This window comes from Cohnella sp. OV330 (assembly GCF_900112065.1).
Classification (GTDB): domain Bacteria; phylum Bacillota; class Bacilli; order Paenibacillales; family Paenibacillaceae; genus Cohnella.
In genome coordinates this window covers 432,513-490,183 of record NZ_FOKE01000002.1, presented here as the reverse complement: position 1 = coordinate 490,183, position 57,671 = coordinate 432,513, and the positions used below count along the sequence as shown (strand labels likewise).

50 protein-coding genes and 1 riboswitch (1 of these 51 only partly in view) are annotated in these 57,671 nt (G+C 60.5%); of the genes, 37 read left to right on the top strand and 13 right to left on the bottom strand.

Annotation, left to right across the window (positions count from 1 at the left end):
• The 4 genes from uvrC to BM235_RS05930 all read left to right on the top strand — a co-directional run.
• Positions 1–191, top strand: the final stretch of a protein-coding gene (gene uvrC / locus BM235_RS05950; protein ID WP_090110511.1) for an excinuclease ABC subunit UvrC. 1,861 nt of this gene lie to the left of the window's left edge; only the last 191 of its 2,052 coding nucleotides appear in the window; its start codon lies off the left edge, out of view; its stop codon occupies positions 189–191.
• Positions 192–807: 616 nt separating this feature from the next.
• Positions 808–1,815 (top strand): ABC transporter substrate-binding protein, encoded by a 1,008-nt coding sequence (locus BM235_RS05940; RefSeq protein WP_143106635.1) that lies wholly within the window; start codon positions 808–810, stop codon positions 1,813–1,815.
• A 181-nt stretch (positions 1,816–1,996) separates the two neighbouring features.
• Positions 1,997–2,587, top strand: a complete 591-nt coding sequence (locus tag BM235_RS05935) for a hypothetical protein (protein WP_090110504.1) — start codon at positions 1,997–1,999, stop codon at positions 2,585–2,587.
• 46 nt (positions 2,588–2,633) lie between these two features.
• The gene (locus BM235_RS05930) at positions 2,634–3,224 is read left to right on the top strand and encodes a hypothetical protein (RefSeq protein ID WP_090110502.1); all 591 of its coding nucleotides are present in this window, start codon (positions 2,634–2,636) and stop codon (positions 3,222–3,224) included.
• Positions 3,225–3,240: 16 nt separating this feature from the next.
• Here the strand turns inward: BM235_RS05930 and BM235_RS05925 are convergent, their stop codons facing one another.
• Positions 3,241–4,923, bottom strand: a complete 1,683-nt coding sequence (locus BM235_RS05925) for a CPBP family intramembrane glutamic endopeptidase (protein WP_090110500.1) — start codon at positions 4,921–4,923, stop codon at positions 3,241–3,243.
• Positions 4,924–5,196: 273 nt separating this feature from the next.
• A riboswitch (cyclic di-AMP (ydaO/yuaA leader) is annotated at positions 5,197–5,341 on the top strand.
• 81 nt (positions 5,342–5,422) lie between these two features.
• Here BM235_RS05925 and BM235_RS05920 point away from each other — a divergent pair.
• The 4 genes from BM235_RS05920 (at position 5,423) to BM235_RS05905 (ending at position 9,739) form a co-directional block, all read left to right on the top strand.
• A complete protein-coding gene (locus BM235_RS05920) occupies positions 5,423–6,766 on the top strand; it encodes a TrkH family potassium uptake protein (protein WP_090110498.1) in 1,344 nt (447 codons plus the stop codon).
• A gap of 25 nt (positions 6,767–6,791) precedes the next feature.
• The gene (locus BM235_RS05915; protein WP_255374081.1) at positions 6,792–8,135 is read left to right on the top strand and encodes a TrkH family potassium uptake protein; all 1,344 of its coding nucleotides are present in this window, start codon (positions 6,792–6,794) and stop codon (positions 8,133–8,135) included.
• A gap of 18 nt (positions 8,136–8,153) precedes the next feature.
• A complete protein-coding gene (locus BM235_RS05910; protein WP_090110493.1) occupies positions 8,154–8,816 on the top strand; it encodes a potassium channel family protein in 663 nt (220 codons plus the stop codon).
• 77 nt (positions 8,817–8,893) lie between these two features.
• Complete coding sequence (locus tag BM235_RS05905; RefSeq protein WP_255374080.1) at positions 8,894–9,739, top strand: polysaccharide deacetylase family protein; 846 nt, start codon at positions 8,894–8,896, stop codon at positions 9,737–9,739.
• Positions 9,740–9,845: 106 nt separating this feature from the next.
• Here BM235_RS05905 and BM235_RS05900 read toward each other — a convergent pair whose 3' ends face one another.
• Complete coding sequence (locus tag BM235_RS05900) at positions 9,846–10,484, bottom strand: 3D domain-containing protein (RefSeq protein ID WP_255374079.1); 639 nt, start codon at positions 10,482–10,484, stop codon at positions 9,846–9,848.
• A gap of 179 nt (positions 10,485–10,663) precedes the next feature.
• On the bottom strand, positions 10,664–11,572 hold the full coding sequence (locus BM235_RS05895; protein WP_090110481.1) for a LysR family transcriptional regulator: 909 nt from the start codon (positions 11,570–11,572) through the stop codon (positions 10,664–10,666).
• Between the two features lie 155 nt (positions 11,573–11,727).
• On the opposite strand from BM235_RS05895, the gene BM235_RS05890 reads away from it, so the two are divergent.
• The 5 genes from BM235_RS05890 to odhB all read left to right on the top strand — a co-directional run bounded on the left by BM235_RS05890 (position 11,728) and on the right by odhB (position 19,428).
• Positions 11,728–12,393, top strand: a complete 666-nt coding sequence (locus BM235_RS05890; RefSeq protein WP_090110479.1) for a succinate dehydrogenase cytochrome b558 subunit — start codon at positions 11,728–11,730, stop codon at positions 12,391–12,393.
• Positions 12,394–12,411: 18 nt separating this feature from the next.
• The gene (sdhA, locus tag BM235_RS05885; protein WP_090110477.1) at positions 12,412–14,169 is read left to right on the top strand and encodes a succinate dehydrogenase flavoprotein subunit; all 1,758 of its coding nucleotides are present in this window, start codon (positions 12,412–12,414) and stop codon (positions 14,167–14,169) included.
• A 3-nt stretch (positions 14,170–14,172) separates the two neighbouring features.
• Positions 14,173–14,946 (top strand): succinate dehydrogenase iron-sulfur subunit, encoded by a 774-nt coding sequence (gene sdhB, locus BM235_RS05880; protein ID WP_090110475.1) that lies wholly within the window; start codon positions 14,173–14,175, stop codon positions 14,944–14,946.
• Between the two features lie 339 nt (positions 14,947–15,285).
• On the top strand, positions 15,286–18,159 hold the full coding sequence (locus BM235_RS05875) for a 2-oxoglutarate dehydrogenase E1 component (RefSeq protein WP_090110473.1): 2,874 nt from the start codon (positions 15,286–15,288) through the stop codon (positions 18,157–18,159).
• A 6-nt stretch (positions 18,160–18,165) separates the two neighbouring features.
• Complete coding sequence (gene odhB, locus BM235_RS05870; protein WP_090110471.1) at positions 18,166–19,428, top strand: 2-oxoglutarate dehydrogenase complex dihydrolipoyllysine-residue succinyltransferase; 1,263 nt, start codon at positions 18,166–18,168, stop codon at positions 19,426–19,428.
• A gap of 579 nt (positions 19,429–20,007) precedes the next feature.
• On the opposite strand, the gene BM235_RS05865 is transcribed toward odhB, so the two are convergent.
• On the bottom strand, positions 20,008–21,012 hold the full coding sequence (locus BM235_RS05865; protein WP_090110469.1) for a M15 family metallopeptidase: 1,005 nt from the start codon (positions 21,010–21,012) through the stop codon (positions 20,008–20,010).
• Between the two features lie 208 nt (positions 21,013–21,220).
• Here BM235_RS05865 and BM235_RS05860 point away from each other — a divergent pair, with 208 nt between their 5' ends.
• The 9 genes from BM235_RS05860 (at position 21,221) to BM235_RS05830 (ending at position 26,761) form a co-directional block, all read left to right on the top strand.
• A complete protein-coding gene (locus BM235_RS05860) occupies positions 21,221–21,574 on the top strand; it encodes a sigma-70 RNA polymerase sigma factor region 4 domain-containing protein (RefSeq protein ID WP_090110467.1) in 354 nt (117 codons plus the stop codon).
• Positions 21,517–21,801 (top strand): helix-turn-helix domain-containing protein, encoded by a 285-nt coding sequence (locus BM235_RS31595; RefSeq protein WP_110468941.1) that lies wholly within the window; start codon positions 21,517–21,519, stop codon positions 21,799–21,801. The genes BM235_RS05860 and BM235_RS31595 overlap by 58 nt, the downstream gene beginning before the upstream one ends.
• A gap of 17 nt (positions 21,802–21,818) precedes the next feature.
• Complete coding sequence (locus tag BM235_RS31965; RefSeq protein WP_158543894.1) at positions 21,819–22,295, top strand: hypothetical protein; 477 nt, start codon at positions 21,819–21,821, stop codon at positions 22,293–22,295.
• The gene (locus tag BM235_RS05855; protein WP_158543895.1) at positions 22,295–24,154 is read left to right on the top strand and encodes an ATP-binding cassette domain-containing protein; all 1,860 of its coding nucleotides are present in this window, start codon (positions 22,295–22,297) and stop codon (positions 24,152–24,154) included. Before BM235_RS31965 ends, BM235_RS05855 begins: the two co-directional genes overlap by 1 nt.
• A 2-nt stretch (positions 24,155–24,156) precedes the next feature.
• Complete coding sequence (locus tag BM235_RS05850) at positions 24,157–24,633, top strand: TlpA family protein disulfide reductase (protein ID WP_090110463.1); 477 nt, start codon at positions 24,157–24,159, stop codon at positions 24,631–24,633.
• The gene (locus tag BM235_RS05845) at positions 24,599–24,802 is read left to right on the top strand and encodes a hypothetical protein (RefSeq protein WP_090110461.1); all 204 of its coding nucleotides are present in this window, start codon (positions 24,599–24,601) and stop codon (positions 24,800–24,802) included. Before BM235_RS05850 ends, BM235_RS05845 begins: the two co-directional genes overlap by 35 nt.
• Before the next feature lie 77 nt (positions 24,803–24,879).
• Positions 24,880–25,437 carry a MauE/DoxX family redox-associated membrane protein gene (locus BM235_RS05840; protein ID WP_090110459.1) on the top strand — a complete coding sequence of 186 codons (558 nt, stop codon included), beginning with the start codon at positions 24,880–24,882 and terminating at the stop codon, positions 25,435–25,437.
• Positions 25,418–25,912 (top strand): hypothetical protein, encoded by a 495-nt coding sequence (locus BM235_RS05835; RefSeq protein ID WP_090110457.1) that lies wholly within the window; start codon positions 25,418–25,420, stop codon positions 25,910–25,912. The genes BM235_RS05840 and BM235_RS05835 overlap by 20 nt, the downstream gene beginning before the upstream one ends.
• Before the next feature lie 33 nt (positions 25,913–25,945).
• Positions 25,946–26,761, top strand: a complete 816-nt coding sequence (locus BM235_RS05830) for a sensor domain-containing protein (RefSeq protein WP_090110455.1) — start codon at positions 25,946–25,948, stop codon at positions 26,759–26,761.
• A gap of 86 nt (positions 26,762–26,847) precedes the next feature.
• Here BM235_RS05830 and BM235_RS05825 read toward each other — a convergent pair whose 3' ends face one another.
• The 4 genes from BM235_RS05825 to BM235_RS05810 form a co-directional block, all read right to left on the bottom strand.
• Positions 26,848–27,156, bottom strand: coding sequence for a winged helix-turn-helix transcriptional regulator (locus tag BM235_RS05825; protein ID WP_090110453.1), 309 nt, complete (start codon positions 27,154–27,156; stop codon positions 26,848–26,850).
• A 120-nt stretch (positions 27,157–27,276) separates the two neighbouring features.
• Complete coding sequence (locus BM235_RS05820) at positions 27,277–28,200, bottom strand: EamA family transporter (RefSeq protein WP_090110451.1); 924 nt, start codon at positions 28,198–28,200, stop codon at positions 27,277–27,279.
• A gap of 224 nt (positions 28,201–28,424) precedes the next feature.
• Positions 28,425–29,240, bottom strand: a complete 816-nt coding sequence (locus BM235_RS05815; protein WP_090110449.1) for a histidinol-phosphatase — start codon at positions 29,238–29,240, stop codon at positions 28,425–28,427.
• Positions 29,241–29,285: 45 nt separating this feature from the next.
• Positions 29,286–30,188: a LysR family transcriptional regulator gene (locus tag BM235_RS05810; protein WP_090110447.1), complete on the bottom strand. Its 903-nt coding sequence runs from the start codon at positions 30,186–30,188 to the stop codon at positions 29,286–29,288.
• A gap of 204 nt (positions 30,189–30,392) precedes the next feature.
• Here BM235_RS05810 and BM235_RS05805 point away from each other — a divergent pair, with 204 nt between their 5' ends.
• The 4 genes from BM235_RS05805 to BM235_RS05790 all read left to right on the top strand — a co-directional run bounded on the left by BM235_RS05805 (position 30,393) and on the right by BM235_RS05790 (position 34,139).
• Entirely contained in the window at positions 30,393–31,955 is a 1,563-nt protein-coding gene (locus tag BM235_RS05805; RefSeq protein WP_090110445.1) for an MDR family MFS transporter, read from the top strand.
• Positions 31,956–31,959: 4 nt separating this feature from the next.
• Positions 31,960–32,568, top strand: a complete 609-nt coding sequence (locus BM235_RS05800; RefSeq protein WP_158543896.1) for a PadR family transcriptional regulator — start codon at positions 31,960–31,962, stop codon at positions 32,566–32,568.
• A gap of 33 nt (positions 32,569–32,601) precedes the next feature.
• A complete protein-coding gene (locus tag BM235_RS05795; protein WP_090110441.1) occupies positions 32,602–32,799 on the top strand; it encodes a hypothetical protein in 198 nt (65 codons plus the stop codon).
• 74 nt (positions 32,800–32,873) lie between these two features.
• Positions 32,874–34,139, top strand: a complete 1,266-nt coding sequence (locus BM235_RS05790) for an MFS transporter (RefSeq protein WP_369803476.1) — start codon at positions 32,874–32,876, stop codon at positions 34,137–34,139.
• A gap of 22 nt (positions 34,140–34,161) precedes the next feature.
• Here the strand turns inward: BM235_RS05790 and BM235_RS05785 are convergent, their stop codons facing one another.
• On the bottom strand, positions 34,162–35,103 hold the full coding sequence (locus BM235_RS05785; protein WP_090110439.1) for a zinc dependent phospholipase C family protein: 942 nt from the start codon (positions 35,101–35,103) through the stop codon (positions 34,162–34,164).
• 247 nt (positions 35,104–35,350) lie between these two features.
• Here BM235_RS05785 and BM235_RS05780 point away from each other — a divergent pair, with 247 nt between their 5' ends.
• The 6 genes from BM235_RS05780 to BM235_RS05755 all read left to right on the top strand — a co-directional run bounded on the left by BM235_RS05780 (position 35,351) and on the right by BM235_RS05755 (position 42,612).
• Positions 35,351–35,809 (top strand): chemotaxis protein CheX, encoded by a 459-nt coding sequence (locus tag BM235_RS05780; protein WP_090110437.1) that lies wholly within the window; start codon positions 35,351–35,353, stop codon positions 35,807–35,809.
• A gap of 205 nt (positions 35,810–36,014) precedes the next feature.
• Positions 36,015–36,791 carry an SDR family NAD(P)-dependent oxidoreductase gene (locus BM235_RS05775; RefSeq protein WP_090111060.1) on the top strand — a complete coding sequence of 259 codons (777 nt, stop codon included), beginning with the start codon at positions 36,015–36,017 and terminating at the stop codon, positions 36,789–36,791.
• A gap of 38 nt (positions 36,792–36,829) precedes the next feature.
• Positions 36,830–38,608 carry a DEAD/DEAH box helicase gene (locus BM235_RS05770; protein ID WP_158543897.1) on the top strand — a complete coding sequence of 593 codons (1,779 nt, stop codon included), beginning with the start codon at positions 36,830–36,832 and terminating at the stop codon, positions 38,606–38,608.
• Between the two features lie 213 nt (positions 38,609–38,821).
• The gene (locus tag BM235_RS05765) at positions 38,822–39,607 is read left to right on the top strand and encodes an ABC transporter ATP-binding protein (protein ID WP_090110432.1); all 786 of its coding nucleotides are present in this window, start codon (positions 38,822–38,824) and stop codon (positions 39,605–39,607) included.
• Positions 39,600–40,868 (top strand): ABC transporter permease, encoded by a 1,269-nt coding sequence (locus tag BM235_RS05760; protein ID WP_090110430.1) that lies wholly within the window; start codon positions 39,600–39,602, stop codon positions 40,866–40,868. Before BM235_RS05765 ends, BM235_RS05760 begins: the two co-directional genes overlap by 8 nt.
• A gap of 193 nt (positions 40,869–41,061) precedes the next feature.
• A complete protein-coding gene (locus BM235_RS05755; protein WP_090110428.1) occupies positions 41,062–42,612 on the top strand; it encodes a diguanylate cyclase domain-containing protein in 1,551 nt (516 codons plus the stop codon).
• An 85-nt stretch (positions 42,613–42,697) separates the two neighbouring features.
• Here the strand turns inward: BM235_RS05755 and BM235_RS05750 are convergent, their stop codons facing one another.
• Positions 42,698–44,011 carry an aminotransferase class I/II-fold pyridoxal phosphate-dependent enzyme gene (locus tag BM235_RS05750; RefSeq protein WP_090110426.1) on the bottom strand — a complete coding sequence of 438 codons (1,314 nt, stop codon included), beginning with the start codon at positions 44,009–44,011 and terminating at the stop codon, positions 42,698–42,700.
• 150 nt (positions 44,012–44,161) lie between these two features.
• On the bottom strand, positions 44,162–44,776 hold the full coding sequence (locus BM235_RS05745; protein WP_090110423.1) for a pyridoxamine 5'-phosphate oxidase family protein: 615 nt from the start codon (positions 44,774–44,776) through the stop codon (positions 44,162–44,164).
• A gap of 114 nt (positions 44,777–44,890) precedes the next feature.
• Between BM235_RS05745 and BM235_RS05740 the strand changes: the two genes are divergently transcribed.
• From BM235_RS05740 to BM235_RS05730, 3 genes are all read left to right on the top strand, one after another.
• Positions 44,891–46,636 carry an aminotransferase-like domain-containing protein gene (locus BM235_RS05740; RefSeq protein WP_090110421.1) on the top strand — a complete coding sequence of 582 codons (1,746 nt, stop codon included), beginning with the start codon at positions 44,891–44,893 and terminating at the stop codon, positions 46,634–46,636.
• Positions 46,629–47,414: a helix-turn-helix domain-containing protein gene (locus BM235_RS05735; protein WP_090110419.1), complete on the top strand. Its 786-nt coding sequence runs from the start codon at positions 46,629–46,631 to the stop codon at positions 47,412–47,414. Before BM235_RS05740 ends, BM235_RS05735 begins: the two co-directional genes overlap by 8 nt.
• 444 nt (positions 47,415–47,858) lie before the next feature.
• Entirely contained in the window at positions 47,859–48,797 is a 939-nt protein-coding gene (locus BM235_RS05730; protein ID WP_090110417.1) for a transposase, read from the top strand.
• A gap of 267 nt (positions 48,798–49,064) precedes the next feature.
• Here BM235_RS05730 and asd read toward each other — a convergent pair whose 3' ends face one another.
• A complete protein-coding gene (gene asd, locus BM235_RS05725) occupies positions 49,065–49,865 on the bottom strand; it encodes an archaetidylserine decarboxylase (protein WP_090110415.1) in 801 nt (266 codons plus the stop codon).
• 241 nt (positions 49,866–50,106) lie between these two features.
• Here asd and BM235_RS05720 point away from each other — a divergent pair, with 241 nt between their 5' ends.
• Entirely contained in the window at positions 50,107–51,234 is a 1,128-nt protein-coding gene (locus tag BM235_RS05720; RefSeq protein ID WP_255374078.1) for a glycosyltransferase family 4 protein, read from the top strand.
• Between the two features lie 86 nt (positions 51,235–51,320).
• Here the strand turns inward: BM235_RS05720 and BM235_RS05715 are convergent, their stop codons facing one another.
• A complete protein-coding gene (locus tag BM235_RS05715) occupies positions 51,321–52,670 on the bottom strand; it encodes an Nramp family divalent metal transporter (RefSeq protein WP_090110411.1) in 1,350 nt (449 codons plus the stop codon).
• Positions 52,671–52,890: 220 nt separating this feature from the next.
• Between BM235_RS05715 and BM235_RS05710 the strand changes: the two genes are divergently transcribed.
• A partial coding sequence (locus tag BM235_RS05710; RefSeq protein ID WP_090110408.1) for a hypothetical protein occupies positions 52,891–57,671 on the top strand: 4,781 nt, incomplete at its 3' end.

Genomic DNA, 57,671 nt, shown 5'->3' with positions numbered 1-57,671 from the left:
CGGGCATCGGCGAGAAGCGCCGCAAGCAGTTGCTCAAGCACTTCGGTTCGCTCAAGGCGATCCGCGAAGCGTCGGTGGCCGACTTCAAAGCGGTCTCCATCGGCGAAGCGCTGGCCGCGCGGATTTTGGCCGCGTTGAACGAAGAGGAAGGCGGGGAAGCTGCCGAGGCTCCCGTGCCGTCGATCGAATAGGCCTATATCGAATCATTCATCACAGCCCCTTTTCCATCGAGAAAAGGGGCTCTTGGCGTTAGCGGAAGAGCGATCGGGGCTGTGAAATAGGCTTACATGAGGGGCCATCGCCTGCTGTAGTGAAGGCGATCCGCCACTCGGGCATGCGTGCGGGGCCATCGCCTGCTGTAGTGGAGGCGATCCGCCACTCGGGCATGCGTGCGGGGCCATCGCCTGCTGTAGTGAAGGCGATCAGCCATCCGGGCATGCGAAATGGTCCATCGCCTTCTGTAGTGAAGGCGATCGGCCTCCCGGGCATGCGTGCGGGGCCATCGCCTGCTGTAGTGAAGGCGATCAGCCATCCGGGCATGCGAAATGGTCCATCGCCTTCTGTAGTGAAGGCGATCGGCCTCCCGGGCATGCGTGCGGGGCCATCGCCTGCTGTAGTGAAGGCGATCAGCCATCCGGGCATACGAAATGGTCCATCGCCTTCTGTAGTGAAGGCGATCCGCCTCCCGCGAGCGATCATGCAAGTCTTCTCGTCGACATAAGGACCAAAAAGTGGTTGACGGCGATCCTTAATCGTTTTATATTGATAACGATTATCATTATCATAGTCGATACGGAGGTTACTGAATTGCGCGCAAATCGAAATTGGATGGTGCTTGCCGTCCTGCTATTGACCGTGTTCGCAAGCGCATGCGGCAGCAACGCCAACAAAGACGCGTCGCCGAGCGAGTCGGCCGGGGTTTCGGCATCCCAAGGGACGGCTTCGCAGCCAGCCTCTCCGGAAGCTTCTTCGTCGTCTGACGCCGCTGCCAAAAAAATCACGGACGCCAAGGGCCGCGAAGTCGAAGTGCCGACCGATCCGAAGCGAATCGTCTACGTTTGCAGCGATCCCGGCGACCTGCTGGCGCTAGGCGTACGTCCTGTTGGCGCCAGTTTGAGCGTCGTCGGCAGCCAGGTCGCTTATGGCGATCAGCTCCAGGGAATCGCGGATGTCGGTTATCCCGCCGACTTGGAGAAGGTGACGGCGCAGGATCCGGACCTGATTATTTTTAACGATTGGGACGAACAGGGTTTGGCTCCGCTGGAGAAGATCGCGCCTACCGTCGCGATCGCGGAGAACGGAGGCTTTGACCGGATGCGCGAAGTCGCTGGCGTGCTGGGCAAGGAAGCGGCTGCGGATAGCTATATCGCGGCTTACGACGAGAAAGTGAAGCAAACGAAAGACCTGCTGGCGCAAAAGGGCAAGCAAGGCCAATCGGCAACCGTGCTGCTCCTGATGGGCAAAGTCATGTACGTCATGGGTCATCAAGGCCTGTCCGTATCGTTGTACGACGCGCTCGGGTACGTGCCGCCGGCTAAAGTCCAATCGCTGATCGACGGCGGCGAGCGCTTCGCCGAGATCTCGGTCGAGGTTATGTCGGATTACATCGGCGACGAGCTGTACATCTTGAAGGACGAGGAAGAGGAGACCAAGGCGCAAGCGGAGGCGCTGTTCACGAGCAGCCTGTGGAAGTCGCTGCCTGCCGTCAAAACCGGGCAAGTGCACGCGATGGACAGCCAATGGAACTTCGACGATCCGGTCACGCGGACGATGCTGCTGGATGAGCTGCAGCGTATGAACGATTCAGCAGGTTAATATCGTGCCAGGCCCGAAAGGAGAAAGGCAGACGCAAAGGGAAGAAAGCTTCTCTTTGTATCTGCCTTTTTGCTGTAACGCCAACCTGATTTAAATGCTGCAATTCAACCATCTATTGGCTATAATACCAATTGTATGCGTCCTTATCGCCGCCAAGAAACGATCCTAGAGGAGTACCGACATGTCCGATTTTCTCCGCCAATTCGCGTTATTGATCCTCGCCGGCTGTATTCTCTCCGCAGGCTTCGTCGTTTGCATCGTTTCCTTTTTCTCCAGTTTGAACGATCGCGATTATCTTGCGCTTAACGCCAAGACAACCATTCCTTTACAACCGGGCAAATACGAAATTTTTTATGAGTATACCGAGAAAACAAGAGAAATGGGCCCGCTCACCTTTACGAAAAATAACGAAATCGTCGGTATATCAGACTTGGTCACGGTGATGGTGGATGACGGCAAGGCGTCGCTGGATTTAACGGAAGACAGGACTAGCACGTACACCGACTTCAGCAAAAAAGGTGAATCGATGTACCGTTTTACCGTCAAAGAAGAAGGTACTTACGGTATTACGGTCATCAGCAATGCCGAAGGTTTGCAGAAATACGCGCGATTTACGGTCATGGGCGACATGAAGCAGAGAATCATCGCTTTGTTTAAGAGCGTGGGACTGTCTTTCGCTGCCGCGGCTCCGTTTCTGATCGCCGGTTTAACCGTCTACGCGCGGATCGAAAAGCGGAAGCTTGCGGTGATCAAACTGCGCATGCAGCGTTAGCAAGTCGCAATTCCAGATTCGCCCACTATGACTGAGGAGAACTCGCATGCTCGCTTTTTCCCGCCAATTCGCCCCGCTGATCCTCGCCGGCTGCATCCTTTTCGCCGGTGCCATGACGAGCGCCTACGCTTTTTTCACGGGCTTTCACAATCGCGAGTACGTCGCGCTGAACGCCAAGACCGTCGTCCATTTGCAGCCTGGCGAATATGAAATCTTTTATGATTATATCGACGATAAAAACGAAAGCGGACCGCGCTCGCTCATGCCGAGCCATCCAAGCGGGAGGATGCTCGATCTCGTGACGGCCATGGTAGACGACGGAAGATCGTCCCTGGATTTGGCTGAGGATTCGTCCGATGTCTATGCCTTAAAGCGCGTGAAAGGGAAATCGGTATACCGCTTTACCGTCGAGCAAAAAGGGACATACGGCATTACGTTGATCAGCAACGCGGCGGACCTGCAGGGGCAAGTACGGTTCGCGGTGATGAGCGACTTTATCCGCGTACTCGTGTCGGCGCTCAAAAAATGGGGGCTCTTTTTCGCGGCCGCCGCGCCCTTTTTGCTCGCGGATTTCGTTTTGCATATGCGATTGGAGAAGCGGAAGCTCGTCAAGACGAGGCTGAGCTTGCAACCTTAAAAATCCTCCAGCCGCGCTAGCGCGAGATGCCTGCGGTCGGACCTGTCCCGCCCCGCCGCCGTTCGTGCAGCCAGGCGATCAGCAACGCGACGGCCGCCGGCAGAAGGACGCTGACGAAGCCGGCGATATTGTCGGACGACAGTCCGTCGGACAGCATCTGCACGGCCATCAGGGTCGAGTCGAGCACGACATGCGCGAAAATGACGGCCAGCAGGCCGAAACGCAGCATAAACCAAGCGAACAGAGCGCCAATGATCATGAGCTCGATGAACCGGGTCTGCCAAGGGTAGACCGCATAGCCGACATGGCCGAAAGCCCATATCGCCGTCGCGGGCAGGACCGCGATCGAAGTCAGCGCGCGGGACAATGCGGAGCCGGATCGCCCGCCGGTACCGGAGGCTTCGCCTCCCGACTTGGAGCCGCTCAGGGCGCCGAGCCATTTGCGAACGAGCCCGATGCCGAAGAAGCGGGTCTGGAGCTCCTCCGAGATGCCCGCGCACCAAGCGAGCAGAGGGAGCAGCCAAGGATGGTACATATTGTAGGCGGACTGGCTGGGATCGGAGCCGTAATAACTGCCGAGCAGCAGGCCGAGCCCCGTCAGCACGACGCTCTGGGCGGCGAGCAGGATCACGGCGAGCATGTAGCCTTGCTTCATGGCGGTCTTGACCCGGATGCCGTAGTCGGCATCCTGCCAGCGCGGCCACAGGGATCGGCCCATCGAGCGCCACAGGCCGTCGCCGCCGACGGCCGCGAAGTAGGTGAGCAGCGCTTGTATGAAAAGAATAACGACGTTCGTAACGAGCAGCGCCGTCACGTCGCTCTCCGAAGCGATTGCGTTCATGCCTGACGAAGAAGCGCGCAGTCCCGGACGCAGGTTGAACATGAACCCCGCGTACATGACGAAGAAGGCGGCGGACAGGAACAGCCCGCGCTTGAACGACGTCCATCCCCTGCAGGCCGCGGCGTATATGACGGCGAGCACGAACATGACGATCTGCGGCAAGAGGAAGCCGGTCATCGACAGCTTGTCGGCAATCTTGCGCTGCTTCGCGATCTCCTCCGAGAACGAATCGGGCAGCGCGTATCGGTACGTCAGCACCTTGTCGGGCTGCACGAGCAGCTGCAGATGCGCGTCCGACAGGCCGGATTTGCGGCTCTGCAGGATGACCGAGCCGCCCTCCGTCAAGCTGCCGATGGGCTCCCAGGACGAAGCGTCGAATTCCGGCTGCGTCTTGAGCCAGGCAAGGGCTTTGGCCGTTTGCGCCTCTACGTCGCGGACCGCCGCTTTGTCCGTATCAGTCATCGCATCGCCAACGCGCGCCCAGCCGACGACCTCGCCCGTCTCCATGTGGACGGAGACGCGGTCGACGCTGCCGTCAGCGGCATGCAGATCGACCGCGTAGACGTCCGTCGGGTAACGCGCGTCCCAGCCGCGGTCGTATTCGTCGGTCAGCTTGTGCTTGGTCATATAGGCAACCATTCGATCGTCGCCCACATGCGTGATCGTCGCCTCGGACCCTTCTCCGAGATCCATTCCCCAGCGCTCCGAGGCGTAGGCGAGAGCGATCCGCTTCGCCTCTCCGCGGCCGATTGCCGCCGATTCGCCTTTCATAGCCGGAGCGATCGCAGGCAATACTTGCATGAACAGGAAGATAAGAAGGCCGATTCCCGCGGCGACCGCCCATTTCGATGATCTCAAATTATCCACTCCGATTCCGAATTGATCTGAAAAAGCGTATACATCGTCTATTTATCCGCAATAGCTGGTCCTTTCGCTTATTATCGAGAGGAATTGGAGCCAAAACAAGAGAAAGAGTTAGAATCCCCGTAAAAAAGCTGTTACACGGCCGAATAACGTCCGTATATCCTCATACAAGGCGATTTTTCGCATTTCTGCTGTTGTGCGTACCTATAGGACAGACTATAATGCGGTGTAATGTTTTTTCTGGAAGACGGACCATCGTTTCTCCATCATACTACCCAGCCGAATTTCCGCAAAGAAAACGGGGGAACCACTTAAGCATTCCGGGGTGAATTCCGCGCGCGACGCGCCGGATAGGGCAGCCTGTTCTGGCCCGAACCCGTCAGCTAACCTCGTAGGCTGCCAGACAGGACCGCCGTGCGCCAAGGCACTGGAGTTCCAGTGTCTTTTTTTGCGCGCTTTTTCAATCGTTTGCCGACGCGAGGTGAATCGTACATTGCTTAGAAACATCATCGGCTGGCTATATGCTTCCCCGCCCCGCGTGCTGACGATCGGGTTCGCCGTCATCATCACGATCGGCGCGCTGCTGCTCAGGCTCCCGATCTCCACGGTGTCCGGCCAGCCGACGCCGTGGCTCGAGGCGTTCTTCGTCTCCAGCTCCGCGACCTGCGTGACGGGCTTGATGCGGCTCGACACGATCGGATACTTTTCCGTTTTCGGCCGCTGGGTCATCCTCGCCCTCGTGCAGCTGGGCGGACTCGGCTTCATGACGATGGGCACGCTGTTCGCCTTTTTCGCCGGACGCCGCCTCTCGCTTAAGGACCGTCTCGTGCTGCAGGAAGCGATGAACCAGGGCAGCCTCGAAGGCATCGTTCGTTTGGTAAGGCGCGTCCTGATCTACGCCCTTTGCATCGAAGCGGTCGGCGCGCTGCTTTTCACCTTCCGGTTTATGCACGAAATGCATTTTCGGCAGGCGCTTTATTATGGCGTGTTCCATAGCGTTTCTTTCTTCAACAACGGCGGCTTCGACCTGTTCGGCAATTTCCGCAGCATGGCCGGGTACGTCGGAGATCCTTATATGAACATCCTCGCGATCGCGCTTATCGTGCTCGGCGGCGTCGGTTTCGTCGTGCTGTCCGACCTCGTCGAGCTGCGTACGCGCCGCAAGCTGTCCTACCATTCCAAAGTCGTGCTCTGGGTATCGGCGTTTCTTATCGTGCTCGGCACGGTCACCATCCTGATCTTCGAATATACGAACGAGAGCACGATGGGCCCGCTCGCCTTCGGCGACAAGCTGCTCGCGGCCGCGCTGCAGTCCGTGTCCACCCGATCCGCCGGCGTCAGCACCGTCGACATCGGCTCCCTGCGGGACGCAACGCAGTTCGCGATGGTGCTGCTCATGTTCGTCGGCGCTTCTCCGGGCTCCACCGGCGGCGGCATCAAGACGACCGCGTTCGCGGTGCTCGCGGCCGCAGTCTGGGCGATGCTCCGCGGTCGCACTGACGTCGTGCTGCTCGGGCTGCGCATCGAACGGGCCAAGGTGAACCGCGCCATCACGGTCACGATGCTGTCGCTCGCCATCGTCATCACGTCCGTCATGATCCTCTCGATTACCGAAAAGCAGGCGTTCCTGCTCATTCTTTTCGAGGTTATGTCCGCCTATGCGACGGTAGGCTTGTCGGCCGGGATTACCGGGGACCTGTCGTCGTTCGGCCAGATCCTCATCATCGTCCTCATGTTCATCGGTCGTCTCGGTCCGCTGACGATGACGTACGCGCTGGGCTCCAAGTCCGGACGAACGCTGTACCGGCATGCCGAGGGACGTATCATTATCGGTTAAAGATCAGGCGAAGGAGGAGAGCGAATTGGGCAAAAAAATATTCGACTGGCTGGTCGCCTCCCCGCCGCGGACGCTGGCGATCGGCTTCGCCTTCATCATCGGACTCGGCTCGTTCCTGCTTCATCTGCCGGTCGCTTCGAGCAGCGGAGAGGGGACGCGTTATATCGACGCGCTCTTCACCGCCACCTCCGCGACTTGCGTCACCGGGCTCGTCGTCGTCGACACGGGCGATCATTACTCCGTTTTCGGACAGATCGTCATCCTGGCGATGATCCAGATCGGCGGTCTCGGCTTCATGTCGATGGCGACGCTGTTCGCGATATTCCTGAAGAGGCGCATCTCGCTCAAGGAGCGGCTGATTTTGCAGGAAGCGCTCAATCAGAGCAGCATCGAGGGGATCGTCCGGCTCGTCCGCCGCGTCGTGCTGTACGCGCTGACGATCGAAGCGGCGGGAGCCCTCCTGCTCACGATTCGCTTTCTTACAAATATGAGTCCGGGCCAAGCGATATACTACGGCGTTTTTCACGCGGTATCCTTTTTCAACAACGCGGGATTCGACCTCATGGGGGGCTTCAGAAGCCTGACCGGCTACGCGGACGATCCATGGGTCAATCTAGTGAGCATGGCGCTCATCGTCATCGGCGGACTCGGCTTCGTGGTGCTCTCGGATCTGACGGATCTGCGCGGCGGGCGCAGGCTGTCCTTGCATTCCAAAGTGGTCTTGACGATGTCGGGCTCGCTGATCTTGTTCGGGGCGATCGTCGTGTTCGCCTTCGAATACGCGAATCCCGGCACGATGGGCCCGCAGAATACGGGTACTAAGATTTTATCCGCGTTCATGCAGTCGGTCAGTCCCCGCACCGCCGGCGTCAATACGCTTAATCTGACGGATTTGCGGCAGGCGACGCAGTTTTTCATCATCATCCTGATGTTCATCGGCGCGTCTCCGGGCTCGACCGGGGGAGGCATCAAGACGACGACGTTCGCGGCGCTGCTGGGCGCGGTATGGGCGATCATCCGAGGGCGGGAAGATGTCGTCATGTTCCGCTACCGTCTGGCGCAAGAGCGCGTATATAAAGCGTTGACGCTTACGCTTCTTGCCTTGGCGTTGGTGCTTACGGCGACCATGATCCTGTCCACGACGGAGGACCACCATTTCCTCATGATCCTGTTCGAGGTGGTGTCCGCCTTCGGCACGGTGGGATTGACGATGGGCTTAACGACGGATTTGAGCCTGTTCGGCAAGATCGTCATCATGCTCATGATGTTCGCCGGCAGGCTCGGGCCGCTGACGCTCGGATACGCGCTCGTGCCGAAGCGGGACAAGGTGCTGTACAGGGAAGCGGAAGGCAAGATCATCATCGGATAACGAAAGAGATGTGCCACCATGAAAATGAATCAATTCGTGATCATCGGCCTCGGACGGTTCGGGGCCAGCATCGGCAAGGAACTGATCGAGCTCGGCTACGAGGTGCTCGGCGTCGACCGCGACGAGGAAAAGGTGCAGGAAATGAGCGGCATTCTGACCCACACGGTCATCGCGGACGCGACGGACGAGGACACGCTGCGCTCGATCGGCGCGCGCAACTTCGACTGCGGCGTCGTCGCGATCGGGGACGACGTGCAGGCGAGCATCCTGGCGGCGATCCTGCTCAAGGAGCTGGGCGTCAAGAAGGTCGTCGCCAAGGCCGTGTCCGAGCTGCACGGGCGCGTGCTCGAACGGATGGACGTCGACCGCATCATCTATCCGGAGCGGGACATGGGCATCCGGGTGGCCCATCAGCTCGTATCGCCGAACTTGCTCGACTACATCGAGCTGTCGGATAAGTATACGATCGCTGAGCTCGGCGTGCCAGCTTGTCTGGCCGGCAAGTCGATCGAGGAGACGAACCCACGCGGCAGGTACGGCTGCAGCATCGTGGCACTGAACAAGACGCAGGGGATGATCGTCGCGCCGACGGCTACGGACACGCTGGCCGAAGGAGACGTCATGGTCGTCATCGGCACGAACGAGCAGATCGAGGCCTTCCAAGACGCGATCGGCCAATAAAGGCGGGAAAGGTATGATATGGGCCGCATTCGCTCACGCTAACGGCAGAGCCGCTTAGCGACGGGAGTGAATGGAGAATGATGGAGCAACGAAACGGATGGAAGCGGCGGCTGGCCTCGCTCGCGGCGAGCCTGATGCTCGCCGGGACGGCGCTCGTGCCGGCGGTTAAGGCGGAAAAAGCGGGCGTGAAGCAAGAGCGGCCTGCGGTATCCGCGTCCGCCGCGAAGGGGAACAAGCCCGCAGCGGCGCCCGTGAGCTGGGCGGACATGCAGCGCCGGTACAGGGGCGTGTTCGTGCTTCGCGCCTCGGCCGCGGGCGGGCGGCGCGTGGCGCTTACCTTCGACGACGTGCCCGATCCGCGGTATACGCCGCTCGTGCTTAACGCGCTGAAGCGCAAGCGGGTGCGCGCCACTTTTTTCGTCGTCGGCAGCCGGGCGGCCAAGCACCCCGGCCTGATGCGCAGAATCGTGGACGAAGGCCATGCGGTGGGCAACCATACGTACTCGCATCCCGAACTGCCCAAGCTGAGCCTGGGGCAGGTTAAGCGGGAGATCGAGCGGACCGGGGCGACCATTCGGGCAACCGCGGGCTTCGAGCCCGCGATGATCAGGCCGCCATACGGAGACATAAGGTCCGCTCAGCTGGAATGGGCGAGGGCCAGGGGGTATACGGTCGTCAACTGGGACGTCGACTCCCAGGATTGGCGCCAGATTCCATCCGGCGTCGTGCTGCGCAACGCGGTCAAGGGACTGCGCCCCGGCTCGATCATTCTCATGCATGCGGGCGGGGGATCCGGACAGAACCTGTTCGGCACGGTAAATGCCTTGCCGCACTTGATCGACCAGCTCCGCGCCAAAGGATACGAGCTGGTGACGGTGCCGGAGCTGCTGCATATTCCGGAGCGCAGGCCGAACCGGGCTTGAGCCGGACGGCGCCGGCAAAGACCCGGAGCTGCCTGAGGCCGCGCGACAAAAAAAAGACCGCAACCGCCTTCTCTCGAAAGCGGCTGCGGTCTCGGGCGCATCCGGACTAATTAAGCACGTACAGGTTGACGTATTGAAAGCCGAACTTGCTTGCCTTATCCCGGGAACCGGGCACGAATATGTCGATGCGGTTGCCCTTGATGGCGCTGCCCGCGTCGCTGGCGACGGCGAACATGCCGCCGGCGGGCAATCCGTCCAAGCTGTAGCCCGTTATGTACACTTTGGTGCCGAGCGGGATGACTTTAGGATCGACGGCGATCGTGCCCAGCTTCAGCGGGTTGCCGAAGTAATCGACTGGGCCCCAGGCGTTTTCTTCGAGGGACGCGGAGTAAGCCGTCGCCTTCATCTGGATGGCCGTCGCGTAGGACAGCGAGTCGCCCGAAGTCGTCTTGACGAGCTTGGCGGATTGCGCGACCGCGGCGGGCTGGACCGACTTGGCCGTAACGGTAGCCGTCGCAGGAGCGGGGATCGAGAGCTTCAGGCCGGCGTATATGTTCTTCGGATCGACTTTCGGGTTGAAGCTCATCAGCTTTTGCAGCGGCACGCCGAACTTTTTGGACAGCGTCCAGAACGTATCCGCGTCCGTGGCCGTGTAGGTCGTAGCCGCGTACGAGGCGGCTGCGGGCAGCAGCAGGGCGGCCCCGAGCGCGAGCGCGGCGGCTCGCATTCCCAATCGAAAACGCATATGTATTCACCCTCCGGTTCGATTCATGCGCCTAGCGTAGCATGATCCCTTGAACCGGGTTAAGTGGTAAAGGACGCCACGGTTGGATAACCGAGGATATCTGAGAGGCGCTCTCATCCTGCGATTGCGCCCCCGCGGTAAAAACGAGGCAACGATGAGAAAAATGAAAAATCGTTCCGTCAGCTCTGGCGGTTGCCCCTGCCGAACAGCGCGATCGTCTCTTCGATTAAATAGCGCGTCGAAGGCGCGAGCCAGGCGAGATCGCCGTAAATAAGGGAGGTCGTGCGCTTGAACTCCTCGAGCTCCCGGATGCGGACGATATACAAGTCGTTATCGCTCAGCATCTGCGGGCGCAAGTACGACTTGGGCAGCATCGTACCGGCCCGGCTCGCGCCGAGCAGCCGGACGATGGCCTCGAACGAGTCGATCTCCATGCGGACGTCGGGCTTGACGCTGTATTGACGGAACAACTCGTCCGTCAGGTTGCGGTACCAGGTACCCGGAGCGAACAGAATCATCGGCAGCCCGTTCAGGTCGCTCATCGACAGCTGCGTGCGTTCTACTATAAAGTGCGAACGCGGCAGCACCAGCACGACCGTATCGTCGAAAAGAGGCGTACTCGTAATCGACGGGTCGTCCTCGACCGAGGAGGCGACGAGGCCGAAGTCGACTTTTCTTTCTTTAACCAGCGTCGCGATCTCGTGCGTCTTGCCGGTGACGGCTTTGATCTCGAGGTTCGGATGCTTCTCCGTCATGGCGGTGATCAGCTCGGGAAGCGTCGTCTGCAGCGTAGTTAGGCTCGCGCCGATCGTCGCGACGGGGGCCTCCGCCGTCTTGAACGCGTTGAGCCGCTGCAGGTAGTCGCCGTGGAACCTGCGCAGCTCGAGGGCGAATTCGTAGGTGAACTGTCCGGCGGGAGTCAGCTCGAGACGTTTGCCGATGCGGCGGAACAGATCGACGCCGAGCTCCCGCTCGAGGCGCGCGATTCTGCGCGATAGCGCGGGCTGCGTGACATTCAGCCTGTCCGCCGCCCGGTTCAGGCTGCTGTGCTCGACGACGGTTGCGAAAACTCTCATATCTTCCAGCATGTGGACGGCTCCTCCGCGTTTTTTTGTTGCTTATGTCGATTCGTCATAAGTTTTAATAATAAATAAGCAGTTCCATTATAAGCGAAAATGGAGTAACCTATAAACCGTGAAGAATTCGTGACAACGCACGGATCGAAAGGAGAACGCTCACCGACATGAAAGGAAACTCGTTTTACGCGCGCAAGATTCATTCGCTCTTGGGTGTGATTCCGCTCGGATTGTTCATTATCGAACACGCCCTGACGAATTACTCCGCGTTCGAGCATGGCAAGGAGGGCTTCATCGACAGCGTCAAGGGCCTGCATGACCTGCCGCTCATCTTTTTCCTCGAGCTGTTCGTCATCTGGCTGCCGATTCTGTTCCATGGCGTCTACGGCCTGTATCTCGCCTTCACGTCGAATTACAGCACGGGCCGGTACAGCTACGGACGCAACTGGGCGTTCGCGCTGCAGCGGATTACCGGCGTCATCACGTTCGTGTTCGTCGCTTGGCACATTTGGCAGACGCGCGTTCAGGTCGCGCTCGGCAATACGACCAACGAAGAGATCGGTCAACACATGCACGATATCGTGACCCAGCCCGTTTACTTCACTATTTATTTCATCGCGGTCCTCGCCGCCGTCTTCCACTTCGCCAACGGCCTGTGGGCTTTCCTGGTGTCCTGGGGAATTACGGTCGGTCCGCGCGCGCAGCGTGTATCCTCGAACATCTGCATGGGCATTTTCGCGATCGTCGCCGTGCTGTTCCTGCTGTCGCTGTTCGCGTTCCGCAGCGACGAGTTCGCGGCGGCGCAGACGGCTGTCGTCGGTTTGTTAGGTTGATCGGAGGGAGAATCAGCAATGGCTAATCAGAAAATCATTGTCGTCGGCGGCGGACTCGCGGGTCTGATGGCGACGGTCAAGGCGGCGGAAGCCGGCATGCGGGTCGATCTGTTCTCGCTCGTGCCGGTCAAGCGGTCCCACTCCGTATGCGCCCAGGGCGGCATCAACGGAGCGGTTAACACGAAGGGCGAAGGCGACTCCCCATGGGAGCACTTTGACGATACGGTATACGGCGGCGACTTCCTGGCGAACCAGCCGCCGGTCAAGGCCATGTGCGAAGCGGCGCCGGGCATCATCCACCTCATGGACCGGATGGGCGTTATGTTCAGCCGCACGCCGGAGGGCTTGCTCGACTTCCGCCGGTTCGGCGGCACGCAATACCACCGTACGGCGTTCGCGGGCGCGACGACCGGCCAGCAGCTGCTGTACGCGCTGGACGAGCAGGTCCGCCGCTGGGAAGTCGCGGGTCTCGTCCAGAAGTTCGAGCATTGGGAATTCACGTCCGTCGTCGTCGACGACGACGGCGTCTGCCGGGGCATCGCCGCGCAGGACCTGCGCTCCATGGATACGGTCACGTTCCGCGGCGACGCGGTCATCCTGGCGACAGGCGGCCCGGGCATCATTTTCGGCAAGACGACCAACTCGGTCATCAATACCGGCACGGCGGCTAGCGCGGTGTACCAGCAGGGCGTTCATTACGCCAACGGCGAGTTCATCCAGATCCACCCGACGGCCATCCCGGGCGACGACAAGAACCGCCTCATGAGCGAATCCGCGCGCGGCGAAGGCGGACGCATCTGGACGTACAAGGACGGCAAGCCTTGGTATTTCCTCGAGGAAAAGTATCCGGCCTACGGCAACCTCGTGCCCCGCGATATCGCGACGCGCGAGATTTTCGCGGTGTGCGTCGACGAGAAGCTCGGCATCGACGGCGAGAACAAGGTGTTCCTCGACCTCTCGCACAAGGATCCGAAGGAGCTTGACGTCAAGCTCGGCGGCATCATCGAGATCTACGAGAAGTTCACGGGCGACGATCCGCGCAAGATCCCGATGAAGATCTTCCCGGCGGTTCACTACTCGATGGGCGGATTGTGGGTCGATTATAACCAAATGACCAACATCCCGGGTCTGTTCGCCTGCGGCGAAGTCGACTATCAATATCACGGCGCGAACCGTCTCGGCGCGAACTCGCTGCTCTCGGCCATCTTCGGCGGCATGGTTACGGGCCCGAAGGCAGTCGAGTACATCAAGGGCCTCAAGAAGTCGGCCGACGACGTATCCGAGTCCGTATTCGAACGCGAGCGCTCGAAGCAGGCGAATAAGTACGAATCCATCCTCAAGATGGACGGCAACGAGAACGCCTACGTCCTGCACAAGGAGCTCGGCGAGTGGATGACGAACAACATGACCGTCGTCCGTTTTAACAACCGTCTCGAGCAGACGATCGGCAAGATCAAAGAGCTCAAGCAGCGATATCAGAAAATCAACATTAACGATACGGCTCGCTGGAACAATGCAGGCGTCGCCTTCACGCGCCAGCTGTGGAACATGCTGGAGCTGTCCGAGGCGATGACGGTAGGCGCCCTGCTGCGCAACGAGAGCCGCGGCGCGCACTACAAGCCGGAGTTCCCGGACCGCAACGACGAGGAGTTCCTGAAGACGACCAAGGCGACCTGGACGTCGGAGGGCCCGCAGATCTCGTACGAGGACGTCGACACGTCCCTGATCAAGCCGCGGGTTCGCGACTACTCCTCGAACAAGAAGAAGGAGGGCTAACCGATGGCAGATACTGCTACCGCGACCGCCAAGCGCACCGTCAAATTCATCATCAAGCGTCAGGAAAAGCCGGACGCCGCTCCATATACGGAGGAATTCGAGATTCCGTACCGTCCGAACATGAACGTCATCAGCGCGCTGATGGAGATTCAGCGGAACCCCGTCAAGGCGGACGGATCCAAGACGACGCCTGTCGTCTGGGAGTCGAACTGTCTCGAAGAAGTATGCGGCGCCTGCTCCATGGTCATCAACGGCAAGCCGCGCCAAGCGTGCTCCGCGCTGATCGACAAGCTCGAGCAGCCGGTTCGCGTCGAGCCGATGTCCACGTTCCCGGTCGTACGCGACCTGGTCATCAACCGCGAGCGCATGTTCAACGCGCTTAAGAAGGTCAAGGCTTGGATTCCGATCGACGGCACGTACGATCTCGGACCGGGCCCGCGCATGGCCGAGACCAAGCGTCAGTGGGCGTACGAGCTGTCCAAGTGCATGACGTGCGGCGTTTGCCTCGAGGCTTGCCCGAACGTCAACGACCGATCGAGCTTCATCGGCCCGGCGCCGATCTCGCAGGTTCGCCTGTTCAACGCGCACCCGACGGGCGAGATGAACGCGCACGAGCGTCTCGAGGCGCTCATGGAAGACGAGAGCGGCATCGAAGGCTGCGGCAACTCGCAGAATTGCGTGCGTTCTTGCCCGAAGGGCATTCCGCTAACGACGTCGATCGCGGCGATCAACCGCGACACGACCAAGCATATGTTCAAGCGCTGGCTGAGCTTCTGATTCAAGCTCGCGGGGTACCCGGAGTCGCGCCGATTAACGTCGGCCGCTTCCGGGTATTTTTTTTGGCGTTCGGGGCTTAATGAAGCGCTGCCAATTAAGAATGATGGACAATGGGCGGGGGCTGGCGCCTTCTATCGTACGGGTACAGGGATATTTCTCCTTTCGCTACGGCATACTGATTCTGTTGCGCGCATTTTTGACGAACGTTCTCAATTTGAGATCATAACGATAGGAAATCATTATTTTAATGTCGCAAACAAATGCTTTATAATCATGGAGGATAAGCGATACCGCTATGCTCGATAATTAACTTTTATAGAAGACCGAGGGATCACACAAATGGCGAATGGCGAGCAAGACCATCAGAACCCATGGGCGAAGTACTACGGCCCGAACCTTGGCTACATCGAAGAGCAATACGAACTGTACCTACGCGATCCGGAGTCGGTCGCGCAGGAATACCGCGAACAATTCAAAGCGTGGGGCGAGCCGCCGCGCTCGGTCCGGAGCCCAGGCGCTTCGGCGCCGGGTGCGGCTGTCGCCGTGGACGTGCGACAGCTTCGCAACGCGGTCTTAGCGGGCAAGCTCGTCTGGAATGTCCGCGCCTACGGGCATCTGGTTGCGGACATCGATCCGCTGGACATCGGCCCCGTCGCTTCGTCGAAGGTGCTGGAACCCGAGACTTACGGCCTGACGTACGCCGATCTCGCCGCATTGCCGGCGGACCTCGTCTGGGAAGGCGCGCCGGCCGGCGTGTCGAACGGAGCCGAGGCGATCGCCAAGCTCAAGGAAGTCTACGGAGGCACGATCGCCTATGAATTTAGCCATATTGCCGACGAAGAAGAGCGCCAATGGCTGAACAACTTTGCCGAGCAGCGGGTGCCCGCACAGCAGCTGAGCGCAGCCGAGCGCGCCGAGCTGCTCAAGCGCCTGCTTGAAGCCGAGCTGTTCGAGGACTTCCTGCAGAAGACGTTTATCGGCGTCAAGCGCTTCTCCGTCGAGGGCAACGATGCGCTGATCGCTTTGGTCGACCGCATGGTGCAGGACCTCGCCGGCGAAGGCGTCGGAGACATCGCGATCGGCATGGCGCACCGCGGCCGCCTGAACGTGCTTGCGCACATTTTGCAAAAGCCTTTGACGAAGATTTTCGCCGAATTCCAGCACTCCGCATCGAGCGGCAAGAAATCGCCGACCGAGGGGACATTCACGTTCGAGCCTGGCGGCACCGGCGATGTGAAGTATCACCTTGGCGCACGCCATGTTATGAAAAACGCCCATGGCGGCGAGACGCGCGTCGTTCTGGCGAACAACCCGAGTCACCTCGAGTACGTCAATCCGGTCGTGCAGGGCTTCGCGCGCGCCGCGCAGGACGACCGTACGCAGCGTGGCTACCCGAAGCAGAAAATGGATATCGCGGCTTCCATCGTCATGCACGGAGACGCTGCGTTCCCAGGCGAAGGCATCGTCACCGAGACGATGAACCTGAGCACGCTGCGCGCCTACGGCATCGGCGGCACGATTCACGTCATTGTCAACAACAAGATCGGGTTTACGACCGACAGCGTCGACTCCCGCTCGACCCAATATTCGAGCGATCCGGCCAAAGGCTTCGAGATTCCGATCGTTCATGTCAATGCCGACGATCCCGAAGCCGTGATCGCGGTTGCCCGCATGGCGGTCGCATACCGCCAGCGCTTCAAGAAAGACTTCCTGATCGACCTGATCGGCTTCCGCCGTCATGGCCACAACGAGACGCTCGATCCCGAGCCGACGCAGCCGACCGTCTACAAGAAGGTCAAGGCGCATCCCGGAGTCAGCCGCGTATACGCCGACCGTCTCATCAAGGAAGGCAAGCTGACAGAGGCGCAATTCGAGGAATCGAAGAATGGCGTTCTTGCCGTTTTCAAGGAAGCGTACGAAGAAATGAAGAGCCTTGAGGATCATCACGAAGGTGCTCAGTCCCACGCGGTCGAGCAGAAGACGACTGCTGTAGCCGCGCCGACGAACGTGCCGTTGGCGAAGCTGCGCGAGCTCAATGACGGTTTGCTCAAATGGCCCGAAGGCTTCAAGCTGTATCCTAAGCTGCAGAAGATACTCGAGCGCCGCGCAAGCGCGTTGAACGACGGCGAGAAGATCGATTGGAGCCACGCGGAGACGCTGGCGTTTGCTTCGATTCTCGCGGACGGACGCGCGATCCGGATGACCGGCCAGGATGCCGAGACCGCGACGTTCGCGCAGCGCAATCTGGTGCTGCACGACTACGAGACGGGCGATATCTTCTGCCCGATGCACGCGCTGCCGCAAGCGAAGGCATCCTTCGCGCTGCACAACAGCCCGCTGTCCGAGTCCGCAGTTCTCGGCTTCGAATACGGCTACAATGTTTATTCGCCCGAAACGATGGTCCTCTGGGAAGCGCAATTCGGGGACTTCGTCAACGTAGCCCAAGTGCTTATCGACCAATTTATCTCTTCGGGACGGGCCAAGTGGTCCGAGCGTTCGAGCCTGGTCATGCTGCTGCCGCATAGCTACGAGGGACAGGGACCCGAGCATTCCAGCGCCCGCCTCGAACGCTTCCTGCAGCTGTCCGCCGAGGACAATTGGACGGTAGCGAACCTGTCCAGCGCCGCGCAGTATTTCCATCTGCTGCGCCGTCAGGCATCGATCACCGGCACGGACGAAGCCAAGCCGCTCGTGATCATGACGCCGAAGAGCTTGCTCCGCAACCCGCGCGCCGCTTCGCCGGCAGCCGAGTTCGGCGAGGGCGGGTTCAAGACGATCCTCGAGCAAGCGGGTCTCGGCGCGAAGCCGGACCGCATAGAACGCATTGTACTTTGCTCGGGCAAAGTGGCAATCGACCTGGAGGACGCGCTGACGAAGGATAAGGACAGCAACAAAGATTGGCTGCATATCGTCCGCGTGGAGCAGCTGTATCCGTTCCCTGCGGAGGAGATCAAGAAGGTGTTCGCTCGCTTCCCGAAACTCAAGGAAGTCGTCTGGACGCAAGAAGAGCCTCGCAATATGGGGGCGTGGACCTATATGGAATCCCGCATCCGCGAGATCGCGCCGTCCGGCGCGGAAGTCAAGTATATCGGCCGTCCGGACCGTTCGAGCCCCGCTACCGGGTTCGCGGACGTACACGCGGACGAGCAGAATTATATCGTGACGCAATCTTTGAAGCAGAGTCCGACGTTGACTCACAATCTGGGGAGGTAAGCCGCAGTGGCAGATATTCTAGTACCGGCAATGGGCGAATCGATTACGGAAGGCACCATTTCGCGATGGGCCGTCAAAGCAGGCGATAAAGTAAGCCAGGGCGATCTGCTGCTCGAACTCGAAACAGACAAGGTTAACCTGGAGATCAGCGCCGAACAAGCGGGCGTCGTCACCGAGCTGCTGTTCGGCGAAGGCGACACCGTACAGATCGGCCAAGTCATCGGCCGAATCGCCGAAGGCGAAGGCGGAGCGGCGGCTCCTGCGGCCGCGCCTGCCCCTGCGGCAGCTCCGGCTCCTGCAGCAGCTCCGGCTCCGGCTGCGGCTCCTGCAGCGTCCGCGCCTGCTGCCGTGCCTTCCGCCGGGCAACCGTCCGCGACGCCGGCAGCCCGCAAGCTTGCTCGCGAGCAAGGCATCGATCTGAGCCAGACGCCTGCACGCGATCCGCTCGGCCGTATTTATCCCGAGGACGTACGCGCAGCCGGCTCCCAGCCTGCCGCTTCCGCGCCAGCTGCTCCGACGGCACCTGCTGCCAAGGCGCCTGCAACTGCGGCTTTCCAATCGGCCAAGCCGTATGAGCGCAAGAAGATGTCCCGCCGCCGCCAGACGATCGCGACTCGACTCGTCGAAGCCCAGCATACGGCTGCGATGCTCACGACCTTCAACGAAGTCGACATGAGCGCGATCCTCGACGTTCGCAAGCGCCGCAAGGATGCTTTCAAAGAAAAGAACGAAGTCAATCTGGGCTTCATGTCCTTCTTCACCAAGGCTGTCGTTGGCGCGCTGAAGCAATATCCGCTGCTGAACGCAGAGATCGACGGAGAAGACATCATCGCCAAGCAATTTTACGATATCGGCATCGCCGTATCCGCGAAGGAAGGCCTCGTCGTACCGGTCGTTCGCGACGCCGACCGCCTGAGCTTCGCCGAGATCGAGCGCTCCATCGCCGATCTGGCCGTCAAGGCGCGCAATAACGCGCTTGCGCTGTCCGACCTGCAAGGCGGTACGTTCACGATCACGAACGGCGGCGTATTCGGCTCGCTGCTCTCGACGCCGATCCTGAACGCACCGCAAGTCGGCATCCTCGGCATGCACAAGATCCAGCACCGTCCGATCGCGGTTAACAACAACACCGAAGTCGCGATTCGTCCGATGATGTACATCGCGCTCTCCTACGATCACCGTATCGTGGACGGCGCCGAAGCTGTTCGCTTCCTGGTCGCCGTGAAGGAAATGCTCGAAGATCCGGAAACGCTGCTGCTGCAAGGCTGATCGGTTTAACGCTCTTAGCCCCGCTTAATTTAAGCGGGGCTTTTTGCTTTTTAAGCGAGATGTTCCCGTTCCTGCGGCTAATTTCCTGCTTTAAGACACACCATTTTCAGCCATTTGAACGGTATCCCCTTCACACAGGGGACGTGGGCAAGGTCAGGGAGGAACGTTTTTTTCCTAAGGATTAAAGGGTTCAATGCTATACGGTTAGGTCGAAGTGATTGGTGGATTTAATTTTTCTTGGATCGATATGGGCGGTTGGATGGAGCGTATATGGATAGGCTATCAAAGAATCCAGTAGCTACCTTTGGTTTAATGTTGGCTCCCTGAATGAATGGGATAGCATGAAAATGCGTTAGGGGGTACTGGCTTCCTGAACGAAGGGGATGTCGTAACAATGCGTTGAGGTTCACATGTTCCTGTGCGAAGGGGATATCCTATCAATGCGTTAAAGTTCACTTATTCCTGTTCGAAGGGGATATCGTTAAAACGCGCCGAATCGCAGCAAATGATACATTCATCATCCTGCAAAAAGCGCAAAATAGAACGCCCGCGATCGCGAGCGTTCTTTTACGACTGTATTTAAGCTTTGGTTGCGCCGTTTGCGGCAGCTTCGAGATAGGCTTCCAGCGTGACGCCCTGCTTCATGATTTGTTTGGCCGCGTCCTTGCCGACGTAACGCACGTGCCACGGTTCGTATGAGTAACCCGTCACGTCTTCTTCGCCTTCGAGGAACCGGATGATGAAGCCGTACTCTGCGCAGTGCGCGGCAAGCCATTTGCCTTCTTTGGTGTCTCCGAACTTGGGCTCAAGCTCGAAGTTCGCGCTAGCGCTGGACACATCCATCGCAAGGCCGGTTTGGTGCTCGCTCTGTCCGGGCCTTGCGCTCGTCCGGTTCGCGACCTCTTCGCCCTTCAAGTCCGCGTTGCGGCTGAAGATCGATTTTTGCGTCGCATAGGAGCGATAGCCGGATACGGCTTTTAGCGTAATTCCGTCTTTTTCAGCGCCCGCGAACAGTTTTTCTAGCGCGCGAGCAGCGGTCTTCCTCATTTTCTGCTTGGGCGAATCTCCGGAAAACGAAAATTCGACATCCGGCTTGACCAGATCGTCCGGTGCATAAGTGGAGGAAAGCTCCCGCTTTTTATTGACCAGAACAAGCATGCTTTCGGGATTCGTCACGGTGGCTACGCCATTTTTGCCCACCTCGATCGTCTTGTCCGGCGCATTGAGCTGAAGCAGCGCGTCCAAGCTGTCCGAACCGGCACTGCCTTCTGGCTCATCGGAGGCATCCGAAGGCTTATCGGACGATTCGGGCGTTGCCGTTGAAGATCCGTCGGGGTCGGCGTCCTCGGACGGCGATGGGGAATCCGTAGACGGCGTTGCCGTGTCCGAAGGTTCCGCGCTTGGCGTCGCTTCGCTCGTGCCCGTATCTCCGGAACTGCCCGAAGGTGAGGCTATAGCCGATGCGGTCTCCGTGACGGCCGGCGGCGCGGCGCTTTGCTGCTTATCCGTTCCTATGATATCGTCCGCTTTCCATATAACGACCGCGACGACAGCGCCCGCGATCAGCCATCTTCCTATTTTCATTTCTATATCCCTCCCGATTCTACTGATTTAGACGTTCATAGAACTAGAATTGTTTCGACAAACTCCGCAAATGGGCAAATGAAATCGGCATCAGGAAAAATCTTCGTAAATTAACGAGAACAAATGTTCTATTTTGGGTTGTATAATGGGAATGTCAGGCTCCTACATAGATGAGAAGGAAATACGCTGCGGTTAAAGGAGGATGGGAATGGGCGACGAGTTGACCTTGTTCGCAGAATTTAGACAGCGGCTGACGCGAGCCGCCTGGCGCATGCAATATCGCAATCGATCCAGATTGAACCGGGAACTCGCGATCGCCGCGGCCGAGCGAACCGATATGGGCGAGCCTGCGGATCAGGCGATATCCATGCTTTTCGTGCAGGAGGTGCTGCTGGCGATTCCATCGTATCCAAGCAGAACCGTCATGCAGAAGCTGATCGTGGACGGGAAAACAGAACGCGAAGTATCGCGCGAACTGGGAATCACGCAACAGGCGGTGAACAAATGCAAACAGCGAGCGGTCGCGGCGCTCCGCCGACAAATGAGCAGCTCCGCCAACTAGTACAGGCCGCCGGGTATGGAGACCAAGTCGCCAAGCTGCGGATTATCGACTTTTTCGAACAAGAGATCGACGATCTATCGCGCTTCATGCGCATGCCGCGGGATGAAGCGAAGCAGGCGCTGAGACTCGAGCTGCTGGAGCTGATTCGGCTTAAAGCCGAGGAGATGGCGGCGGGCGGTCGGTGCGCGGAGCCCCAAGCCGCTTATGCTGCCGCAAATAACATTTAAGAGGAGAAGGATCGACGATGGAATATCGGAAATTTATGCGCGGCAGCGTCCCGGAATTTCCGAGGGGGACCAGGTTCCCCGAACGTCTCGCGCTGAGGAGCGGGGACGAGGAAACCGAATTGTCATGGCTACAGCATACGGCATCAGGCGCGGTCGTGTTCGTGATGAGCGCGGGATGCGAGGCTTGCGACTTGGATGCGGCGGTTGGATTCATGGAAGAGCGTCCCGAGCTTGACTATCTGCTGCTCGCGGAGGCGAGCGAAGCCGAACACGAATTGCTCGCTAAGGAACTTGCTCCGTTCCCATGCCGCGTCGAGCGATGCGAGATCTCGGCTGTCGCAGAACGAACGCCGATCAAGATCATCCCTTTTATGATCGTATTGGATCGCGATGGCTTCGCAGTTGGATCGGGCTTGTTCAATACGACGCTGGATGCAGCCGCCCATGCCCGCTCGCTGGGCGCGAACGGCAGAGCCGTCGAAGCCGGCGTCTGATGAGCAAAATCGCGCGCATCGCACGGGATGCTTTGGCGTCCGCCTGGCGGATCTATCGCTTCGACAAAGCGGGCGTGCTGCTCTCGGTATCCATGCTGACGGGCAATGCGCTGCAGTCCTACGGGACGCTCGCCCTTACGGCGCAAACGGTCAATGCCGCGGTTGGGGGCGATGCCGCAGCCTTCATACCGCCGCTAGCCGCGCTTGCGGGCCTCCAGTTGCTAGGAGCGGGACTGAACGCCATTTCCTCATACCGAACGTCCCGAATGCAGCTGGCCTACGCGAACGCTTGCGAATTGCAGCTGATCGAAGAGAACGGCGCGCTCGCTTTGGCAGAGCAGGAGCACCCGCAGTATGAGGAACGGCTTGCCTTGCGGCGATTCGCAGCAACGAAGCCGTTCGAGATGTACGCGCAGGTCGCTCAACTGCTGACGAAGCTGGCGACGGCGATCCTCGGATTCCGTTACTTGTCTGGCGTGCACCCCGCCGTAGGCGCGCTAGCCTTCGCGGTCGGATGCCTGAAGGGGGGTCTGCACCTGATGCTCGTGAACCGCAAGACAATGCTGAACGGGGAACTTCATCGCGCGTCGGTTCGTCCTTCGTATCTTTACGGACTGCTGACTGGGTCGTCGTCGCAGAAGGAATTGACGGTGTACCGCTCGCGATCTTATTTCAAAGCCCGGTGGCTGTCCGCCAAGCGAGTCTCGGACGGGATTCTGTCCCGCATCCAACGGATGCAGCTGTCGGCGGGCTTCGCGGGAGAGGCGATATCCGCCGCGGGCTATGCGGCAGCCGCATGCGTCGCGGCCTGGACCGTCCGCGAACGCGGGCTCGGAGCAGGCGACTTCATGGCCGTCACGATGGCCATGAGCCTCATCTCTTCCAACCTGTCGTCCGTCTTGCAGAGCTGGGCGGGAGTCGAAGAGACGCACGCCTATCTGTCCGGAACCGGGGAGCCGGATTTACCCGCGCGGGGTTCCAAGGAACGGTTGAATGAAAAACATGCGTTGGAAGGCGCTGCGCTTAGCTGCGCGCCGCCGCAAAAAGGTGCGAGCGAAGGCGGCGGGGGCAAGCCTTTTGTCTTCGCCAAGGCGATCGCCCTTCCGGCGCTGCGGTATACGTATCCGAACCGGGACAAGCCTGCGCTCGAGATCGGGGAGCGGCACATCAGCCGGGGAGAGAAAATCGCCATCTTGGGCGGCAACGGCTCGGGCAAGTCCACTTTGCTCAAGATCGTGCTCGGCTTGTACGTGCCTGAAGGAGATCCCGTCCGCTATGATGGCATTCCTGTAGGCGCGATCGACCGAGACAGCATGTTTGAGCGCGTTCAGGTGCTGTTTCAAGATTTCATCCGCTATCAAGGAACGGTGCGGGAGAACATGGCAGCAGGCAATGGCGATGCGCTTAAGGACGACGCCAGACTGCGCGCAGCGCTGACGGCATCGGGCCTCGGCGAGCTGGCGGACGGACGCGGTCCGGATACGCCGCTCGGCCAGATGGATGGGCGCTCGATTTATTTGTCGGGCGGTCAGTGGCAGAAACTGGCCTTGTCAAGGCTGTTCCTGCATCCCGACGCCGATCTCGTCGTGTTGGACGAGCCGACGTCTGCGCTGGATCCGCTTAGCGAGTCCGCCGCGATGAACGGAATCTGGAGGTTGTTCGCGGACAAGACCGTGTTGCTCGTCACGCACCGCGTCGCGCTGGCCAGACGGGCGGACCGGATATGGGTGATGGAAGAAGGACGCATCGAAGAAGACGGCAATCACGAGACGCTGCTGGCGCTCGGCGGGCGTTACGCCCGCGTCTGGTCGGAGCAGGAGGCGCTGCACGAACGACTAACTTCGTTAAGGAGCGGATAACGATGAGCTTGAGACTAAAATCTGGCGAACGAACGCCGATCGTCCTGCGGCCCGGCACGACGATTCCCGAACTAAGGCGGGCAGGCGCTCCGGGACCGAACGGAGAGCCGCGGCTATTGGTATTCGCGTCGCTTCACTGTGCCGATTGCATCGAGCTGTTTCCGCATCTGGCCCATACGAGCGCCAGCCTTCCGGAATATCGGCTTCTGCTGCTGGTCGCGGGAGATCCGCGCGACGTTCGCGAGATGTCGGACTACTTCGAATGGACGTTCCCGGTGTTCCCCGTGAACGCCAGGGAGATGCACGACGTGCTCGGCGTGCGAACTTACCCGCTGGCCGTTTTCGAGCTCGGCGACGGGAAGGTCGCGCGAGCCGCCGCCGTCCACGACGATCGCGAGATCAGGCGGTTGGCCGAAGGATTGCTATTGAAAGGAGGTGATAGACATGGCTTGCACATGCCCGACGAACTACATCCTTGACGGCGAAATTCCGCAGTACACGTACTGCGTCGCCAAAACCTGCTCCGCAAACGGCACGACGTATCCGAAGGAATACTGGATCAACAAGACGGTCCAATGCACCAATACGGCGGCGCCTTACGACGTATCGTACGTGAATTGCGATCAGCAAGGCGGATGCTGCGTTTAACGACGCGCCGGGAGCCGGGCGAAAAGCCCGGCTTCTTGTTTTTTCCTGCAATCATAGCCGAGAGGGGGACTAGAGCGATGAACTGGGAATATGAAGCCGCTTGGTTGTGCGATTATGCGCTGGCCGTCGTCTTTGCCGCTTCGGCATGCGGCAAGGCGCAAGCCATGACGGACCTGCGCATGGAGATTAGCGCATACGGGCTGGTGCCGTCGCGCCTCGAGCCGACGGCCGCTTGGACGGTGCTGGCTATGGAGTGGGCGCTTGCGGCTGCCTTCGCTGCCGGCGGTACGCTGGAGGGCTTCAAGGAGCCAGCGGCGATCGTCGTTCTGCTGGGCATGACCGGGTTAAGCTGGCGCCGTCGACGTGCTGGGAATGAGATAAAAGGAGCGGGCGGAGCGGACAGCTGCGGATGCTTCGGCGCGAATCATCCGCTAAGCCGACGCCCGCTGCTGCGCAACGCGATATTCATCGCGGTCGCGGCAGCCGGTTGGATCGTTGAACGGCCGGCGCCGTCCGGCACGGGCTTTGCGGCGTTTGCGTTAGCCGTCGCGTCCGCGGTGTGGCTGCTTGATGCGCGCAAGCTGCAAAAGGAATCAGGCGAATGGAGGGCCGGCGATGAGCAGGTTACCGGATGAGGCGATCGCGATTTTGGCCGGCGCGATCGCCGCTTTGGCATGGCTGTCGTACCGCCGGTCCGCGAAGACGAGATATAACTTGCTGCGCGAACTGTTCGAGCGGACGGCCGCCGTCGCGGGCTTCGAGCCCGAAGCCGTGCTCGTCGTGCAGCCCCAGACCGGCGCGGAAGCGGCATTCGCGGCGCAGATTCATCGGGCGCCGCGAAGCTGGCATGTCGTTCTGGTCGGCCCTGCCTGGCTGGCGGCGATGAAGAGCGCCGCATGGCGCAGGCCGGTGAGCGGGATGGATATTTTGCCGTTCGGGAAGGGAGCGCTGAAGGAGCGCGCATATCTGGCGATCCGAAGAGGCCGACGCTTTGAGCTTGTCCACGAACTTCTTCCCTATATGGAGAGGCTGGGATCGTCCTGGCCTGAGGTCGGGGTCGAATCCCCTTCCACAGCCGCTGATGCCGCTTTGGACCGACTGCTACAATGAAGCAAATGGTTCGGAAAGCGAGGTTGCTTCTTTATGAATCCCAATTCGATAAAATCCAATCCGCGCGCAAGCGCTTATGCGGCCTGGAAGCTGCAGCTCGGCCTGCTGCCGCTTGGCATAACGGCCTTCGTCCTGACGCTGACGGGAATCACGCTCGGTCTGAGCCTGGCGATCGTCGGCATCGGTATCCCGATTTTGGCGGGTACGTTGGCCTGGAGCGCCGCGCGCATGAGGCGCGAGCAAAGACGCTGGAATGCCTGGCAAGATGGCGGACAAGCGCAGGACGAGCCGTATCCCGCGCATCAGATTTCGCAAGGCGTAGAATCCGGCTCGGCCCGCGCTTCATGGAAGTCCTGGTTCCGGTCGCTGGGCAATCCGCTCGGCTACCGCGCAGCCGCGCATCAACTGCTCGGGTTTCCGATCCGCATCGCGCTATTCGTCATCTCGCTGACGGTGCCGCTGTCCGTCTTCGCGGTCATGCTGGCGCCCGCCGCTTACAAAGTGAGCGACTATCTGTACGGCTACGTCCTGTACGACGATACGACGATGCGGATGCTGCTCCCGCCGCTGTCTCCTTTCGAACGATCGCTCGTCGTCTCCGGGATCGGCGTCGTCCTGATGCTGTTCGTACCGGCGCTGCTTCGGGCTTGCGGACGCATTTATGCCGCCTGGCTCGCCTTCTTTGCTGGCCAGCCCGAGATCTCGCCGCCCGCGGAAACGGGCCAACCGGTTCAATCGCCTGCCATGCCCGTCGCCGAAGCGGCGGGGGATTGGCTCGCCCGCGCCGAAGCGGCGATCAGCCGCTACGACGAAGACGCGCGTCATGCCCAGACGCCGCAGGCTCACTGACGCGCAGCGCAAAAGAACGCAACAAGAAGAGCAGCCCCGCCGATGATCTCGGCTTCGGAGCTGCTCTTTTTGATGCGGCGATGAACCTACATCCATTTTTCTCCCCAGTTCTGGATGGACTCGATGACGTCCTCCAGATCCCGGCCTTTGTCCGTCAGTTCATATTCGATGCGCACCGGCATCTCCGGGTATACGGTACGCTTGACGAGTCCGCTCGATTCAAGCTCTTTCATGCGATCCGTGAGCATCTTGTCGCTCATATCCGGAATTTGCTCCTTCATGTCCTTGAAGCGCTTCGGACCGCCCATCAGCACGCGAACGATGAGGCCCGTCCACTTCTTGCCGAGCAATTCGGCAGCATGCTCGTATTTAGGGCACATTCTGGAGTAGTCCATGCGGCTCACCCCTTTCGTCCCTTTATTTTAACATACTGAGCTCTAAATGAATAGAAGAAACAATATAAATGTATTTTACTAAATAAAAGTTAGTTTAAGCGGTTAAGCGGATCCTTGCGATCAAATGCGAATCAGAACGAGTCCTCCAAGCAAGCAGATCAAAGCCGCATATTGGGGGATTGACAGCCTTTCGCGATAAACGGCGAGCGAGAGAATGACGACCACCAGACTGTTGGCGGCAAAAATAGGCGCGACGAGATGCGCCGGTCCGCGAGCCAGCGCGACGGCATAAAGCTGCAAGCCGCCATAGGAAAACGCGCCTGCAGCGAGCCCCCACCGGAAGCCGATGCCGGCGGCGCGGGAACGAGCTTCTACGTGGGCGCTCGCTCGCGAATCGGGGGCATGACGGCCGTTCCTACTGGAAAGCCAAGCGGCAGACATGAACCACAGCAAGGACAGCAAGTAGCCGGCCCACAGCACGTTGGCGCCGTCCAGTCCGATGCGGTCCGTCACCTTCAAGCCGCCGTTGCGCAGCACGAACAGGCCCATCGCGGCCAGCGCGAGCGGGTACCAGCTGCGACCTGCGATCCGCGGCGCCGCAGAGCGGGCACCGGTCGTCGTCCCGGGTCCGCTCCGCAGTGACAAGAGCGCGATGCCCGCCAGCAGCCACAGCGCGCCGAGGAGGCCCGTGGCGTGCGGCGTCTCGTCGAACCAGACGATGCCAGCGGCCATAACGATGACGATATTCGCGTTCGTGAGCGGAGAGACGAGGCTGGCCGGCCCGCGCGCGAGCGCGCGCATGAACAGCAGGTTGCCCCAGGCGGAGCCCAGGCCGATGACCGCGCCGGCGGTCCAGACGCGCCAATCGAGCGGCTGCCAGGCGCGGGTGAGCAGCGCTTGGATCCAGAAGCCCGCGGTGCCAGAGGCGTACAGGCCGATTAAAAGCGAAGACAGCGCGCCGCCGCGCATCTGGCTCGCCTTCATGAAGAAGCCGGCCAGACCGAAGGCGAGCGCGCTGAGGACGGCGACGGCAAACCAATGCAAGCGGCGTGCTCCTCCCTGCGGCTAGCGCGATCCGATAACGAAATCGTCTTTGTAACACAATTGCAACATTGCTGTTACCGGCGTGTCTTGGACGTCGGTTACAATAACGACCAAGACCCCCTTTTTCATATCTTTGAAGGCCCGCCAGCGGTGGCGGGCCTCTTTTTTTGTCCGCGCAGCTTCCGAATGCCGGAGGGAAGCGAACGGCGAACCCTTTGGACCCGTTACAGCGGCACGACGACTTTTTGCTTCTGCCGGAAATAAACCCAGCGCTTAAAGCCGATTTCCTTAAGCCGGCTGCGCACCTGCTCCCAATCGTCGCCGACCCGTTCGGGAATATGGGCGTCGGAGCCGAACGTCACGTCCGCGCCAAAATGGAGGGCTCGCTCGAGGATGGCGTCCGACGGATACCAGCCGCCGACGTCCTTGGTGCTGCCGCTCGTGTTGATTTCCAGGGCAATATCGTTCGCCGCGACCGCTCTGAGCGCTTCGTCGATATCTGCCTCGGCGCCGCGAATGTCGGAGAATGCGGGGTGATAGGCCTTCATCGCGTCGATATGGCCAAGCACCTGGAACATGCCGGCATTCGCGGACTCGGTGATCAGCTTGTAATAGAGCTTCTTCTCGGCCGTATGCTCGGACCTGTCAAGCTGCTTCCACCGGTTGCGGTTGAAGATGCTGATGCCGCGCGTCTGATGGACCGAGCCGATGAGATAATCGAATGGATACGGCGCGTAGGCTGCCCGGTAAACCTCGACGCTTTCCGGAAAGTAATCCGATTCGACGCCGAGCAGCACCTCGATTCGATCCTTGTATTTGTCCTTGAGGCGCAGCACCTCCGCGACGTAGTTCGGGAACTCGCTCTTGGCCATGGCGATGCCGGGCTGGTACCGGTCTTCCTCGCGGGCGAAGTACGGGGAATGGTCCGATATACCGATCGCCGTCATGCCCGCCCGGATCGCGGCTTCGATATAATCCTCGATCACGCCGGAAGCGTGTCCGCAGCGCTCGTGATGCGTATGCAAATCGAATTTTTCCATGGGATTCCGCCTCCTCAAGATCGACCTATACCTTTATATTTATCCTTATTCGCTGCCGGTGAATTGATCCTCCGGCATGCCCTTCAAGTCGTTGAGGAATTGCTTCATCGCATGACTGACATAGCGGCCGGACTTGGTGATGACGCCGACGGGATGGCTGACTTCGAGCTCCTCGACCGCGATCATCTTCAGGGTGCCCCTGCGGAGCTCGCTCGCGATCGACAGCTTGGACACGATGGCCGCGCCGAGATTCAGCTCCACCATCCGCTTCACCTCTTCGCTGCTGCTGAGCACCATGACGGGATTCGGCTCGATGTGATGCTCTCTGAAAATCCGGTCGACGAACCTGCGGCCGAGCGTGTCGGGAGACAGCAGGATCAAAGGGACGTCTCTCAACATGCCTACGGTGACGCGGTTGCGGGATGCGAGCGGGTGGCCCGGCGCGACGACCAGCTCGAACGTATCGTAGTAGAGCACCGAAGTCTCGACATGCGCGCTTCGCTCTGCCAGGTAGCCGATGCCGATATCGACGAAGCCGTTCTCCACGCTGGTCAGCACTTGGGAGGACGGCATCGTATGGATCGTCGTCTTGATAAGCGGGTATTGGTTTTGAAAATAGGAAAGAACCCGCGGAAGAATCTGCATCGCGATGGAAGTCGTCGTGCCGAGCACGATATGGCCTTGGGGGTTCTGGTCCAGATCGGACAGCTTCTGCCTCAGCTCTTCGACGATGGATAAGATGCGCTGGGCGTGCTCGAGAAATACCTGACCGCGGTCGGTAAGCGTCACGGGATGGTTCCGATCCACCAGGATCGTCTTGAATTCGTCCTCCAGGCTCTTGATCTGGGCGGACACGGCGGGCTGCGTCAGGTTCAGCGCTTCGCCGGCTTTGCGGAAGCTGAGCGTCTTCGAGATCGTCAGCAGCGTCTCCAGTTGGTTGATATTCAATCCTGTCACTCCATCCTATTTGAATAATTTATCGACAGGAGTGCACGAATAAGAAGTTTTTCTAACCTTCACTTATTATAGAAGGAATCCGACGGGTAAGCAAAGGGAATGGAGCAAAGATTAAGCCTTGCAACTTACTCAAATTTGAGTATAATCGATTTGAAATCCAATTTGCGAAATAAAGAAAGAGGGAGCTATCCTACCATGGATGCTAAAAAAAGCAATGTGAAGCTCGCGATCGCGGGGCTTCTGCTCGGCCTGTTCATGGCCGCGCTCGACCAGACGATCGTATCCACCGCGATGAAGACGATTATCCAGCGTCTAGGCGGTCTGGACAAGTTCATCTGGGTGTACTCCGCCTACATGATCGCCATGGTCGTCGCCACGCCGATCTTCGGCAAACTGTCCGACATGTTCGGCCGCAAGCGGTTTTTCCTGCTTGGCGTTACGCTGTTCCTGCTAGGCTCCATCCTGTGCGGCACCGCGCAGAATATGGACCAGCTGATCATTTACCGCGCGATCCAGGGCATCGGCGGCGGCGCGCTCATGCCGATCGTATTCACGATCATCTTCGATCTGTTCCCGCAGGAAAAGCGGGGCAAGATGATGGGGCTCTTCGGCGCCGTGTTCGGCATGTCGAGCGTATTCGGACCGATCCTCGGGGCCGTCATCACCGACAATATCAGCTGGCGCTGGATTTTTTACATCAACGTGCCGATCGGTATCCTGTCGTTTTACTTTATCCTCCGCGCTTACCACGAATCCGCGGCGCGGCGCAAGCAGAGCATCGACTGGCTCGGCGCGATCCTGTTGACGGCCGGCGTCCTGTCGCTCATGTTCGCGCTGGAGCTCGGCGGCTCCGACGGCTGGGCATGGGACTCGTTCAAGACGATCGGCCTGTTCGTCGCCTCCGGCGTGCTGTTGATCCTGTTCCTGATCGCGGAGCGCATGGCCAAGGATCCGATCATCGCGCTCGGCCTGTTCAAGAAGTCGCTGTTCACGAGCAGCATGATGATCAGCTTCCTGTACGGCGGCGTTATGATCGCATGCGCGACTTATATTCCGCTGTTCATTCAAGGCGTCTTCCACAAGACCGCCACCCAGACGAGCCTCGTGCTGACGCCGATGATGATCGCGGTCGTCATCAGCAGCCAGGTCGGGGGACTGGTCGCCGGCAAGTTCCGATTCCGGACGACGATGGTCGTCTCCTCGATCGTGCTCGCGATCGGCGCTGCGCTGCTCGGCTTCGCGATGGACCTGACGACGGGCCGCGGCATCATCACGCTGTATATGATCGTCGTGGGCCTCGGGATCGGCGTGTCGTTTTCCCTGCTCAACATCTCGACGCTCGGCTCCGTGCCGCCTCAGTATAAAGGCTCCGCGTCCTCGCTGATCACGTTTTTCCGGACGATCGGCTCGGCGCTCGGCATCACCGTGTTCGGCGCCATCCAGAAGCATGCCTTCCAATCCGACGTGCTGTCGATGCCGGGCTCGAGTCCCGAGCTGGCGGCTCAGATCAAGAGCGGTCAGGCGCTGCTCGATCCGGCGGTGCAAGCGGTCATGAAAATTCCCCAGGACGTTTTGCAGAAGCTGCTGAACGAGCTCGGCGATTCCATCATCACGACCTTCCAGTGGGCTGCGCTGCTGCCGGTTCTGGCCTTCGTGTTCGCCCTGTTGATGGGCAAGGCGCGCATGGCGCCTTCCAATGCGGGCAAGCCGGACGCTCCGAACGCGAGCAAGCCGGAGGGCGCGCCGGAGCGCGGCTGACGCCATGTCCATGAAGCTGCTCATCCTCGGCATCTTGATGGAGAAGGACCGGCACCCGTACGAGATTCGCCAGACGATGACCAATCGCAGCTGGAACCATGCGTTTAGGCTGCGCGACGGCTCTCTGTACTATGCGGTGGACCAGCTTCGCGATCACGGCTTGATCGAAGCGGTCCATACCGTCCCCGTGCCGGGCGAGCATCGTCCGGACAAGACGATCTACCGCATCACCGAGGCGGGCCGGCAGGAGTTCGACAGGCTGATGTACGCCCAGCTCGAACAGCCCTCGTATCCGCAGCATCCGATGATGATGGCGATGCCTTTTTTGCGACTTGCCGACCAAGCTCGCGTCGCTGAGATCGCCGGCCGGCAGCTTGCGGCTTGCGAGGAGCGAATCGCCTCGCTTGAGCAGGCGCTGGCTGTCAAGGCAAGCGGGATTCCGGCGAGCGCGCTGCGGATGATCGAAGGCATGCTCGCCTTCGGACGCGCGGAGCGCGACTGGCTGGAGACGATCATCGACGAAGCCAGGAGCGGCGCGTACGATCAAGAGCGCGATCCATCGGGCGGATGGAGACGCAAGGCTCGCCCGCCCGCTCCGCCGACGCAAGATTGAATCGGAAATGAATAAACGAAAAGAAGCCTGCCGTTGCGCCGAGGGCGCGCTGGCAGGCTTTTTCGGTTCGGGCCGATCGTCGCTGCGGCGGCAAGTCCGTTTTTAAGCGATTATTCGGCGGCCTCCGTCGACGACCTCAACCTGCTCGCGACCGAGCTTCGTTCGGCCATCGGCCGATTCGAGCTTGGCGAAGCGGACGCCGCGGCGACGATGCCGGCGCAGGAATTTTAAAGGCACGAAGGAGATGCGCCCCGCCCGCGTCGAATTGATGAGGAGGCATAAATTCGACAGAAGAGGGCGATGCGGTGCTGGACGATAAAAAAGCGATACGCGCGTGGATGATGTACGACTGGGCGAACTCATCGTTTGCGACGACGATCATGGCGGCGGTCATGCCGATCTACTACGCCGGCGTCGCCGCAAGCGGACTGGAAGACGGCAGAGCGACGTCTTACTGGGGCTTCACGCAGACGGCCGCGGCGATCGTCATCGCCGTGCTGTCGCCGCTGCTCGGCGCGATCGCCGACCGTTCGGGTGGCAAAAAGCGGTTTCTGGGTTTTTTCTCGCTCTTGGGCGCGGCGGCTTGCATCGGCATGGCGTTTATCGGCGAAGGCGATTGGATCGCGGCTTCGGCGCTCGTCGTCGTCGGCATGATCGGGTTCGGGATGGGCGGCACTTTTTACGATGCGCTGCTCAACGACGTCGCTTCGCCCGCCATGCGGGAGCGCGTCAGCGCGAAGGGCTTCGCGATGGGCTATCTGGGCGGCGGCGTGCTGCTCGCGATCAATCTGGCGCTCATCATCGGATGGAAAGCTTTCGGCTTCAAGGATTCGGCCGGCGCTTCGCAGGTTTCCTTCGCGATGGTCGGCGTCTGGTGGGCGCTTTTCTCGCTGCCGCTCTTTAAGCATGTGCGCGAAGCGAAGGGCATGCCGGGCGGATCGGCGGCGGACAGCGTGCGGGAAGGACTCGCGAGACTCGGTCAGACTTTCCGCAGCATCCGGCGCTACCCCGAGCTGTTCAAGTTTATGGTCGCTTACTGGTTTTTCTTCGACGGCATCAATACGATCATCGTCATGGCGACCAGTTACGGCACCGACATCGGTTTGGATCAAAACGCGTTGATCGGCGCGCTGCTGCTCACGCAGTTCGTCGGATTCCCGGCGACTTGGCTGTTCGGACGGCTGGCGGACCGGATCGGCGGCAAAAAAATGCTGTACGGCGCGCTGTCGGTGTACGTGGTCATCGTGCTGCTGGGCTATCTCATGACGAACGAGTATCATTTCTTCGCCTTGGCGCTGCTCGTCGGACTCGTGCAGGGCGGCGCGCAATCGACGTCGCGGGCGATCTACAGCCGGCTCATCCCGCCGGGGCGCACCGCGGAGTTCAACGGCTTCCTCAGCTTCACGAGCCGGTTCTTCTCTTTCGGCGGTCCGCTCGTGTTCGGCATCGTCGGCGTGCTCACCGGCTCGAGCCGCGCGGCGCTGCTCGCGATCGCGCTCTTTTTCCTCGTCGGCATCGCGCTTCTCTCCCTGGTCAAGCTGGAGAAGGGCTGGCGCGAAGCGTCGGAATAGCGAAGCAAGGCATGTTTAAGGCTTAGATGACCGGCTCCGCGAAGGTGATCCGGGCGCTGCCGCAGGGCAGGCCGGTCTCGTAGGAAACGTTGCCGACGAGCGATTCGAAGCCGGCCTTCGCTTCTTCGGCTTCGCCGGCGCTCCCGGCGCCAATCCAGCGAAGCCCGGCGGCGAGCGTGAGCTTGCCGTCATCGAAGGCTTCGTCCCAAAGATCGTACACGCTCTCGTGCCGCAAGCGCGTCCGGTCGACCGGGTCGATCCAGCCGCTGCGTCTCGCGTTCAGGACGTCCCAAGGCGGGATGGCGCGGGGCGGCGAAAAAGGGGCGAGCATCCCGAACGTCAATTTTCCCTTCCACCCGCGAGGATCAAAGAAAAGGCGATGCGCGCCGACGAACTGCCGCACGGACGCATCGAGCATGCCGGCGGTCAGCTCGCCGGCGAGACCCGGATAGTGCTTGCAGGACAGAGCGTACAAAATGTCGGCCATGCCTCCGGGGAGCTTCCCGCCCGTGTCGATCTCATTCGATACGGGCGTTTTTCCCGTTTGAATGCCAGCCCGGCGCCACATGACGACCGAATCCATGGCGGTCTCGAATCGTTGATGCTTCCATTTGCCGAAGCCGGACAGGCTGAAGACATAGGGATGCACGTGCCGGTCCAGCACGTGATGCAGCAAAAAGCCTGCGGCGTACGCCTCGGCCTCCGAATCTCCGGCGCGGTGGCGCGTCGCTTCGAATAAGTCGATGAGGAACGGTCCGCACGACACGTTGTGCAGCAGGCTCCCTAACCGGTTGGCCGGCGTGCGCGAACGCTGCCAGGGCAGGTAATGGTCGTAAAACAAAAAATCCGGACCCTGGCAGCCGAGCTGAAAAGCGGTACGCTGCGCGGGATCGGTTAAATAAGGGAGCCGAAGCGCTTCTGCTAGTTCTCGGCCGAATTGGACGTGCGCCCATAGGTTTGGCATGCGGGATCCTCCGTAAGTTCTGCGGAACTGCGACTAATGATTCCGTTTTTTAGGTATTTTTCGACAGGGTCTTTTGGCCCATTATCGTTCAAAAGTACCGCGATTTAACGAAAATAAGTATACTTGTCCTACTTATTTAAGTATAATGATGGCAACGAGGCAAGAGAAGCGGTATTTTGTCGAAACGACGCGCAGACAACGAGTTCCGGCGGTACAGAATCGGCTCGCAAGGAGGCATCGCTCGCGAATGAAGGCTGAATATATCAACCCATTCCTGGAATCGGCCCGTATGGTCATCGAGCAAATGGTTCAGATTCGGCCCAGCACCGGCCAGTTGGCGGTGAAGGACATCCAGTTCGTGGACAATCACGTGTGGATACAGATCGGGCTCACGGGCCATATGAGCGGCGACATCGTATTCGGCTTGAGCGAATCGGTCGCGCTGAAGATCATATCCGCGATGATGGGCGGGTTCGCCATCACGGAGATCGACGAGATGGGCAAGAGCGCCATCTCCGAACTGGGGAACATGATCAGCGGCAACGCATCGACCATTTTGTTCAACCAAGGCGTCCATGTCGATATTACGCCGCCGCGAGTCGTTCATTCGATGCGCGAGAGCCACGGGGAGACCCGCCGCGCGCTGGCGGTGCCGCTCATCATGGACGGGATCGGCGAGATGGAGATACAGGTATTGATCGCTTGATTCGCGCGGAGCCTGCATCCGGGGCGGCGCGACATATCGCCGTACCGCTCGATATGCTACAATAAGGAAGCCCCGCAGGGGGCTTTTTTTTAACGCTTAAACGCAATTGAAAGGCGCATTTCGGATAAAGCGCCGATAAATCGTCCCGCTGCGTCCGGATGTTCGATTCTGCCGGCGGCGGAGAAGGGGAATGGCCATGTCTTCCATAGACCTGCGCGGCCGGATCGTGCTGTTGACCGGCGCCTCGAGCGGGATCGGCGCGCTGACGGCGCGGATGCTCGCGGAGCGAGGCGCGGTGCCGGTGCTGGCAGCCCGTTCGGCGGACAAGCTGGCCGCCGTGTCGGCCGGGATCCGGGGCGAGCATGCGGTTTTCGGCTGCGACGTGCGGAGCGCGGTGTCCGTCGACGAGACCGTCGCGCGGACGCTCGAGCGTTACGGGCGCATCGACGCGCTGGTGAATAACGCGGGATACGGGGATTTCCTTCCCTTCGAAGAGACGGACTTGGCGCGGTTTGAAGCGATGATGGACGTCAATTATATGGGTACCGTGCGGTTTTGCAAGGCTGTGTACCCGGCCATGAAGCGGGCCGGGGCCGGTCACATCGTCAATGTGGCCTCGATCGCGGGCAAGATCGGGACGGCCAAGGCGACGGGGTATGCCGCCTCGAAGCACGCCGTGCTGGGCTTTACCAACTCGCTCCGGCAAGAGCTCCGGGGCAGCGGCATCCGTATTTCAGCGCTCAATCCGGGGCCGATCGATACGCCGTTTTTCGACCGGGCGGATCCCGGAGGCACTTACAAGCGCAACATCCGGCGTTTTTTGATGCAGCCGGATACGGTCGCGAAGGCATTGGTGCGGCTGTTGGAGACCGGCAAGGCGGAGCGCGATTTGCCTTGGGTGTCCGCCGCCGGCGCGAAGCTGATCCAGCTATTCCCGGTGCTGACGGCGGGCGTCGCCGCCCGTCTGCTCAACAAGAAATGACGCAGCGCCGATCGGCGCCGCCGCAAAGGAGAATGAAAATGTCGGAAGAACAAATAGAACGACAGGAAGATCGCGAGGCTGCATCGGTCAGCGAGCGGCCGGAAGACAATGCGGCCGTGGAGCGCGTCGAAGAAAGCGTAGAAGCAACTGTTGGAGGAAGCGCCGAGTTCGAGGAGAGGCGCACGTTTAGCGCGCTCGGGCTTGGGGCGGAACTGACCGGCGCGCTGGCCGCGGCAGGCATCCTAGAGCCGACTTCGGTGCAGGCGGGCGTCATTCCCGAGCTGCTCGCCGGCAGGGACGGCGTGCTGCGGTCTCCGACGGGCTCGGGCAAGACGCTGGCATACCTGCTGCCGCTGCTGCAGCAGGTCGATCCCGCGAAGCGCGAGACGCAGGCCGTGGTCATTGCGCCGACGCAGGAGCTGGCGATGCAAATCGTGCGCGTGTCGGAGAAGTACGGCGAGCCCCTAGGCGTCAAGACGGTCGCCTTGATCGGCGGTGCCGCGCTGTCGAGGCAGCTGGATCGCATGAAGGGCAAGCCGGCGATCGTCGTCGGCACCCCGGGCCGGATTCGCGAGGTCGCCTCGCTTCGCAAGCTGTCGCTCCATGCGGTCAAGCATGTCGTCGTCGACGAGACTGATCGCGTCTTTTCGCTGGGAGGCAAGAGCGATGTCGAGTTCGTGCTGAAGGGCGCCGCCAGAGACAAGCAGACGGTATTCGTGTCGGCCACGCGCTCGGATACGATGCGAGCCGCAGAGGCGAAGTGGCTGCGCGATCCGTGGGAGACGACGGTCCGCCTGGAGCAGGAGCCGGGACTGCCGCAGACGATCGAGCATCTGTACCTGGTCAGCGACCCGCGGGACAAGATCGATCTGGTACGCCGCCTCGTGCGCACGATGAAGCCGGCTTCGACGCTGCTGTTCGTGAACGACATCGAGCGGATCGGCGAGCTGCTCGCGAAGCTTCGGTTCGAAGGCTTCGCGGTTGACGCGCTGTACGGCGACACGCCGGGACGGGAGCGGGGAGAAGTGCTTCGCAAGTTCCGCGAGGGGAAAACAAAGCTGCTGGTCGCGTCCGACGTGGCCGCTCGCGGTCTGGACGTGCAAGAGCTCGCGCTCGTGCTGCAGTTCGAGCCGGCGCTCGACGCGGATCACTACGTGCACCGCGCGGGTCGCACCGGCCGGATGGGACGGAGCGGGACGTCCATCACGATCGTGACGCCCAAGGAGCAGTTCATCATGGACAAGCTGGGCAAGCAGCTGCGTATCGAGATTCGCGAGCGACGCCTCGCGCACGGGAAGCTCGAAGGCGTGAAGGGCGAAGGGAAGCGTGAAGCGAGGGACGAAAGGTCCGGGCCGCGAGGGAAAGGCGCCCCTGGCGCCCCGGCGAAAGCTGTCGGCGCTGTGCAGGCTCGCGGCAGGGCGGAAGCGGACGGCACGGCGGCGCCTAGACGTACGCTGGGGGGCCGGGCCGCGGAGGCCGGTTCGAAGAAGGCCGGGATTGGGCCACATGCTGGAGCCAAGCATCAAGCCGGCGCGATAGGCGGCAAGCCGGGAGCAGTCGCCCGCGGATCTGCCGGCGAGCGGAGCGGGGAGCAGGCGCGTACGCAAGCTACAGGCGCGAATGCCGGTAACGCGCGGCGGGAAGCGGGTTCTGCGAGCGTGCAGAAGGCGGGGAAAGGCGGCGGCAAAACGGCGCCGCCCGCGCGTCCGGCCGCGAAGGGCAAGGTCAAGCAGGATCGGGAGCGCGACAACAAAAATAAAGGGGCGCCGCGCTGGCTGAAGGAAAAACGGGCGAACAATGCCCCGCCAACCGAATAAGCGCGCCTCCGGGCGAACGGGACGATGCGGCTGCTCACGCCGCATCGTCCTATTTTAGCGCGCCAATAGGCCTGCAGTGATCGAAACGCAGCGTAGCTCCAGACAAGCGCGTTAACAGTCAGCGTCCATTTTCCGCATTCGAGGAGAGATGCAAGCGGGCTGCGGCTTCGTTATAATGAAGAGATATCCGTCCACTCGAGGAGGTTGCGAATCATGGCAACCGCGTTAACGCTAGACAAGCTGACAGGCGGCTACAGCGCGCGCAAGCCCGTCCTTCACGAAGTCAGCTTCGATATACAGCCCGGAGAGATGATGGGCCTCATTGGCTTGAACGGCGCAGGAAAGAGCACCGCCATCAAGCACGTATTGGGCCTGATGTTGCCGCAGTCGGGCGAGGTGCGGGTCGCAGGCCTGCGGCTGGAGGACGACCGCGATCGGTACAGGTCATCCTGCGCGTACGTCCCCGAGCAGCCGTCGTTGTTTCCCAACTTGACGGTGGCCGAGCATTTGCGCTGGACGGAGACGGCTTACGGGTTAGACGCGCAGGTGGCGGCACGTAGAACCGAGGCGCTCGCCGAGACGTTCCGCATGAAGCATGCGATGGGAGCGTTGCCCGGCACGTTGTCCAAAGGGATGCGCCAGAAGGTTATGCTGATGAACGCGCTGCTCGTCTCGCCGCCGCTGCTCATTATCGACGAGCCGTTCCTCGGGCTCGACCCGCTGGCGACGCGGGCGCTCGTCCAGGCGCTTAACGAAGCGAGGGCGGCCGGCTCGGCGATATTGCTCAGCTCGCATATTTTGCCTGCGCTCGAGCGCAATGCGGACCGGATCGTCGTCCTGCACCAGGGACGCATACTGGCCAGCGGCACCCCGAGCGAGGTCAAGCAAGCGGCAGGCGCCGCAGGCAGCGACTATACGCTTGACGATGCGTTCGAGCGGTTGATTCTCGCCGCCGACGAGAAGGCCGCGCCGCCGGAAGGAGGCGCCGTCCGTGGCTGATCCGGTTCATGAGGAAAAGCCCCGGGGGCTCGGGGATTGGCGACGCGAGCGGGCGTCGGCTTTCCGGCGCGAGATGTTCCCTTATCTTCGATACGTGGCCCAGAGCGGTTTTGCGATGCTGCTGGCCGCGATCGGCATTACGCTGCTCGCGGGCTACGCAGGCCTGCTGGCCGATATGCCGACGGAGTGGCCCGCGGACGTCGTCGGCGTCGCTTTGATTTTTTTCGCATCCATATATACGCCGCTTCGGAGCTATCTCCAGCCGGCCGATACAGTATTCCTGCTGCCAGCGGAGTCCGGCGTCCTGTCGGCGAATCTGTTCCCGGCGCTGCGCAAATCGGCCTTGTTCGGTGCGATCCGCACGCTGGTCGTCTTCGTCGTCTTTGCGCCGCTTTATGCCCTGGCTCCGGTCACGGCAGACGCAGCTCCGTCTCAACCGGCCGCGTGGGCTGCGCTGGCGGCAGCGCTCGCGCTGTTTGCCGCCTGGAATACCTATGCGGCCTGGCAAGAACGCCGAGCCGTGTCGGCAACCGCCCGGCTGGCGCTGCGCTTCGCCCGCTGGACGGCCGTCCTGCTCGCCGCGGCCGCGCTGTTGACCAAGCCGCTGCTGCTCGCGGCCGGCTTTGCGCTGCTTGCGGCGGCCGCCGTGTCGGCGGCGGCGCTGCTCACGCCTCGCCACCGGCTGCCCTGGGATCGCCTGATCGCGGAGGAAGGCGCCGTGCGTCGTCGCTGGCTGTCTTTCCTCGGCTGGTTCGTGGACATTCCGACCGAGGCGCCTCCGGCGGCCTCGCGCGCCTGGATAGCATGGATCGCGGACCGGGTACCGCGTGACCGGCGATTCGCCTGGCATTTTCTTTATGCGAAAACGTTTCTGCGCGGCGAAGCTTTCGGCGCCTTCTGGCGTTGGTGCGCGTTGATGGCGGTCATCGCGCTGTTCGCGCATTCAACCGCCGTCGACGTGATGGTATACGTCGTCGGAATGGTCGTCGGCGGCTTGCAGCTCACCGAGCTTGGGCGAATCCGTTTTGCCGAGCATGCTTCCGTCGTTCCGCTCTCTCCGGACGGTCGCAACATGGCTGCGTCCGCTGTCGTACGAGCGGCGGGACTCGCGGCTGCTGCGCTTCTCTGGCTGGTCGCTTGGGTGCCGCATGCCGCGTCCGCGCCGACCTGGTGGTTGATCGCGCTCGCCCTCGCGCTGGGCTGGACCGGCTGGCTGCTGCCTAGGCGATTGGCCGCAAGAGACGAAGAAGAGGAGCTTTAACGTAGAACTTACAAATGGGAAGCAGGAAAACAGACCCTGCTATCGAATAGTACTTTGTAACCAAATTACCGGATCTAATCTCCTTCAAAGGGCGCATCGAAGCCCGTTTATACATGTATGCGCGAACAAATCCGGATACGGTTCGAAACGATTGCAGATTGAAAATAGTAGCAATAACTGGGAGGACTGATCCATGGGCGGATTTTTAACGAACCTCGCCCTGCACATCATCCCCGGCGCGATGCTCGGCTGGCTGTCGGCCGAAGTCTTCCTGCGCAACCCGCTGCACCGGTTGAACCGCTTGGCTTCGATTCTGTTCGCATTGATGGCGCTGCAGTTCGGCGCGTCGTTTCTGGCTTCGTTTTTTCCCGAGGCGGATGCGGCGAAGCTCGTCAACGGGCTCTTGATCGTTCCGACATGCGTGCTAGGTTTCCTGATGATGCTTTTCGTTCGCCAGCTTGGCGGTCAGACGGGGAAACCTCCTGCGAGCTATTTGGACATCGCGTTGGTCGTGCCTTTCGTTCTCATCGTACTGGTCGTATCCCAGCCGAATGTATACGGGGCTTACGCGAAGTACACGGTGGCGCTGAATCCGGGGGAAGGCGTGCGGGCAGGATCGATTATTTTGGCGGCTACGGTCTGGCTGTACGCTTCCGCGGTTTGGCTGATCGGTTGGAAAACCGCCCGGAACGCCGCCGATTCAACCGGCTCGCAGCATATTCAGGCTGGCCTGGGCATCTTCGCCGGTGCCGTCGTGACATTGACGGCGATGGTGGCGGGACTGAGCGGATTTTCGGCGGCGTACGCGAATCTGATCGGACTATACGCCATGTTGCTGTTCGCTTTCTTCATACGCAGGGCGATTTTGTACTATGGTCTGATGCCCTCGGTCATGGAAAAGTACAGAGTGCTGTTCGAGCTATCCCCGTTCGGCGTACTTCTGCTGGACGCGGACGGATCGATCCGCGAGGCGAACCCGGTCGTCAAGCTGCTGCTCGGCCTGCCGCCTGCGGAGCTGATCGGCAAGCCGGTATCGATGTTTCTTGACCGGGGCGAGCGGCTGCCGCTCGGCGGGGTCGGCTCGGCGATGCTGGAGGTCGGGATGATCGATATTGCCGGCGTGTCCCGGCGGATGACCGTTCATCTTAGCGAGGTGACGGCCGAGGGGGAGCGGATGTACTGCGTCGTGCTCCAAGACGAGACAGGCCGCAAAAAAGCGGAAGAGGAAATTTGGTATTTAGCGTATCACGATGCGTTGACGGGGGTAGGCAACCGGCTCTATTTCCAGGAGACGATCTCATCGCTACTTCAGAACGGCACGGAAGGCGCGCTGCTGCTGCTCGATTTGGATCGCTTCAAAGCAGTGAACGACCGTCATGGCCATCAAGCCGGGGACGCGCTCCTGCGCGAGATCGCGTTTAAGTTAAGGGAGTGCACCCCTTTGAGCGGGATGCTGTTCAGATTAGGGGGCGACGAATTCGCAGTCGTGCTCCCCGATGTCGGCGGCACCTGGGAACCCGCGGCGACGGCGGAAAACTTGCTGGCCGGGTTGACGGGCCATCGCGGCGCGATCGCTCCGGAGTCCCCCGTGACGGTCAGCATCGGCATCGCTCAATGGCCGGCTCACGGCAGCGATACGACCGCGCTGCTCCACGCGGCGGACGTCGCGATGTACAAGTCCAAGGAGCAGGGGCGCAATCGTTACAGCATGTACGTGCAGGCGTATGCCGGAGCCGGGGCATAAGTTACAATAAAGGCCTTGCCGCCGTCATCGGACGATGATCGGGAGCAAGGCCTTCGGTTTTTGATGCTGCATGCTGCGATAGAAACTATGCTTGCTCGGAGGCTTCGGCCCTAACTTCGATCACGGCTGCGTAGATGCGGTCGAACAGATCCTCCAGGTAAGGCTCTTCAATACAGGAAAAGGCGACACGCAGATCATGCTGGCCGAGCGCGATCGTACCGACTTCGTATCGGTCGAGCAAGCGCTGGCGGACGACTTCAGCGCTGATCCCGTCGAGCCGCAAGCACATGAAGTAGCCGGAGTTGAACGGGTAATAACTCCAAACGCCTTCATATTTGCCGCTGTCGAGCAGGCTCTTGACCTTATTCGCGCGGCCTTTCATGATGGCGTACTTCTCGGCTTTTTGAGCTTCGAATTCGGGCGATTTGAGCGCGTCCAGCACGAACGTCTGCGAAGGATGCGGCCCGCTCGAGATCGTCGCGCGGATGATGCCTAGCGTCTTCTGTTCCAGGGCAGCGAGCGCGGTTTCCGAAGTTCCGCCGTAGGTAATGAATCCGACGCGGAAGCCCCAGACGTATTCTTCCTTCGTAGCGCCATCGATCTTGACCGGCAGTACGCGTTCGTGCAAGCCGCATAGCGCGCCGAAGAGCGACTCGTGCAGCGAGTTTTCGAAGAAAAGCGCGAAGTACGCGTCGTCGGTCACCGCGACGACGTTGATGCCTGCTTCGGCGGCGTCTTTAATGGCGGCGACGATCGCGGCGCCTTCCTCGCGGCTCGGCGTATAGCCGGTCGGGTTGTTCGGGAAGTTGAGCAGCACGATCGCTTTGCCCTGCGCTTTGCGGGAGAGCAGCGCCTCGCGCAGGCCTTGCGCGTTGAACAGGCCGTCCTCGGCGTAAAGCGGGTATTCTACGATCTCGGCGCCCCGGCGAATGCCGAAGGTCAGCTCGTAGTTCTCCCAGTTTTTGTCCGGGATGATGACGGCGTCTCCGGCGTCGGCGAACAGGTCTGCGACGATGCTCAGGCCGTGCGTCAGCGCGTTCGTGACGACGGGCATGCTGAACGTCTTGCCTTGGAGGGAAGGGTTCTCCTTCAGCATCTTTTCGCGCCATGCGGTACGGAGCTCAGGCTTGCCGGCCGGTGGCGCATATTCGTAAATGTCCTTCGGATTATAGGCGGACAATTTGTCTTGGATCATTTTCAGGTGCATCGGCTGCCCGTTCTCCGTCGCGATACCGATCGTCGCGTTATACGTTTTCGCTTTTTGCTTCGCTTCGGCAGATTGGCTCAGGATGCCTATCTTGGGAAAATAAATGGCCTTGCCGAGTCCGGAGAGCATCTCCGCGATTCGAGGCTGTTCCTTGGCGATGGTGTCGTTGAGCTGTTGCGCGAGGGGGTTCATTGCCGTCATCCTTCCACATGATCGAGTTCCCTTGTGAGAAAATTTCTCAGGCAGGGCATCAGTTGCTATTATACACGATCGTACCATACGCGTCACCCGCGCGTCGGTCTGGAAGGTGAACAATCCTTGAGCGAATTTTGAGTAATGAGTTTAATTTCGCTTCGGCGCCCATTCTTTCATGAACGAGACGGTGTGCGGATCCCCCGGACGGCCTCTCTCTTCCAGGCCCACGATGACTTCGCTCCGTTTTTTGTCGGATAGGTTTTGTCCGAACTTGAACTTGCCCGTCATCGCCTCGATGTCAAGACGGAGCACGGCCACGCCTTTAAGCTGGGCCGCGTATTTCGGGTGCCCCGCATCGATCGGCAGGTGGCCGCCTTCCGGCTGGAGCTTGGCCATCAACGCGGAGAGCGCAGTCGCTTTCTCCTCGGCGTCTTCGACCTGTTCGACCCGGCCGCGGATGCAGACGGAGCGGAAGTAAAGCGTAGCCGGACAGGCCATCAGCGGATCGCTATAATAGGAAGGAATGAACGCATGCGCCTCGTAGACGACGAATTCCGCCCGGTTGTCCTCCGCAATGCCGTTCATTTTCTCTCCCTTTTTGCTCCCGTGGAAATAGACGTTTCCCGCCGCGTACACGTAGTTCAGCGGCACTGCCTTCGGCCAGCCGTCGCTGCCGATAAAGGTTAACACCCCGTCGTCCCGCTCGTTCAGAAACGCTTCGCAAGTTTCGCGGTCTTCCACTTCAAATTCTTTTCTGCGCATGACAGCCGCCTCCATTTAAGATGTGAGTTTTATTCTAAGTCCAACATTGACAAGTCAAAAGATCCAATTTACATTAAAATCATTGGTCCATTGAAACGAGGAAGTGGAGCGGCGATGAGTATTCAAGTACCCTACGACGTGCGATTGTCCGCTTGCGGCGTCAAACATCTCGCGTTGTATCAGGCAATTCGCGACAGCATCGTCGCCGGCAAGCTCCCGCCCGGCGTCAAGCTGCCCTCGACGCGGACGTTGGCCGAATCGTACGGACTGTCCCGCGGCAGCGTCAGCATCGCTTACGAGATGCTTGCCGCGGAGGGCTACGTGCGCGCATCCGTCGGGCGTGGGACCTATGTGGCCGGCGCAGACGCGCGCCCCGCGGAGGCTGCCCGGAACCGGGGCAACGGCGCGGCGACTGAACCGCCGACGCATGCAAAGACGCATGGCGCAGATGATGAGCCGGTGGCGGGATTATCGGGCTCATCGGCATTGGGACTGTCGGGGTGGGGCTTGCGGCTCGTTAGGGAGGTTCGGTCAGACGTGTCTTCGCCAGAAGGAACGCAAGCGCAACGAACGCCGCTTCAAGGAACGCATCAAGAAGCGACTTCAAATGCCGCTGCGCAACTTGCGAGCTTACAGCAGGGGGCCGGTAAAGTTTCCTCCCTATCGGCCGATTCAGTTTCCGACAGCAAGCCTTTCGAAGCGATCTCCTTCAAACCGCGCGGCATGGGAGAGCGCTGGTTCCCTTGGATGTCTTGGAAGGCCGCTGTATCGGCAGAATGGCGGCGCCGCGGTCCCGCTCCGGCGGAGGATGGCGGCGCCGCGGCGGGCAGCGCGGAGCTGCGCCGAGCGATCGCGGGAAGGCTGCGGCGCGAACGCGGCATCCTATGCGAAGCGGAGGACATCGTCGTGACGGGCGGCTCGATGCAAGCGATCGCCCTGCTGGCGCAGCTTCTGCTCGAGCCGGGCAAATCGGCCGTCGCGGAGGACCCTTGCTATAGCGGCACGCAGCGCGCCATTCGCGCCAGCGGAGCCGCGCTGATTGCGGCGCCTGTGGACCGTCAAGGCATCGTGCCGGACGATTGGCCGGCAGAGCTGCTGTTCGTGACGCCGACTCGGCAGTTCCCTACCGGCGCGGTGCTCACGTACGAACGCCGGATGGCTCTGCTGGACTGGGCAGCCAAGCGGGGGGCTTGGATCGTGGAGGACGACTATGACAGCGAGTTCCGATGGTCGGGGCGTCCGATCGAGCCCCTCAAGTCGCTCGATCGGCAGGAGCGGGTCGTCTACGTCGGCTCGTTTTCGCGAGCGATGCGGCAGGAGGTGCGAATCGGTTACGCGGTGCTGCCTCCCGCGCTTCGCGAACCGTTTTTGCTGGCCAAGCAGCTTTATGACCCTTATCCGGCAGGCCTGACCGAGCAGCGCGCGCTGGCGGACTGGATGAATCAGGGTGAATACGATCGCCATTTGCGCCGCACCCGCCGTATCTTTAATCGGCTGCAAGGGTTGCTCCGCGAGGAGCTGTCGAAGCTCGAGCCGCTGTTCGAAGTACATCCCGCGGACGCAGGATTGCTGTTGTTCGCGACTTGGACGGATTCGCCCGAAAGGTACGATCGATTTGCGCTTGCATGCAGGCAAGCGGGTGCGTGCTGGGGCGACGGTATGATTTATGCTGCAGCGCAGCGACCGGATGAGCGGACCGCCCTGTTCGGTTTTGCGCACCTGGATGAGGATGGCATTGCTACGGGAATGAGACGTGTTCGCGAGACGGCCGCACGGCTGGGACTTACAGAAGAGCCCCGGCAATATGAGTCTGCGGTGCATAAGTACGCAGCAAGGAATGGAGGAGCGGGAGATGCTTGACGCGTCGCCGGAAGCCTACGAGCTCAAGCTTTACCTGGCTAAGATCGTATGCGAACCCGGCTGGAAGTGGCAGAAGCGAGAAAAGCCGCTCGCGAATTACGATTTATTTTACGTATGGAGCGGAGAAGGCGAGGTCGTCCTGAACGGCCAGGCGTATCCTGTGGAAAAAGGAAGCTGCTTCCTTTTCAGGCCAGGAGATCATACGAGCGCTACGCACAATCCGCAAAAGCCGCTCGTTCTCACTTACATTCACTTCGACGTCAACGTGCCGGTGAAGCTCGTACCGAAGCCGTACCGGATATTGCAGGATACGTTCGAGTTCGAGCATATGCTGGCGAGGTATGTTCGGCTCTTCCTCGTCCAGACGTTCGCTGCGGAGGAAGAAGCGAGGCTCGTGCTTAAGCAGCTCATCATCCACCTGCTGCGCAATGACCTCGAGGAGCCCGTCGAGCGCAAGGCGAGCAATCAACTGACCGAGAGCATCCACGAGGTCGCCAACTATATCCGCCAGCATCCGGGCGAGTCCCACCGGGTCGACGATCTGGCAGCGCGTGCGGGCCTGTCGCCCAGGTATTTCTCGGTCAAATTCAAAGAACTGATCGGCTCCTCGGTTCAGACCTACATGATTCGCACCCGGATCGAGCGGGCGCAGCATCTGCTCCTGCACGCGGGAATGAACGTGACCGAAGTCGCCGACGCGCTCGGGTACCGCGATATCTTCTTTTTCAGCCGCCAATTCAAACAATACACAGGCAAGAGCCCGTCGGAAATCCGATAGGGCTCCTTTTTATTTACGCATGCTGCAAACGTCCGCTGCCGGGACAAACGTTCGTTTTCTGCCATTACAACGGTATCCCCTTCGCACAGGGAACTGGCATTGGCACTAGCACTGGCAGTGGCCACTGGCAGTGGCACTGGCACGGAACTGGCACGGTACTGGCACGGTACTGGCACGGTACTGGCACGGAACTGGCACGGTACTGGCACGGAACTGGCACGGTACTGGCACGGTACTGGCATTGGTACTGGCATTGGTACTGGCACTGGCATTGGAACTAGCGCTGCAAGATTACTGGCAGTGGCGCCCTGACCAACGATCAAATTGCACTCTACGCAATTCTAGTGGCTATCCCTTTCACGCAGGAGAAATATTTGATATTGCATGAAATGGAATCAATAGGTAAAATAGGAACATAAGTTCTCTTTTATTGGAGGAAATGTCATGAGCGATTCGAACCGTTTGTTCGAGCAGGTACCCGCTTTTGGCGAAGAAGATTGCGAGAGCGCCCTTTTTCGTGCGAAATGGCCTGACGGCTTTCGTTGTCCGCGATGCGGGGGACTCGACTTTTATCGTATTGTTTCCCGCGGACGCCGCGTGTTCGAATGCCGCTCATGCGCCCGTCAGACCTCGCTTACGGCCGGTACGATCCTGGAAGGCACGCGTACGCCGCTCGTGAAGTGGTTCCAGGCGTTGTGCCTGATGCAGACCGGCATATCGGCCAAGCTGTTGGCGGAATTGATTCAAGTGACGTACAAGACGGCCTGGCTTATCAATCACAAGCTTCGCTATGCGATTCAAGTGCACGACGAGAGGCGGCCGCTGTCAGGCGATTTGCAGTTGTTAGGGGACTTCTACGCACGGCCTGCGACGAACAGGCCCTCGGATCCATTGAAGTATCGGGACGAGCCCGCCGTCGCGGGTGCGTCGATCGATCCCGAGAGCGGGGAGCTCGCGGAGGTCAAAATCAAAAGGTTGTCCGCCGCGACATTCAGTCGCCGTACGTTCGCCATCGATTCGTTCGGCGGATTTTTGTGGCGGCATGCGGCCGAGGACCGTTCCGGGAGTCGTCGCATCGACATCGTCAAGGCGTCGGGACGCGAAGGCGTGACGGCATTGGGTTCCGTATGGCGCGGCGCGATCGGTTGGCTGGCACGGACATTCGGGGGCATCGGACCCAAGCATTTGCAGGCTTACCTGGATGAATACTGCTTTCGCGTAAATGTACGTGCAGACGGGTTCCGTACGTTGCTAGCGCTTTGCGGCCGTACAAGCACGATTACACAACCCGAGCTCGTTCGCAAGAGATACGGCGTCCGTTCCATCCGTTGGACCGGTCAAACCCAATTATCGCAGCCAACCCGTTCGGTCTGCGTTTCTTGAACGCACAGGGGCGAAACGGCAACGAAGTTTTCGTGTGCATTTTTACGTATTTGGCGTTTTGTTTTTGAAATTTCGTTGATTGAACGCCTGGATCGCTTAATCTCGCCTAACCTCGCCAACCTGAGCGAAGGGGATATCGTGTTAATGGGAGAAAAGGAGTTTGGTACTGACGCGTTCCAGCAACGAAAAAGGGACCAAAGCCTTTGCGCTGACGGCGAAAGTCATTTTACCGCCTTTAGCGCAGTTAGCGTTGGTCCCTTCAGGAAGCTATACTTTCGTTAGGTCCGGGATCAAAGTGCCGAGCAGTTGTCCCACGCGGACCTGATCGCCAGCCTGGAACCCCGGCAGCGGCAGGAAGGTGTCGTCCTCCGCCAACAGCACGACGGTGGAGCCGAATTCGAAGTAGGCGAGCTCCTGGCCGCGTTCGAGCGAACGGGGGAGCGGTTCTACATACTTAATGCTGCTGACGTTGAGCGCGCCGACTTTAACGACCGCGATCTCGCCGCTGCCGTGACGCATATAGGTGATGAGCCGTTCGTTGCGGGAGAGCACTCGCCGCATCAAGGTCAACCCCCTTTCGTTCACGGGGTAGACCCGGCCGGGAATATGCTCGGTCTCGACGACCTCGCCTGCGCAGGGAGCGTGGATCCGGTGGTAATCGGTCGGACTGAGGTATAACACCCAGTAATAGCCGCTCCGGTATTGACTGGTACGGGGCGAGCGGTTAAGCAGCTCCTCCAGCGAATAATCCTGTCCTTTGACCTGCAGGAGCAGCCCGTTTTCGATCGGTCCGCAGGCGGCGATTCGCGCATCCACCGGACTTACAAGCGCATCGGGCGCTGCGTCGATGGCACGGCTGCCCGGCGCGAGCCGGCGGGTAAAAAATTCGTTCAGCGTTGCGTATTCGGCAAGCGGCTTTTCCGCTTCTTCGACCGGGATCCGGTATAATGCCGCGAATCTGGGGATCAAGCGCCGGCTCAGCGGCGATTTGGCGAAGCTCCCCGTCAAGCGGGATATGAATTTGCGCGAAGACAACTCCGTCATGGCGCGCAGCAGCCAACGGTTCATCGTGCGGCCACTCCTTTGCCTCATAAATAGAATTTCCCGACAGCGAGCGCAAATTGCGCGCAGTCGTCCCTTAGTGTGACATAACGCTGCCCAAACTTCAACCTGCCCGAATCGCGTCCTACGAAGGAGGGGCTTCGAACACCCATTTGCGAGCCATTCGGTTCGCCGCGGGTACCCGCCGTGTCCGGCGACTGCCTCCGGGTGTATGCTGTCTGAAGTACAGGACGAGGGGTGTGATCCCGTGAGAGCCGCATTCGTAACGCCGGGCGCGTATCCGGTCCCCGCGCCGCGAGGGGGCTCCGTGGAGCGCGTGGTGGAAAATTTCGTGCCCTTGCTCGCGGATAGTCTGGAAGTGCGTATTTACGGGAGAACCGCAAAGGGGCTGCCGCGGAGAGGAATGCTGCACGGTGCCAGCTGCGAGCGTGTACGCGCGCCGGGGAGGCGCGCGTACCTTACGGGCGTGATCGCGGGACTGCGCGCGTACCGGCCGCAGCTCATCGAGGTGGAGAACCGGCCGCGGCTGGTGCCGTTGCTGAAACGGAAATTTCCGGGAGCGCTCGTATGGCTGCACTTGCATTCGAATACCTTCATCTCGGGTAAAGCGATCTCGCCCAAGGAGCTTCGCGTTTGCCTCGGGGCGGCCGACCGGATACTCGTGAACAGCTGCTTCTTGAAGGCAGACGTAGAGAGAAGATCGCCTCGTTTGGGTGCTAAACTCGGCGTCGTCTATCCTGGCGTCGATCCCGCTTGGTTCGGCGGACCGGCTTTGCGCGAGACGTTACGGAACGCACATGGATGGCAGCGCCGTCAGATCGTGTTATTCGCGGGCCGGCTTATTCCGCTTAAAGGGGTGCACCATCTGCTCGCAGCGCTGCCGGCGCTCGTTCGCCGCCACCCGAACGTGCTGCTGGTTATCGTAGGCTCGCCGTTTTACGGTTCCAGCCGTACGTCCGCCTATTCGCGCAAGCTGCTGCGCATGGCCAGGCCATGGCGTCGATACGTGCACTTCGAACCTTATGTATCGCATGAGCGTATGCCTGATTGGTTCAGCATGGCTGACGTGGCCGTCGTTCCTTCCGTCCGCCGGGAGGCTTTCGGACTCGTCAACGTGGAGGCCATGGCTTCGGGTGTGCCGGTCGTCGCCTGTCGCGTCGGCGGAATCGCGGAGATCGTCGAGGACGGCGTCACCGGCTTTCTGGTGAATCCACGATACTTGGATTCGGAGCTTCCCGAACGGATATCGGTGCTGCTGGAGGATGAAGCGCTCCGTACGAGAATGGGGGCATTGGGGCGCGAACGGGTGATGGAGCGGTTTACCTGGCGGCATACGGCGGATCGATGGCTCGCCGAGCTCTATCGGGACTTGTAGGCCGCAGGCGGAACGCTATAGGGAAGAGACAGCATGCATGAAGAAGCCCGCGCGGTCTGGCCGCGCGGGCTTCTTCAATTTGAAAATTAACCGAAAAACGTGCGGTACAACAAGTATGCGTTGAGCACCATAATGACGGCAGCGATGGTCCAAGACAGCCATTTCAGCCATGCTTTGTTGGCGAATTCGCCCATCTTGACGCGGTCGGAAGTGAACTTGACGAGCGGAACAACGGCGAAGGACAGCTGCAAGGATAGGATGACCTGGCTTAGGATGAGCAGGTCCATCGTTCCTTTTTCTCCATACAACGCTGTTACGATGACCGCCGGAATGATCGCAATAAGCCTCGTGATGAGGCGTCTGAGCCAAGGCTTCATCCGAATGTTCAGAAAGCCTTCCATGACAATCTGACCTGCAAGGGTGCCGGTCAACGTGGAGTTTTGCCCCGATGCGAGCAGTGCCACCCCGAACAAGACTGAGGCTGCGGCCGTGCCGAGCAACGGCGCGAGCAGATGGTAAGCTTCGTCGATGTCCGCCACTTCGGCGTGACCGCTCGTGTGGAAAGCAGCCGCCGCGATGATCAGAATCGCAGCATTAATGAAAAGCGCGAAGAACAATGCGATCGAGGAGTCCCATGTTGCGTACTTAATCGCTTGACGCTTGCCCGAAGGCGTGCGTTCGTAATCGCGAGTCTGGACGATCGATGAGTGCAGGTACAAATTGTGCGGCATGACCGTCGCGCCGAGAATGCCGATACCGATGTAGAGCATGGTCGGGTTGGAGATAATCTCCGTGCTCGGCACGAATCCTTTAGCGATGCCCGCAATGGATGGCTGCGATAGGAAGAGTTCGATGCCGAAGCATACCCCGATGAGCACGATCAGCGCGATGACGAACGCCTCGATATAGCGAAAGCCTTTATTCTGTAGGAACAAAATAATAAGGACGTCGAACGCGGTTAATATAACGCCGTATAGCAACGGAATGCCGAATAGCAGATTCAGCGCGATCGCGGCCCCGATCACTTCGGCCAGATCGCACGCGGCAATCGCAAGCTCGCAGAGCGCCCACAGTCCGACGGCTACAGGCTTGCTGTAATGATCGCGGCACGCCTGGGCCAGATCTTTTCCCGTGACGATGCCGAGCTTGCCGGACAATGCTTGAAGCACCATCGCCATCAGGTTGGACAGCAGGATGACCGAGAGCAGCGCGTAGCCGAACTGGGAGCCGCCGGCCAAGTCCGTCGCCCAATTGCCGGGATCCATGTAGCCGACGGCGACGAGATAACCGGGTCCGGCAAAGGCCAGGAACTTGCGGATGATCGAGGCCTTGTGCGGGACTTTCAAACTTCTGTGAGCTTCGGGCAGGGACGGCATGCCATCCTTGCGGCGCCAACCGCCGGCGGGCGGCGTGTTGAGCGCGGCTTCTTCTTTCATGACGGATCACCTCTTGTTGAGATAAATATAATCTGCATAAGGCAATAATTTTGGCATATGGGACATAAAGTTGCGCTGAGGCAAAACCTCTGTTAGGTTTTAATATACGCCCGAACTTTGAAAAAGTAAACTGCATTTTTGCACGGGCTTGAAGCCGTCGTGACACCCGCCCGGATACCTGCATAGTATGAGGCAGATCATATTCGGGAAGGAGCCTCACATGAAGACGTCCAAATCCGGAAAAAAGAAGCGGCCGGTACGAAAACCGCTTTACTTTGTAGATAACCCCAACCAGCAGGAATTAAGTTGGGTCGAAGAGCTGCGCTCGGAGGAACAGGAAAAGGTGGGACTGCACAGTACGGCGGCTGCGGAGGACCTGCAGGCTCCCGCCGTTGCGGAAGAGCAGCCGGCTTTGCGCAAGGATCCGGGAACTTCGGCTGAACTGCCCCTGATTACGAAGGGACCCTCCCAAACACCCTTGAAGAGAAGCGTCGACGACAGCCTGGCAAGGCGAAACGTCAAAAACCGACCGAGAATCGAAGGCGGCGCTCATTCGGACCTATTCTCGACCGGCCCGATTAACGAATTCGTGACGGCTGATGACATGGGCAGTTTCGAAGTGACTGGCAAGGCGGTCGACACCACCGTCGTTGCCGAAGAATTCGTATCGATTTCCGAAGCGGCGCCGGTCCTAACCGACGGCATGAAGAAGGAAAACGTCGAGCCAGTCGCGGCATCGTCGGGAAATGTCTCCGCGTCCAGTGAAACTATTCGTTCGAACGACGTGCCGTCCGTCACCTTCGACCGGGAGGCCCGCTACGACAGGCTGCTCGAGCAGCGGCTGCCGGGCAAGCCTAAGCCGCTCGTCTATACGGACGACTTGGCGGACGCCTCCGTCGCGGAGAGCAAGCTCGCCCCCCGCGCTGTTCGCACGTCCCACATCGACAGCGAGGCGGTGACGACGGCGCAGTTGGCCGATTACGCCGTTTCTCAGATCAAGCTGGCCGATCGTTCGGTCAGCGGGCAGAAGATTGCGCAGGAGACGATCACAGGCGAGCACTTGGCCAAAAACGCCGTATCGGGGCAAAAGCTTCGCGACAAGTCGGTCACGGGCGACAAGCTGAAGGACGGCAGCATCACGTCGGAGAAGCTGGCGGACCGGATCATCAGCGGCGACAAGCTGGCCGAGCGGTCCATCGAGGCGAAGCATCTGTCTTTGTCGATCATCACGTCCGAGCTTTTGCAGGAACAGTCGATCACGTCCGACAAGATCAAGCGCGGCTCCGTATTGACCGAAAACCTGGCGCACGAAAGCGTGGATACCGCCAAGCTGGCGGATGGCGCCGTGACAGGCTCCAAAATCCGCGACGGCGTCGTAGGCGCGACTAAAATCGCTGCAGGCGCGATCGGCCCAGAGCATTTGACGCCGGGCCTTATTCTAGCCGATCACGTCGCCAACGGCACGCTGCAGGGCAAGCATATCGCCGCAGGCGCGATCGGCGGCGATCGACTGGCCGGTGGCGCTGTAGGCGCCGAACAATTGGCGGACGGGGCCGTGAACGGCGCCAAGATCGCCGCGCGCGCCGTCGGTCCGGCACATCTGGCGGCAGGCTCCGTGCTTGCGGATCAGCTGGCGGATGGAGCCGTAGGCACCGCGCATATTGCGGATGGCGCAATCGTCGCTCCTAAAATCGCAGGCGGTGCCGTGTACGGCCCGCATATCGCGCCTGGCGCGATCGAAGCTGGGCACCTGGCCAAGGGGAGCGTCGGAGGCGAGCAGCTTGCGTCTGGCGCAGTGGACACTTCTGCGATCCGGGCGAATGCGGTAACTGCGGATCAGCTGGCCGAAGGCGCGGTCGGCGGGCAGCAGCTCGCGATCCGTTCGGTATCCGCCCATCATCTTAACGATCATGTCGTCACGTCGTTGAAGCTGGCGCCGGAGTCGGTCACGGTCGAAAAGCTCGCGGATCTGTCGGTCTCCGGCGCCAAACTCGCGGACGGCAGCGTGACCGCGGCAAAGATCGCGCCCGGCGCCGTCGGCCGGTCGGCCGTCGCCAGAGGCGCGATAGGCGGAAGCGAGCTTGCGGAAAAGGCGGTTGGCGATGTTCACCTGGCGGCCGGCAGCGTACGCAGAGAAGCGATTCAGTCCGGCGCGGTCGGTCTCGAGCAACTGGCTGAAGGCAGCGTCGGATATACGAAGCTGGCGCAGGACTCGGTCGGCGCCGAGCAACTGCGCTACGGCGCGGTCACCGGAGACGCGATCGCCGAGGGCGCGGTATCGGGACACCACCTGACGACCGACAGCGTAGGCACGGATTTGCTTATCGCGGGATCGGTCACGGCGGAAAAGCTGGCTGATTCGAGCGTAACCGCCGGCAAGCTGGCGAACGGTGCAGTAGAAGCCCGTCATCTGACAGCGGGCAGCGTGAACGCGGCCGCGCTCGCTACAGGTGCCGTTACGCCCGATAAGCTGAGCGAAGGAAGCGTGACGCGCGAAGCGATCGCCGAGCGCGCGGTAGGCTGGGCGCAGCTGGATGCGATGAGCGTAGGCGAAGCGCAGCTGCAGCCGGAAGCCGTGAGGGGCGTTCATCTCGGAAGAGGCGCCGTATCCCTCCGTCATTTATCGTCCGACATGCTTAAGATCGCCGCACTGGCGGAGAGCCGGATCGACGCGGAAAGAATAGAGGAAGCCGCGGTTACGGCTTATCATCTTCGCTCGAACGCCGTGACGGCCGAGAAACTGACGGCAGGCTCGGTTACGTCGGAGAAACTCGCGGACGGCATCGTGAACGAGGATAAGCTTGCGGACGGCGCGGTAACGAGCGACAAGCTTGCGGACGCGAGCGTCACATCGTCGAGCATCGCGGATGGCGCCGTTGGCCGCGGTCATCTGGCATCTTACGCCGTGGGTCCGGGCCAGCTCGATCCGATCTTGCTCGCTGCGATCGCGGAAGCTGGCGCGCCGATCGGCGCGGATCGCTTGCAGGCGAACGCTGTAGGGAGCGAAAAGCTGCAAAACGGATCCGTCACGTCGAGCAAGCTCGCGGATGGCAGCGTTGGAACATCGGCATTGGCCGAGGGAAGCGTCACGGCCGGCAAGCTCGCTGAGGGAAGCGTCGAGTCGTCGGCACTGGCCGAGGATAGCGTGACATCGGGCAAACTGGCGCCTGGGAGCGTCGGTACATCCGCGCTCGCGAAGGGAAGCGTGACGTTCGGCAAACTGGGCGCAGATAGCGTAGATACGTCGGCTTTGGCAGACGGTAGCGTCGTGGCAAGCAAGCTGGCGACTGGCAGCGTGGGTACTTCCGCGTTGGCCGAAGGCAGCGTGACGGCAAGCAAGTACGCACCTGGCAGCGTGGATGCGGCGGCGCTGGCGGCAGGTTCCGTCGACGCAAGCAAGCTCGCCGAGGGCAGCGTGGGTTCCGCTGCATTGGCCGAGGGCGGCGTTACCTCCGGCAAACTTGCCGTTGGCAGCGTGGATGCCGCGAAGCTGGCGGCCGGCAGCGTCACCGCAGGAAAATTAGCCGCATGGAGCGTGGAATCCGCGTCTCTAGTCGACGGCAGCGTAATCGCAAGCAAGCTGGCAGCAGGCAGCGTAAACGCGTCGAAGCTGGCCGACGGCAGCGTGAACGAAGCGAAGTTGGCGGATGGCAGCGTAAGCGAGTCAAAGCTGGCAGACGGTGTCGTAACGACGAGCAAGCTGGCGACTGGCAGCGTGGACTCCGCTGCATTGGCCGAGGGCAGCGTGGACTCAGCGGCTCTGGCTGACGGCAGCGTGAATAAATGGAAGTTGGCTGACGGCGCCGTAACGGCGAGCAAGCTGGCGTCTGGCAGCGTGAACTCGGCGGCGTTGGCCGACGGCAGCGTCAATGAGGCGAAGTTGGCTGACGGCGTCGTGAATGAGACGAAGCTGGCTGATGGCGTCGTGAATGAGGCGAAGTTAGCTGACGGCGCCGTGACGACGAGCAAGCTGGCTGAAGGCAGTGTAAGCGAGTCAAAACTGGCCGATGGCGTCATAACGACGAGCAAGCTGGCCGAAGGCAGCGTGGACACGGCGGCACTGGCTGACGACAGCGTGAACGAGGCGAAGTTGGCGGACGGCAGCGTAAGCGAGTCAAAACTGGCCGACGGCGTCGTAACGACGAGCAAGCTGGCCGAAGGCAGCGTAAGCGAGTCAAAACTGGCCGACGGTGTCATAACGACGAGTAAGCTTGCCGAAGGCAGCGTGGACACGGCGGCACTGGCTGACGACAGCGTAAGCGAGTCAAAGCTGGCCGACGGTGTCGTAACGACGAGTAAGCTTGCCGAAGGCAGCGTGAACACGGCGGCACTGGCTGACGGCAGCGTGAACGAGGCGAAGTTGGCGGACGGCAGCGTAAGCGAGTCAAAGCTGGCCGACGGTGTCGTAACGACGAGTAAGCTTGCCGAAGGCAGCGTGAACACGGCGGCACTGGCTGACGGCAGCGTGAACGAGGCGAAGTTGGCGGACGGCAGCGTAAGCGAGTCAAAGCTGGCCGACGGTGTCGTAACGACGAGTAAGCTTGCCGAAGGCAGCGTGAACACGGCGGCACTGGCTGACGGCAGCGTGAACGAGGCGAAGTTGGCGGACGGCAGCGTAAGCGAGTCAAAACTGGCCGATGGCGTCGTAACAACGAGCAAGCTGGCCGAAGGCAGCGTGGACACGGCGGCACTGGCTGACGGCGTCGTAACGGCGAGCAAACTGGCCGAAGGCAGCGTGGACTCGACGGCTCTTGCAGACGGTAGCGTAAATGAGGCTAAATTGGCCGATGGCAGCGTTAGCGCATCAAAGCTGGCCGATGACGTATTATCGACAATTAAGCTGGCCGACGGTAGCGTGAATGAGGCGAAGTTGGGCAACGGCGCTGTAACGACAAGCAAGCTCGTCGATGGCAGCGTGAACGAGGCGAAGCTGGCGGACGGCAGCGTAATCGCGTCGAAGTTGGCAGACGGCGTCGTAACGACGAGCAAACTGGCTGAAGG

Coding starts and splice junctions, on each gene's coding strand:
- BM235_RS05935 (WP_090110504.1), top strand. CDS start 1,997: ATGTCCGATTTTCTCCGCCAATTCGCGTTATTGATCCTCGCCGGCTGT.
- BM235_RS05930 (WP_090110502.1), top strand. CDS start 2,634: ATGCTCGCTTTTTCCCGCCAATTCGCCCCGCTGATCCTCGCCGGCTGC.
- BM235_RS05910 (WP_090110493.1), top strand. CDS start 8,154: ATGAAAATGAATCAATTCGTGATCATCGGCCTCGGACGGTTCGGGGCC.
- BM235_RS05905 (WP_255374080.1), top strand. CDS start 8,894: ATGATGGAGCAACGAAACGGATGGAAGCGGCGGCTGGCCTCGCTCGCG.
- BM235_RS05900 (WP_255374079.1), bottom strand. CDS start 10,484: ATGCGTTTTCGATTGGGAATGCGAGCCGCCGCGCTCGCGCTCGGGGCC.
- BM235_RS05895 (WP_090110481.1), bottom strand. CDS start 11,572: ATGCTGGAAGATATGAGAGTTTTCGCAACCGTCGTCGAGCACAGCAGC.
- BM235_RS05890 (WP_090110479.1), top strand. CDS start 11,728: ATGAAAGGAAACTCGTTTTACGCGCGCAAGATTCATTCGCTCTTGGGT.
- sdhA (WP_090110477.1), top strand. CDS start 12,412: ATGGCTAATCAGAAAATCATTGTCGTCGGCGGCGGACTCGCGGGTCTG.
- sdhB (WP_090110475.1), top strand. CDS start 14,173: ATGGCAGATACTGCTACCGCGACCGCCAAGCGCACCGTCAAATTCATC.
- BM235_RS05875 (WP_090110473.1), top strand. CDS start 15,286: ATGGCGAATGGCGAGCAAGACCATCAGAACCCATGGGCGAAGTACTAC.
- BM235_RS05865 (WP_090110469.1), bottom strand. CDS start 21,012: ATGAAAATAGGAAGATGGCTGATCGCGGGCGCTGTCGTCGCGGTCGTT.
- BM235_RS05860 (WP_090110467.1), top strand. CDS start 21,221: ATGGGCGACGAGTTGACCTTGTTCGCAGAATTTAGACAGCGGCTGACG.
- BM235_RS31595 (WP_110468941.1), top strand. CDS start 21,517: ATGCAAACAGCGAGCGGTCGCGGCGCTCCGCCGACAAATGAGCAGCTC.
- BM235_RS31965 (WP_158543894.1), top strand. CDS start 21,819: ATGGAATATCGGAAATTTATGCGCGGCAGCGTCCCGGAATTTCCGAGG.
- BM235_RS05855 (WP_158543895.1), top strand. CDS start 22,295: ATGAGCAAAATCGCGCGCATCGCACGGGATGCTTTGGCGTCCGCCTGG.
- BM235_RS05850 (WP_090110463.1), top strand. CDS start 24,157: ATGAGCTTGAGACTAAAATCTGGCGAACGAACGCCGATCGTCCTGCGG.
- BM235_RS05845 (WP_090110461.1), top strand. CDS start 24,599: ATGGCTTGCACATGCCCGACGAACTACATCCTTGACGGCGAAATTCCG.
- BM235_RS05840 (WP_090110459.1), top strand. CDS start 24,880: ATGAACTGGGAATATGAAGCCGCTTGGTTGTGCGATTATGCGCTGGCC.
- BM235_RS05835 (WP_090110457.1), top strand. CDS start 25,418: ATGAGCAGGTTACCGGATGAGGCGATCGCGATTTTGGCCGGCGCGATC.
- BM235_RS05830 (WP_090110455.1), top strand. CDS start 25,946: ATGAATCCCAATTCGATAAAATCCAATCCGCGCGCAAGCGCTTATGCG.
- BM235_RS05825 (WP_090110453.1), bottom strand. CDS start 27,156: ATGGACTACTCCAGAATGTGCCCTAAATACGAGCATGCTGCCGAATTG.
- BM235_RS05815 (WP_090110449.1), bottom strand. CDS start 29,240: ATGGAAAAATTCGATTTGCATACGCATCACGAGCGCTGCGGACACGCT.
- BM235_RS05805 (WP_090110445.1), top strand. CDS start 30,393: ATGGATGCTAAAAAAAGCAATGTGAAGCTCGCGATCGCGGGGCTTCTG.
- BM235_RS05800 (WP_158543896.1), top strand. CDS start 31,960: ATGTCCATGAAGCTGCTCATCCTCGGCATCTTGATGGAGAAGGACCGG.
- BM235_RS05785 (WP_090110439.1), bottom strand. CDS start 35,103: ATGCCAAACCTATGGGCGCACGTCCAATTCGGCCGAGAACTAGCAGAA.
- BM235_RS05780 (WP_090110437.1), top strand. CDS start 35,351: ATGAAGGCTGAATATATCAACCCATTCCTGGAATCGGCCCGTATGGTC.
- BM235_RS05770 (WP_158543897.1), top strand. CDS start 36,830: ATGTCGGAAGAACAAATAGAACGACAGGAAGATCGCGAGGCTGCATCG.
- BM235_RS05765 (WP_090110432.1), top strand. CDS start 38,822: ATGGCAACCGCGTTAACGCTAGACAAGCTGACAGGCGGCTACAGCGCG.
- BM235_RS05755 (WP_090110428.1), top strand. CDS start 41,062: ATGGGCGGATTTTTAACGAACCTCGCCCTGCACATCATCCCCGGCGCG.
- BM235_RS05750 (WP_090110426.1), bottom strand. CDS start 44,011: ATGAACCCCCTCGCGCAACAGCTCAACGACACCATCGCCAAGGAACAG.
- BM235_RS05745 (WP_090110423.1), bottom strand. CDS start 44,776: ATGCGCAGAAAAGAATTTGAAGTGGAAGACCGCGAAACTTGCGAAGCG.
- BM235_RS05740 (WP_090110421.1), top strand. CDS start 44,891: ATGAGTATTCAAGTACCCTACGACGTGCGATTGTCCGCTTGCGGCGTC.
- BM235_RS05735 (WP_090110419.1), top strand. CDS start 46,629: ATGCTTGACGCGTCGCCGGAAGCCTACGAGCTCAAGCTTTACCTGGCT.
- BM235_RS05730 (WP_090110417.1), top strand. CDS start 47,859: ATGAGCGATTCGAACCGTTTGTTCGAGCAGGTACCCGCTTTTGGCGAA.
- asd (WP_090110415.1), bottom strand. CDS start 49,865: ATGAACCGTTGGCTGCTGCGCGCCATGACGGAGTTGTCTTCGCGCAAA.
- BM235_RS05715 (WP_090110411.1), bottom strand. CDS start 52,670: ATGAAAGAAGAAGCCGCGCTCAACACGCCGCCCGCCGGCGGTTGGCGC.